Genomic DNA, 55,906 nt, shown 5'->3' with positions numbered 1-55,906 from the left:
GGCAGACCGCATTGAATTGTGCGCCGCGCCGAAAGAAGGAGGGCTGACCCCCTCACTCGGCGAGCTTAAAGCCGCCCGTGGGCGGGTCACTATCCCTGTGCACCCGATTGTGCGCCCGCGCGGGGGCGATTTTTGCTACACCGACGATGAGTTCGCCGCCATGCTGGATGATATCCGGACTATCCGCGAACTGGGTTTTCCGGGAATGGTGACTGGCGTGCTGGATGAGGACGGCAATGTCGATATGCCGCGTATGCAGCAGATTATTGAGGCGGCAGGGGACATGGCGGTAACTCTTCATCGCGCTTTCGATATGTGTGCGAAACCGCGCGAAGCTGCTGAAAAATTAAGGGATTTGGGGGTTGCCCGCATCCTGACGTCAGGTCAGCAGGCGAGCGCAGAAAAAGGTATTTCATTAATTATGGAACTTAATACCCTTCCAGGTGTTCCAATCATTATGGCTGGCGCGGGTGTCCGTGCAGCGAACCTGAAGCGTTTTCTTGACGCAGGCGTGAAAGAAGTTCACAGCTCAGCGGGTATCTGGACACCATCGCCCATGCGTTATCGCAACAGAGGATTGTCCATGTCGTCGGACACCGCCGCGGATGAGTATTCGCGTTATGGGGTGGACGGCGAGGCAGTAGCGGTGATGAAGACAATGATTGTTCAGCATCGCTCATAACCAGTTTTTACCGCGCATCATGTCGCCCAATATGATGCTTGCTCGTACCAGGCCCCTGCATTTAACAGGGGCCTTTTTTTATCTTTCGCCTGCATATTTCGGCCTGCAACGGCGTTGGCTTTCCTCGCTCACCCCGGTCACGTAGTTATCTACGCTCCCGGGGATGCGCTGCGTCGCCGCCTTGTTGCAAACCGAACTACTCTGGCGAAAGGGCTTCGTCACTCATCACGGTTTACGTGCAATTAACACCGCGCGCACCGGGGCCGGGTAGCCTTCAATGGTCCTGGTGTGGTCATTCGGATCAAGGAAATCAGCCAGTGATTCCGTCACCATCCAGGAGGTAGCGCGTTGTTCCTCAGTCGTGGTCGGGCAGATATCGGCGATACGGACATCAACAAAGCCGCACTTCTCAAGCCAGTTTTTCAGTGCTGCCGCCGAGGGTATAAAGTAAACGTTACGCATTTGTGCATAGCGGTCGCCCGGCACCAGAACAGTATGCTCATCACCTTCGACAACCAGTGTTTCCAGTACCAGTTCACCCTCTTTCACCAGTTGGTCTTTTAACTGCCACAGGTGTTCCAGCGGTGAACGGCGGTGATACAGCACACCCATTGAAAAAACGGTATCGAAGGCGTTCAGCGCCGGAAGTTGCTCAATACCCAGCGGCAATAAATGGGCACGACGATCATCACCCAGCAGCTTACGCACTGCTTCAAACTGACACAGGAATAACTGCGTCGGGTCGATACCCACCGCCAGCTTTGCCCCCGCACCAATCATGCGCCACATATGGTAGCCGCTGCCACAGCCGACATCGAGAATCGTCCGTCCCTGCAAATCAGACAGGTGAGGCAGTACGCGATCCCATTTCCAGTCGGAACGCCATTCAGTGTCGATATTAATGCCATAGAGAGAGTATGGCCCTTTACGCCATGGCATCAGGTTGCGCAGCAGCGTTTCCATGCGTGTCAGTTGACCCGCGCTCAACGGCGTTTCGCTTTCGGAGGTGACGCTATTTAGCAAATCGAGATGCGAAGGCGTCAGCTCAGGTAAAAAATTGACGGCATTGGTCCACTGTTTGAACTGACCATGAAGCTGTTCACGTTGCCAGGCTGCAATCTGCGCTGGCAGGGTTTCTAACCAGTGCGACAGGGGGCTGACGGCGATTTGCTGATAAAAACGGTCGAACGTGATCATGCCAGGTCACCCGCTTTCAGGGCAATCAGCGAACCAAAATTGAAGCACTGGAACCAGACTTCGCTGTGTTCAAAACCGGCGTGTTGCAGGCGTGATTTATGCTTTTCGACCGAATCCGTCAGCATGACATTTTCCAGCATGCTGCGCTTCTGGCTGATTTCCAGTTCGCTGTAGCCATTGGCGCGTTTAAAGTCATGGTGCATGTTAAATAACAACTCGCCAACGTGGGCATCTTCAAAGCTGAATTTTTCGGACAGCACCAGCGCACCGCCGGGATTCAGTCCCTGATAAATCTTATCCAGCAGCGCCTGACGTTCTTCTGGCACAAGGAACTGCAGGGTAAAATTCAGTACCACCATCGAGGCGTTTTCAATCGTAATATCGCGAATATCGCCTTCGATAACTTCGACCGGCGTAGGCGCTTTGTACGCATCAATATGGCGGCGGCAGCGTTCAACCATTGCCGGAGAGTTATCAACGGCAATGATTTTGCAGCCATCGTGATGAATATTACGGCGCACGGAGAGCGTCGCAGCCCCTAAAGAGCAGCCCAGGTCGTAAATCTGCGTCTGCGGCTGAACGAAACGTTCCGCCAGCATGCCGATCATCGAGATAATATTGGAGTAACCCGGTACGGAGCGCTGGATCATATCCGGGAAGACTTCGGCAACCCGTTCATCAAAGGTCCAGTCGCCCAGGCTGGCGATAGGCGCGGAAAAAAGCATGTCGCGGTTAGACATAATGTAAACATCCGGGAAAACAAAGTGGCGTATTGTGCGCTAATGCAGGGAGAAAACCAACTCCCACGGCATATACCACAAGTTTGCAACCACCATCAGCAGGAGCGAACTCCAGGTCGCGCTCATACCGGAACGACGCCAGCTTAGCTGTCGATGATGAAGCCCGTAGTAATGCATTAAGCGTCCGGCAATAAGCAGGATGCCGCACACGTGAACCATCCAGGTTTCAGCGCCGTTCATCTCCATAAATAACAGCAACACTAATGCCAGCGGAATATATTCCACCGCATTGCCGTGAATACGGATGGCGCTTTGCAACTCGCTGAACCCACCGTCGCCATAGCTGACGCGGTATTGCATGCGCAGACGCACAACATCAAATGAAAACTTAATGAGCAGTAACGCACCCAGCACGGCATACAGCGCGCTTACCATACAAACTCCCTTTATACGCGGATGGCGTTACAATGATAGGTAATCCGCTCAGAAAAGAGAAGATTGCTGAGGGATGGACGGAGGAGTCCCGATAGAGGGCAGCGCCTGCTGAAGATCTCTCCACAGTACATCCACGAGTTCCGGCGACTGGCCGTTATCAGGGGTGTGCAAAAACAGATATGGCGTACACTGCTGTTCCCATTGCGGCAGCTTCTCCAGCCAGACGCTGAATAATTGACGATTCTGTTCCATATCGTTACTGCCGATAAAGCGGATCAATGGGTATTGTGCGGTCACCAGGGCGTGTACCGGCAGTTTGGGCTTCTTGCGCTGGGCATCAATCACCGCTTCGCTGTTTGGGATGGCGCTGTGAACAGGACGGCTATCAAGAATAACCCGGTTGACGCCGCGCTGATGCAGGCCGCGGTTGAGCGATAATTCCGTCTCGCCTTTGGCAAAAAATTCCGGGTGACGCACTTCAACGCCGTAGGTGAAATCGGCAGGAAGGCCATCCAGAAAGGCCCACAACGCCGGAAGATCGCGCGGACCAAAAGTGGCGGGCAGTTGTAACCAGTACTGACCGATGCGGGTTTCCAGCGGAGAAAGCCGACTGAAAAATTCCTGCGTCAAATCGCTACACTGGCGCAGCGAGGCCTGATGAGAAATGGTCGCCGGAAATTTAAAGCAAAAGCGAAAATCATCGTGGGTTTGATGGTACCAGCGCTGGACAATTTCGGCTTTCGGCAGTGCATACAGCGTGGTGTTGCCCTCCACACAGTTAAAGTGGCGGGCGTACTCTTCAAGGCTGGTGATGCCAAGGCGCACCCATTTCGGGTGCGACCATTGCGGCAGGCCAAGGTAAATCATAGTGCGGTCAGGATCTCCTGGCTGCTGCGTACGCGGCCAATCCGCGGGAAGATATGTTTCATGCTGCCCTGGTGCTGTTCACTGCTGGCAGCGGAGCAGGCATCTTCTACCACCACCAGGTTAAAGCCCAACTCCCAGGCGTTGCGGGCGGTGGATTCCACGCCGATGTTAGTGGAAATACCACACAGGACGATGGTATCGATACCGCGGCGGCGCAGTTGCAGTTCAAGGTCGGTACCGTAGAATGCGCCCCACTGGCGCTTGGTGACCTCAATGTCGCTCGCTTTCTTGCCCAGCGCCAGCGGATACGTCCACCAGTTTTCCGGCAACGCGTGACCGCCTGTCTGCGCATCGACCGGCTGTTTTAGCGCTTCAGCAAAATCGGCAGACCAGCCAACGCGCACCAGAATTACCGGTGCATTTTTTGCGCGAAACGCCTCAGCCAGCTTTGCGGCACGTTTCACCACATCCTCAGCGCTGTGCGGACCACCGGCAAACGGCAGAATACCTTCCTGTAAATCAATAACCACCAGGGCGGTGTGGGCAGCATTAAGCTCAAGCATGATAACTCCTGAAAAAAGAATAAGGTCGCACTTACCTTACGCGGTATCCTGCTGCACCCGGTTTACAAATTTTGTTAATTTTTGTGAGAATACGCACTAAGCGTGTGCAGCAAACGCGCGTACAGGCGGTATCGGGCTTATCGTGTGCCATTATTTCCAGTATAATAGCCGCCTTTTTTCATCCAGTTGTGACATTCAGCTAAAGCTGCGACATCGTCGCCTGCACGGCAGGCAACAATCAGCCTGCGGCAAAGTTAAGGGATATCTCATGCGTACAGAATATTGCGGACAGTTGCGTAAGTCCCACGTGGGGCAGCAGGTGACTCTGTGTGGTTGGGTCAATCGTCGTCGTGATCTCGGCAGCCTCATTTTTATTGATATGCGCGATCGTGAAGGCATCGTCCAGGTGTTCTTCGACCCGGACGCCGAAGCATTCAAACTGGCTTCCGAACTGCGTAATGAGTTCTGCATCGTGGTAACCGGCACCGTGCGTGCTCGTGACGAAAAAAACGTCAACAGCGATATGGCGACCGGCGAAGTGGAAGTGTTTGCCACCGAACTGACCATTATCAACCGCTCTGAGCCGCTGCCGCTGGATTCCAATCAGGTCAATACCGAAGAAGCGCGTCTGAAATACCGCTATCTGGACCTGCGTCGTCCGGAAATGGCTCAGCGTCTGAAAACCCGCGCCAAAATTACCAGCTTCGTGCGTCGTTTTATGGATGACCACGGTTTCCTTGATATCGAAACCCCGATGCTGACTAAAGCGACGCCGGAAGGCGCGCGCGACTATCTGGTGCCGTCACGCGTACATAAAGGCAAATTCTACGCGTTGCCGCAGTCTCCACAGCTGTTCAAACAGCTGCTGATGATGTCCGGTTTCGATCGCTACTATCAGATTGTGAAATGCTTCCGTGATGAAGATCTGCGTGCTGACCGTCAGCCAGAATTCACTCAAATCGACGTCGAAACCTCCTTTATGACCGCACCGCAGGTGCGTGAAATGATGGAAGAGTTGATCCGCAACCTGTGGCTGGATATTAAAGGCGTCGATCTGGGCCAGTTCCCGATCATGACTTTTGCCGAAGCCGAGCGTCGTTACGGTTCCGATAAACCGGACCTGCGTAACCCGATGGAGCTGGTAGACGTTGCTGACCTGCTGAAAAACGTTGAGTTTGCGGTATTTGCCGGCCCGGCTAATGATGCGAAAGGCCGTGTTGCCGCACTGCGTGTACCGGGTGGTGCCTCTCTGACCCGTAAACTGATTGATGAATACGGCAATTTTGTGAAGATCTATGGCGCGAAAGGGCTGGCTTACATCAAAGTGACCGAACGTGCGAAAGGCATTGAAGGCATCAACAGCCCGGTGGCGAAATTCCTGACTGCGGACATTGTCGAAGCGATTCTGGAACGTACCGGTGCGCAGGATGGCGACATGATTTTCTTCGGCGCAGACAACAAGAAAGTGGTTGCCGATGCGCTGGGTGCGCTGCGTCTGAAACTCGGTAAGGATCTGAACCTGACCGATGAGAGCAAATGGGCGCCGCTGTGGGTTATCGACTTCCCGATGTTTGAAGATGATGGTGAAGGCGGCCTGACCGCGATGCACCATCCGTTCACCTCACCGAAAGACATGACGGCACAGGAGTTGAAAGCCGCGCCGGAAGATGCGGTCGCGAACGCATACGACATGGTTATCAACGGTTACGAAGTCGGCGGCGGTTCTGTACGTATTCACCGTGGTGACATGCAGCAGACAGTGTTCGGCATTCTGGGCATTACTGAGCAGGAACAGCGCGAGAAGTTCGGTTTCCTGCTTGATGCGCTGAAATTCGGTACGCCGCCGCACGCTGGCCTGGCATTTGGTCTGGATCGTCTGACCATGCTGCTGACCGGTACCGACAACATTCGTGACGTTATTGCTTTCCCGAAAACCACTGCTGCGGCGTGTCTGATGACCGAAGCACCGAGCTTTGCTAACCCGGCCTCCCTGACGGAACTGGGTATTCAGGTGCTTGCGAAAGCGTCAAAAGAGATTTCGGAGAACGAGTAATATGCCATTCAAGCATCCCGTTTCTGTCTTAGTTGTTATTTATGCCCAGGACACGAAGCGGGTGCTGATGCTGCAGCGACGCGACGATCCCGATTTCTGGCAGTCGGTTACCGGTAGCCTGGAGGAGGGGGAATCCGCGTCGCAAGCCGCCGCGCGTGAAGTAAAGGAAGAGGTCGCCATTGACGTTGCGCAAGAGCAACTGGCCTTAATTGACTGTCAGCGCACGGTGGAGTTTGAAATTTTTGAACATTTACGTCATCGCTATGCCCCCGGCGTGGTGCGCAATACTGAATCATGGTTCTGTCTTGCGCTACCCCATGAGCGGTCAGTCGTGTTCACTGAACATCTGGCTTACCGCTGGGTTGATGCACCGCAAGCGGCCGCATTAACCAAGTCATGGAGCAACCGGCAGGCGATTGAAGAATTTGTAATTGATGCCGTATAAATCAACGGTTAAGTGGAGAGTTTCTTATGGCAGGTCACAGTAAATGGGCCAACACCAAACACCGCAAAGCGGCACAGGATGCCAAGCGCGGTAAAATCTTTACCAAAATTATTCGTGAGCTGGTTACCGCAGCGCGCCTTGGCGGCGGCGATATCGGTTCCAACCCGCGTCTGCGTGCGGCAGTGGATAAAGCGCTGTCAAACAACATGACCCGTGACACCCTGAACCGTGCTATCGCACGTGGCGTGGGCGGCGATGAAGACGCGAACATGGAAACCATTATTTATGAAGGTTACGGTCCTGGCGGCACAGCGGTGATGGTGGAATGTCTGTCTGACAACCGCAACCGTACCGTTGCAGAAGTACGCCATGCCTTCACCAAAACCGGTGGTAACCTGGGCACTGACGGTTCCGTTTCTTACCTGTTCAGCAAAAAAGGCGTGATCTCTTTCGAGAAAGGCGACGAAGACACGATCATGGAAGCCGCGCTGGAAGCGGGCGCAGAAGACGTTGTGACCTTCGACGACGGTGCCATTGACGTGTATACCGCATGGGAAGAGATGGGCGCTGTGCGCGATGCGCTGGAAGCAGCAGGTCTGAAAGCTGACAACGCTGAAGTCTCCATGATCCCGTCAACAAAAGCAGATATGGATGCAGAAACCGCACCGAAGCTGCTGCGTTTGATCGACATGCTGGAAGATTGCGACGATGTGCAGGAAGTTTACCATAACGGTGAAATTTCTGACGAGGTTGCGGCTACTCTTTGATGAGGCAACTTGTCACAACAACCGGAGACGCGTGATGGCTGTCATTCTCGGTATCGACCCGGGTTCACGCGTAACCGGTTACGGTGTGATTCGCCAGGTAGGCAGGCAACTGGCCTACCTGGGCAGCGGATGCATCCGTACCAAAGTTGATGATTTACCGTCGCGCCTGAAATTAATCTATGCCGGTGTGACGGAAATCATCACCCAGTTCCAGCCCGATTACTTCGCGATTGAACAAGTGTTTATGGCAAAAAACGCCGATTCTGCGCTCAAGCTTGGGCAGGCGCGCGGCGTGGCCATTGTGGCTGCCGTAAACCAGGATCTGCCAGTATTTGAATATGCGGCTCGTCAGGTAAAACAAACAGTAGTGGGAATTGGCAGCGCGGAGAAAAGCCAGGTTCAGCATATGGTACGCACCTTGCTGAAACTTCCGGCGAACCCGCAGGCAGATGCCGCCGATGCCCTGGCGATAGCTATCACCCATTGTCATGTCAGCCAGAATGCGATGCAGATGAGCGACACCCGGCTTAATCTGGCACGCGGGCGGCTGCGCTAAGTAACGCGCTGATCTTTTGGGCATCCTCTGGCGTTGAGGGGTTATAAACAATCATCGTCAGATCCGGCTGCCCTTCAACGGCGAAACTCGAATACTCCATCGATAACCTCCCCGCCTCGCGATGGATCAACACTTTTGTGCCTTCTCCCATCGTGTCGATGGTATTGCTGCGCCAGAGCTCGGCAAACAGCGGCGATGCGGCCATCAATTCATCAATAAGCGGTTTTACCTCTTCTGCTGCGCCTGAACGGGTGGCATCCGCGCGAAAGGCGGCGACCAGTGACTGCGCCAGACCTTCCCAGTCTGTTTGTACCTCGCGTACTTGCGGGTCGAGAAAAATGCGCCGCAGAATATTGCGTTCGGCAGGGGGCAACTTTGCATAATCGGTTAGCACTACGGCAGCTGGCTGATTCCATGCCAGAACACACCAGGTCGCGGTGCGGATCATCGCCGGGCTGAGCGTCATGCAATCCAGCACCTTTTGCAGCCGCGCCGTGACGGCCAGCGACGGGGTATAATGCACCTCAGGAGCGCGACCAAGCGCCAGATGGAAGACATGTTCACGTTCGGGTGGGGTAAGTTGTAAGGCGTGACATAAGCGCTCCAGCACTTCTGCTGAGGGAGTACCGCCGCGTCCTTGTTCGAGCCATGTGTACCAGGTGGCACTAATACAGGCCAGATGCGCCACCTCTTCACGGCGTAATCCAGGCGTGCGGCGTCGGCCGGTATGAAAACCAAGCGCATCCGGGTTGAGACGCGCACGGCGGTGTTTGAGGTAATCGCCTAACTCTGTGGGACGGGTATCGCGCTGCATCCTGTTAGTCCTTATACCACGATAATGTCACTACTTTTCACCTCTGAGGATATTCATCACTATCACGCGATGAGTCAACACAAGGGGAGTTAGCTATGCATGTTTTTCTGACGGGGGCGTCTGGCTGGGTCGGTTCAGCCGTCGCTGAGGATCTGCTGGCCGCCGGGCATCAGGTGACCGGGCTGGTGCGCAATGCGGAAAAAGCACAGGCGCTGGTGGCCCTGGGGATGGAGGTGGTTACCGGAACGCTGGACGATCACCCATTACTGCATGACGGCGCAAATCGTGCGGATGCGGTTATTCATACCGCCTTCAACCATGATTTTTCACGCTTTAGCGAGAATTGCGCGCAGGATGAGCGCGCCATCCGGATTCTGGGGGATGCGCTACGCGGTAGCGATCGTCCACTGCTGGTGACCTCCGGGCTGGCAATGATCGCCCAGGGGCGGCTGGCGACAGAAAATGACCTGCCGTTTGTGGCGCCGTCGTATCCACGCCGCTCTGAGCCTGCTGCGCGTGAACTGGCGGAAAATGGCGTACGGGCAGCGACGGTACGCCTGCCGCCGACGGTTCACGGCGTGGGCGATCACGGGTTTATTCCCATCCTGATGAGGCTTGCAAAGCAAACGGGTGTCTCAGCCTGGCCTGCGAACATTACGAACCGCTGGGCGGCCGTGCATCGCCGGGATGCTGCCACGCTTTATCGGTTAGCGCTGGAGACGGGAGTGACTCAGGCGGTCTATCACGCGGTGGCGGAGGAGAGCATTCTGTTTCGCGACATCGCGCAGGCCATCGCTAACCACCTGGGCATTCCCGCTGAGCCGCGTGCGAGGGACCATTTTGGCTGGTTTGCTGATTTTGCTTCTCTTGATATGGCAGCAAGCAGTGAACAGACGCGCACGGCGCTGGGCTGGAATCCGACACATCCTGGGCTGTTTGCCGATCTGGCACAGACGGAATATTAGGCCAGTAAGCAAACACACTTCGCTTTTCATCAATAAGCGGCTGGATATCTATCCAGCCTTTTTTTATGATACAGCATTCTTACTTCGGCCATTAACGCAGGAGCGTCATGTGATAGGCAGACTCAGAGGCATTATTCTGGAAAAACAGCCCCCTTTAGTCCTGATGGAAGTCGGAGGCGTGGGCTACGAAGTGCATATGCCGATGACCTGCTTCTATGAACTGCCGGAGGCGGGAAAAGAAGCCGTGGTCTTCACCCATTTTGTGGTGCGTGAAGATGCACACCTGCTGTTTGGTTTTAGCAACAAGCAAGAGCGCACGCTATTTCGCGAACTGATCAAAACCAACGGCGTAGGGCCAAAACTGGCGCTGGCTATCCTTTCCGGCATGAACGCGCAACAATTTGTGAATGCTGTGGAACGCGAAGATCCCGCAGCGTTGATTAAACTGCCGGGTATCGGTAAGAAGACGGCAGAGCGACTGATTGTCGAAATGAAAGACCGCTTTAAAGGGTTACATGGCGACCTGTTCACGCCTGCCGCCGATCTGGTACTCACATCGCCTGCCGGCCCGAATGTGGATGATGCAGAACAGGAAGCGGTTGCCGCACTGGTGGCGTTGGGCTATAAACCTCAGGAAGCCAGCCGGATGGTAAGCAAAATCGCCAAACCGGGCGCCAACAGTGAAACTCTAATCCGCGAAGCATTACGCGCTGCGTTGTGAGGTAAAGGATGATTGAAGCAGACCGTCTGGTATCCCCCGACAGCGTCATTAATGCGGAAGAGGTTGCGGATCGCGCTATCCGTCCTAAATTACTGGCGGAGTACGTTGGTCAGCCGCAGGTGCGCTCGCAGATGGAAATTTTTATTCAGGCGGCGAAGCTGCGTGGTGACGCGCTGGATCACTTACTGATATTTGGCCCCCCAGGGCTTGGGAAAACCACTCTGGCGAACATTGTCGCAAATGAGATGGGCGTCAATCTGCGTACCACCTCTGGCCCGGTGCTGGAAAAAGCGGGCGATCTCGCGGCGATGCTCACCAACCTCGAGCCGCATGATGTACTGTTTATCGATGAAATACACCGCCTCTCGCCGGTAGTTGAGGAAGTCCTCTACCCGGCAATGGAAGACTATCAGCTTGATATTATGATCGGTGAAGGACCAGCGGCGCGCTCGATCAAGATTGATTTGCCTCCCTTTACGCTGATTGGCGCAACGACGCGTGCCGGTTCGTTAACCTCACCGCTGCGTGACCGTTTCGGTATTGTGCAGCGGCTGGAGTTTTACCAGGTGGCGGATTTACAGCACATTGTAGGGCGCAGCGCGCGCTTTATGGGACTTGAGATGAGTGAAGACGGCGCGCTGGAAGTCGCAAGACGGTCGCGTGGCACTCCGCGTATTGCTAACCGTCTGCTGCGCCGGGTGCGCGATTTTGCCGAAGTGAAGCATGATGGCGCAATTACTCATGATATCGCTTCCCAGGCGCTGGACATGCTGAACGTGGACGCGGAAGGTTTTGATTACATGGATCGCAAACTGCTGCTGGCGGTCATCGATAAATTCTTTGGCGGGCCGGTGGGGCTGGATAACCTTGCTGCCGCGATCGGGGAAGAGCGCGAAACCATTGAAGATGTACTGGAGCCTTTTTTAATTCAACAAGGCTTCCTCCAGCGTACCCCACGTGGCCGCATGGCGACGGTCAGGGCATGGAACCACTTCGGTATCACGCCGCCGGAAATGCCCTGAGATTTTCCCGCATCCACCGTCGATATTCTGCATGAAAGAAAGGCCGAAACCTGAGTTTCGGCCTTAAAAGAAAGTTCAGGTAGCGCTTTTTTTCAGCATACTGAAAATGAATAACAGCGCGGCGCACAGCACGACAGACGGTCCTGCTGGCGTGTCGTAAAAGGCAGAGAATGTCAGCCCACCGGTGACGGCGACCATGCCGACAGCCACCGCCACGCCCGCCATTTGTTCTGGCGTACGGGCAAAGCGACGCGCGGTGGCCGCAGGGATTATCAGCAGCGAAGTGATAATCAGCGCCCCGACAAACTTCATCGCCACCCCAATTGTCAACGCAGTGACCAGCATCAACAGTAACTTCACCCGCTGCAATTTCACGCCATCGACGAATGCCAGTTCCGGACTGATAGTCATTGAAAGCAGGTTACGCCACTGCCAGGTAAGGATCCCGAGAACCAGCACGACGCCAGCAGCAATGGAGATTAAATCTGTGGGCGTTACTGCCAACAAATCGCCAAAAAGGTAGGCCATCAGATCGACGCGAATATTCGACATCAGGCTGACAACCACCATACCGAGGGATAAGGCGCTATGGGCCATAATCCCCAGCAGCGTATCAATGGCAAGGTGAGGGCGTTTTTCCAGCCAGACCAGTCCGGCGGCAAGCAGCAGCGTGACGGCAATCACCGCATAAAATGGGTTAACGTCGAGCAACAGACCGAAAGCGACACCCAGCAACGAGGCGTGGGCGAGGGTATCGCCGAAATAGGACATACGGCGCCAGACCACAAATGAGCCCAGCGGGCCTGCTGCGCAGGCGAGCATCATCCCGGCTAACCAGCCGGGCAACAGTAATTCAATCATCCGCGCCCATTTCCCTGACGTAAGATAATGCGCCCCTGCAAATCATGTCGATGATTATGGCGGTGGCGATAAATACCCAACTGTTCTGCGCCGCGTGGGCCGAACATGGAGATAAACTCAGGGTGCGTGGAGACCACTTCCGGCGCACCGGAGCAGCAAATATGGTGATTCAGACAGAGGACTTCATCTGTTTTAGCCATTACCAGATGCAGGTCATGGGAGACCATCAAGACGGCGCAGTCGAGTTCGCGGCGTAATTGATCGATGAGGTCATACAGTGCGACTTGCCCGTTAACGTCGACCCCTTGTGTTGGCTCATCCAGTACCAGCAATTGAGGCTGATTGAGCAGCGCCCGCGCCAGCAGTACGCGTTGTGTTTCACCACCGGATAATTTTTGCATCGGGGCATCGACAAGGTGCGCGGCATTCACGCGTTTGAGCGCCGGTACAATGTCCGCTTTTCGGGTTCCCGGACGCAGCCGCATAAAGCGACCAACGGTCAGGGGCAGGGTGGCGTCGAGATGCAGTTTTTGCGGCACATAACCAATACGCAGAGCATTACCACGCTTGATCGTCCCGGTATCGGGTGCTACAAGTCCCAGTACCACGCGCACCAGCGTCGATTTACCCGCGCCATTAGGACCGAGCAGGGTAAGAATTTTACCGGGTTGTAGAGTGAGCGAAATGTCAGACAGCACGAGTCTTTGACCGAAACTGACGGAGACATTTTCCAGCGTTACCAGATTAGTCATAGCATTTAAAGGGTTGCACAAGTTGTCGAATGTTATAATATCACATTCCACATATTCATTACGATAATTAGTCGCATTATGTTACATAAAAATACGCTTCTTTGCGCAGCGCTTTTCACCACGTTGTCAGCCGGAATAACAGGCGCCGCAAACGCCGCTGTCGTCGCTTCGCTCAAGCCTCTGGGCTTTATCGCATCCGCCATTGCGGATGGGGTAACTACTACGGAAGTACTACTTCCCGACGGGGCTTCTGAGCACGATTATGCCCTGCGCCCGTCTGATGTAAAACGCTTGCAGAACGCGGACTTAGTCTTCTGGGTTGGCCCGGACATGGAAGCGTTCATGGATAAGTCCGCACAGCAGATTCCGGCGGCAAAACAGGTGCTCATGCAGACACTGCCTGGCGTGCAACCGTTACTCATCAAGGGCAGCGATGATGACGAGCATGATCATGATGCAGACCATCACGGCGACGAAAATAGTGATGAACATCACCATCATGGTGATTACAACATGCATCTGTGGCTTTCACCAGAGATTGCACGGATATCGGCGGTTGCAATCCACGATAAATTAGTAGAAGTTATGCCCCAAAGCCGAGCACGGCTGGACGCCAACCTGCAAGCGTTTGAGGCCAGTCTGGCACAAACCGACAAAGAGGTTGGCAGCGAGCTGGCGCCAGTGAAGGGTAAAGGTTATTTCGTTTTTCATGATGCCTACGGGTATTTCGAAAGGCATTACGGGCTGACTCCGTTAGGTCATTTTACCGTCAACCCTGAAATTCAACCTGGTGCGCAGCGTTTACATCAAATCAGAACACAGTTGGTTGAGCAAAAAGCAGCCTGCGTTTTTGCTGAGCCACAGTTCAGGCCAGCGGTCGTTGAAGCTGTTGCCAGAGGAACATCCGTTCGAATGGGAACGTTGGATCCACTTGGCTCCAGTATCAAGCTTGGCAAAGAGAGCTATTCGCAGTTCCTTGCCCAGTTATCTAACCAGTATGCGAGCTGCCTGAAAGGAGATTAACGAGGAAGTGGATACGTGCAACAGATAGCCCGCTCTGTCGCCCTGGCATTTAATAATCTGCCCAGACCCCATCGCGTTATGCTGGGGTCACTTACAGTTCTCACCTTTACGGTTGCCGTCTGGCGACCGTATGTCTACCACCCCGAATCCACGCCGACACCCATTGTCAAAACCATCGAGCTGGAAAAGAAAGAGATTCGTTCGTTGCTGCCTGAGGCCAGTGAACCTATTGATCAGTCCATGCCCGACGAAGTCGAAGACATTCCGCAGGATGAACTTGATGATAAAACGGCTGGCGAAGAAGGCGTACACGAATATGTCGTGTCGACCGGCGATACGCTGAGCAGTATTCTGAACCAGTATGGCATTGACATGGGCGATATCAGCCAGCTCGCGGCGGCAGATAAAGACCTGCGTAACATGAAAATTGGTCAGCAGCTCTCCTGGACGCTGACCGCAGACGGTGATCTGCAGCGTATGACCTGGGAAGTCTCCCGTCGTGAAACCCGCACCTATGACCGCGTTGATGGCGGCTTTAAAATGAGCAGTGCGATTCAGGAAGGCGACTGGGTCAACTCCGTGCTGAAAGGCACGGTCGGCGGTAGTTTTGTCAGCAGCGCGAAAGAGGCCGGACTAACCAATGTGGAAATTAGCGCGGTCATCAAAGCGATGCAGTGGCAAATGGATTTCCGTAAGCTGAAAAAAGGGGACGAGTTCTCAGTACTGATGTCCCGCGAAATGCTTGAAGGGAAACAGGAACAGAGCCAACTGTTGGGCGTCCGTTTGCGCTCTGAAGGTAAGGATTATTTTGCTATTCGCGCCGACGACGGCAAGTATTACGACCGTAACGGTACGGGGCTTGCGAAAGGCTTTATGCGTTTCCCGACGTCGAAACAGTTCCGCGTCTCCTCGAATTTTAATCCGCGTCGTCTGAACCCGGTAACGGGCCGCGTTGCACCGCATAAAGGCGTCGATTTCGCCATGCCGCAGGGTACGCCTGTTCTGTCTGTGGGTGACGGCGAGGTGGTCGTTGCCAGGCGCAGTGGTGCGGCGGGTTATTACGTCGCGGTGCGTCATGGTCGTACCTACACCACTCGCTATATGCATCTGCGCAAATTGCTGGTGAAAGAAGGGCAGAAAGTTAAACGTGGCGATCGCATTGCACTCTCAGGAAACACCGGCCGTTCAACAGGTCCCCATCTGCATTATGAAGTGTGGATCAACCAGCAGGCGGTGAACCCTTTAACGGCGAAGCTGCCAAGGACCGAAGGTTTGAGCGGTACCGATCGTCGTGATTATCTGGCGCAAGTGAAGGAGATCGTTCCGCAACTGAAATTCGATTAACGCCTCACAGAGTACAAGCCGGCGTCTGTACGCGCCGGCTTTTTCTTTTGTAGGAATTGACGCACCTCGTTACACTATTCTCACTTTGCTTATTTGAATACTTGCCTGCGGAACATGCATGGAAACTAAGAAAAACAATTCTGAATATATTCCCGAATTTGAAGATGGCTTTCGCCACCCGCGCTACTGGGGCGCGTGGATGGGCGTTTTTGCGTTTGCGGGCGTAGCGTTACTCCCGGCGTCGTTACGCGATCCCTTGCTGGGTACGCTTGGGCGCCTTGCCGGTAAATTCGGAAAGAGTGCGCGTCGGCGTGCACAGATCAACCTGCTGTACTGCTTCCCGGAGAAGTCGCAAGCGGAGCGCGAAGCGATCATTGATGAGATGTTCGCCACGGCCCCGCAGGCGATGGTTCTGATGGCGGAGCTGGCGATGCGTGGGCCTGAGAAGATCCTGCCACGCGTTGAGTGGCAGGGTCGCGAGATTATCGATGGGCTTCGCGACAACAATGAAAATGTGATTTTTCTGGTCCCGCACGGGTGGGGCGTCGATATCCCGGCAATGCTGATGGCATCGCAGGGGCAGAAAATGGCGGCGATGTTCCATAATCAGGGCAACAAAGTGTTCGATTATGTCTGGAATACCGTCCGCCGTCGCTTTGGCGGACGCCTGCATGCGCGTAACGACGGTATCAAACCGTTTATTCAGTCCGTGCGCCAGGGGTACTGGGGCTACTATTTGCCCGATCAGGATCACGGTGCCGAGCATAGCGAATTTGTTGATTTCTTTGCGACCTACAAAGCTACGCTGCCGGCGATTGGCCGTTTAATGAAGGTATGCCGGGCGCGCATTGTGCCGCTTTTCCCGGTTTATGATGCCACAACGCATCGGCTGATTGTTCAGGTACGTCCGCCGATGGACGATCTGCTGACTGCGGACGACGTCACCATTGCGCGCCGAATGAACGAAGAGGTTGAAGTGTTCGTCGGGCCGAGGCCTGAGCAGTACACCTGGATTTTGAAACTGCTGAAAACACGCAAGCCTGGCGAGACTGAACCGTACAAGCGCAAAGAGTTGTTTCCGAAGAAATAAAAAAACCCCGCCTGGCGGGGTTTTGCTTTTAATGTTCCACTTATTCCACGGTCAGAATGCGTGTGGTGTTAGTGGTGCCGACGGTACTCATAACATCGCCCTGGGTGACGATCACCAGATCGCCGGAAACCAGGTAGCCTTTATCGCGTAATAAATTCACCGCATCGTTGGCTGCGGCAACACCTTCGTTGGCGCTATCGAAATATACCGGTGTCACGCCGCGATACAATGCGGTCAGATTCAGGGTACGTTCATGGCGTGAGAGCGCGAAAATCGGCAGACCGGAGCTGATACGCGAAGTCATCAGCGCAGTACGGCCGGACTCTGTCATAGAGATAATCGCGGTTACCCCTTTCAGGTGGTTAGCGGCATACATCGCCGACATGGCGATCGCTTCTTCCACATTATCGAACTGAATATCGAGGCGATGTTTTGACACATTGATGCTCGGGATCTTCTCTGCACCCAGGCAAACACGCGCCATGGCGGCAACGGTTTCTGCCGGGTACTGACCTGCGGCGGTTTCCGCAGAGAGCATAACTGCATCGGTGCCATCGAGCACGGCGTTTGCCACGTCCATCACTTCGGCGCGCGTCGGCATCGGATTGGTGATCATCGATTCCATCATCTGCGTGGCGGTGATGACCGCACGGTTAAGCTGACGCGCACGGCGGATCAACGCTTTCTGGATACCGACCAGTTCCGGGTCACCAATTTCCACGCCGAGATCGCCACGGGCAACCATCACCACATCGGAGGCGAGGATGACATCATCCATCGCTTCCTGACTACAGACCGCTTCTGCACGTTCTACTTTGGCGACAATCTTCGCGTCACAACCAGCGTCGCGTGCCAGACGACGGGCATAATTCAGATCTTCGCCGCAGCGCGGGAAGGAGACCGCCAGGTAATCCACGCCAATCAGCGCAGCGGTCACAATGTCCGCTTTGTCTTTGTCGGTCAGCGCTTCTGCAGAGAGACCACCACCCAGTTTATTGATGCCTTTATTGTTAGACAGCGGGCCGCCCACCGTGACTTCGGTGAACACTTTCATGCCCTGAACTTCCAGTACTTTCAACTGTACGCGGCCATCGTCCAGTAGCAGAATATCGCCAGGTACCACGTCAGCAGGCAGGCCTTTATAGTCGATACCGACTTTTTCTTTATCGCCTTCGCCTTTGCCAAGGTTGGCATCAAGCAGGAATTTATCGCCAATATTGAGGAATACTTTGCCTTCCTTGAAGGTGGATACGCGGATTTTTGGTCCTTGTAAATCGCCAAGAATAGCAACATGACGTCCCAGTTTTGCCGCAATTTCACGCACTTTATCCGCACGTAATTTATGATCTTCCGGTGTGCCGTGTGAGAAGTTCATGCGTACCACGTTGGCACCTGCGGCGATAATTTTCTCAAGGTTATTATCGCGATCGGTGGCCGGGCCTAAAGTGGTAACAATTTTGGTTCTGCGAAGCCTTCTGGACATGTAATACTCCGTTGTCTAAAACAACCAGGTGTTGCGTGAAGATGGATTCAGTTCAATTATCAAAGTGAGAATTTAACTGAACAGCGTAAGATGTTACAACTTTGTTATTACTATCGGTCTATTAATGTTTATCGTTCCGGATGAGGAACTCCTTATCAAAGCGCGATTCTTTCAGTGCTTCTTTGACACGCTTCAAGTTATCCCTGAATTTTGCGCCACGTCGCAATGTGAAGCCAGTGGCGAGAACATCAATAACCGTGAGCTGCGCAAGGCGTGACACCATTGGCATATAAATGTCGGTATCTTCCGGAACATCAAGGGTAATGGCCAGTGTTGCTTCCCGGGCAAGCGGTGTCTCCGCAGACGTCAGCGCAATGACCATGGCGTCGTTTTCTCGTGCCAGCTGCGCCAGTTCAACCAGACTTTTGGTGCGCCCGGTATGTGAAATCAGCACAACCACGTCATCGTCACTACAATTCATACAGCTCATGCGTTGCAACACGATGTCGTCGGTATAAACAACGGGTACATTGAAGCGGAAAAATTTGTTCATCGCATCGTGCGCGACGGCGGCAGAGGAGCCAAGGCCAAAAAAAGCGATCTTCTTTGCCTGAGTCAGCAGATCAACGGCGCGGTTAACCGCCGTCATGTCGAGTGACTGACGTACATGGTCCAGGCTTGCCATCGCCGACTCGAAAATTTTGCCGGTATAGGCTTCGACGCTGTCATCTTCATCGACGTTGCGATTAACATAGGGGGTGCCGTTTGCCAGACTTTGCGCCAGATGCAATTTAAAATCCGGAAATCCGCGGGTATCCAGACTACGGCAAAATCGGTTCACCGTGGGTTCGCTGACCCCCGCTTGCTGGGCGAGGGCGGCGATACTGGAATGAATGGCTTGATCGGGGAAGGCGAGAATCACTTCCGCCACTTTGCGCTCGGATTTGCTAAGGTGTTCCAGTTGAGACTGGATTTTTTCCAGCATATTCATTTTTAACGAATCGCTCATCAGTGAAACGATTCCACTGAAAGGTGAAATCGTGATGCGTTTTAGCAAGAATATACCTTTCTGCCGCAAAGAAAGGTAAGCGGCAACGTTAAATGTTGTTGTTTTTTTTCATTACATGATCGCAGTCGGATTTTATTCGCAGCGAATCAGGCAAACATCCAGCATTTTCAAGGCGAAAAAGCAAATTTTCGCCGAAGAGCCCTGTAACGCACACGTAGACAAGCGTTAGCGGTTTCGGTAATTACGTAAAAGCAGTACAGTGCACTGTAATAAAATTACAAATAAAACCTGGCATAAGCACCAGGATAGCTAACTGAGGAGAATGACATGGCGGTAACGCAAACAGCCCAGGCATGTGACCTGGTCATTTTCGGCGCGAAAGGCGATCTCGCACGCCGGAAATTGCTGCCTTCCCTGTATCAACTGGAAAAAGCGGGTCAGATCCATCCGGATACGCGTATCCTGGGCGTCGGACGCGCTGACTGGGATAAGGAAGCCTATACAAAAGTGGTGCGTGAAGCGCTTGAAACTTTCATGAAAGAAAAAATTGATGAAAGTTTATGGGACACGCTGAGCGGCCGCCTGGATTTCTGCAACCTGGATGTCAATGACACCAAAGCGTTTAAACGCCTTGGCGCCATGCTTGACCAGAAGAATCGCACCACTATTAACTACTTTGCCATGCCGCCAAGCACATTTGGCGCAATCTGCAAAGGTCTGGGTGAGGCTAAGCTGAATGCGAAACCTGCCCGAGTGGTCATGGAAAAACCGTTGGGCACCTCGCTTGCCACCTCGCGTGAAATTAACGATCAGGTTGGCGAATATTTCGAAGAGTGCCAGGTCTATCGCATCGACCACTATCTGGGTAAAGAGACCGTACTCAACCTGCTGGCGCTGCGCTTTGCCAACTCCCTGTTCGTCAATAACTGGGATAACCGTACGATTGATCATGTGGAAATCACAGTAGCGGAAGAGGTGGGTATCGAAGGCCGCTGGGGATACTTTGACCAGGCGGGTCAAATGCGCGACATGATCCAGAACCATCTGCTGCAGATCCTTTGCATGATTGCTATGTCTCCGCCGTCAGATCTTACTGCGGACAGTATTCGCGATGAAAAAGTGAAAGTGCTCAAATCCCTGCGTCGTATTGATCGCTCGAACGTGCGCGAGAAAACTGTCCGTGGTCAGTACACCACCGGATTTGCACAGGGCAAAAAAGTCCCGGGTTATCTGGAAGAAGAGGGTGCGAACAAATCCAGTAACACCGAAACTTTCGTCTCTATCCGCGTCGACATCGATAACTGGCGCTGGGCGGGGGTACCGTTCTACCTGCGTACAGGTAAACGTCTGCCGACGAAATGTTCCGAAGTCGTGGTGTATTTCAAAACACCGGAGCTGAATCTGTTTAAAGAGTCCTGGCAGGATCTGCCACAGAACAAACTCACCATCCGTCTGCAGCCAGATGAAGGCGTGGATATCCAGGTCCTGAATAAAGTGCCGGGGCTGGACCACAAGCACAACCTGCAGACCACTAAGCTTGACCTTAGCTATTCTGAAACCTTCAACGAAACGCACCTGGCGGATGCCTACGAGCGTCTGCTGCTGGAAACCATGCGTGGCATTCAGGCGTTGTTCGTGCGCCGGGATGAAGTAGAAGAAGCGTGGAAGTGGGTTGACTCCATCACCGAAGCCTGGGCGATGGACAATGACTCTCCGAAACCTTATCAGGCCGGGACCTGGGGACCGGTTGCTTCTGTGGCGATGATCACCCGTGATGGCCGCTCCTGGAATGAATTTGAGTAACCAGTTTGTTGCGAATGTTACGCAGTTTTACCGGTAACATGATCTAACTCAGAAATCAGGACAATATTTCAACTTTCAAGCTCCGACTGGATTCACCAGCGGAGCTTTTTTTATTACACTGGCTGCAGTAATTTTGCCTTTGGGCGCGGTGTGACGGCGTTTCTGCTGAATTTTGAATGCTGAAAACCTCCTGTATACCGTTGTCCCGGACAGATAAATTTCAGGAGCCTTTATGAATTCAGTATTGTTACGCGTAACAAATCGCATTGCAGAACGCTCGCGCGAAAGCCGGACTGCCTATCTAAAACGCATCAATCAGGCGAAAAGTGAAACCGTACACCGTTCCTCGCTGGCGTGTGGCAATCTGGCTCACGGTTTTGCCGCCTGCCAGCCTGATGACAAAGCCTCGCTCAAAAGTATGCTGCGTAACAATATTGGCATCATCACCTCCTACAACGATATGCTTTCCGCCCATCAACCTTACGAAACCTATCCGAATATCATCCGCAAAGCGTTGCACTCTGTGAATGCGGTTGGTCAGGTGGCGGGCGGCGTTCCAGCCATGTGTGACGGGGTTACACAGGGACAGGACGGGATGGAACTATCGCTGCTCAGCCGTGAAGTGATCGCCATGTCAGCCGCAGTAGGCCTGTCGCATAATATGTTTGACGGGGCATTGTTCCTTGGCGTCTGTGACAAAATCGTCCCAGGCCTGGCGATGGCCGCGTTCTCATTTGGCCATTTGCCCGCCGTATTTATCCCGTCAGGTCCAATGGCCAGCGGACTGCCAAATAAAGAAAAAGTACGCATTCGTCAGCTTTATGCCGAAGGCAAAGTTGACCGTATGGCGCTCCTGGAATCCGAAGCGGCCTCTTACCATGCGCCGGGTACATGCACGTTCTACGGTACGGCCAATACCAACCAGATGGTTGTCGAATTCATGGGTATGCAACTGCCTGGCTCTTCCTTCGTGCATCCGGATGCCCCGCTTCGGGAAGCACTGACCTCGGCTGCTGCGCGCCAGGTGACACGCTTAACCGGTAACGGCAGCGAATGGATGCCGATAGGCAAAATGGTCGATGAAAAAGTGGTGGTCAACGGTATCGTTTCACTGCTGGCAACGGGTGGCTCCACTAACCACACTATGCATCTGGTGGCGATGGCGCGTGCTGCGGGCATCATTATTAACTGGGATGACTTCTCTGAACTGTCGGACGTGGTGCCGCTACTGGCTCGACTCTATCCGAACGGTCCGGCGGATATTAACCACTTCCAGGCGGCAGGTGGCGTACCGGTATTAATGCGTGAATTGCTCAAAGGCGGTTTACTGCATGAGGATGTGAATACGGTGGCCGGTTTTGGCCTCTCCCGTTATACCATGGAGCCATGGCTTAATAATGGTGAGCTGGACTGGCGTGAAGGGGCGGCAGCGTCGCTGGATGCGGACGTTATCGCCACGATTGAAAAGCCATTCTCCCGTCATGGCGGTACTAAAGTGCTCAGCGGCAACCTTGGCCGCGCGGTGATGAAAACCTCTGCCGTACCGGCTGAATATCAGGTTATTGAAGCGCCGGCAGTGGTGTTTGAGAGCCAGCATGACGTATTACCGGCCTTTGATGCGGGCTTATTGAACAAAGATTGTGTCGTGGTGGTCCGTCATCAGGGGCCAAAAGCGAACGGCATGCCAGAATTACATAAACTTATGCCGCCACTTGGTGTATTATTGGACCGCTGTTTCAAAATTGCGTTGGTTACAGATGGACGACTCTCCGGCGCATCAGGTAAAGTGCCTTCAGCGATTCATGTGACACCCGAAGCGTATGACGGTGGATTGCTGGCGAAAGTACGTGATGGCGACATCATCCGTGTAAACGGACAGACTGGCGAATTGACGCTGCTGGTCGATGATAACGAGCTTGCTGCACGTCAGCCGCATATTCCTGACCTGAGCGCTGCGCGCGTTGGTACCGGGCGCGAGCTGTTTGGCGCACTGCGAGAAAAACTTTCCGGTGCGGAGCAGGGCGCAACCTGCATCACTTTTTAAAACGACAAGATTTTTAGTTCAGGCGAGAGAATAATTCTGATGAAAAATTGGAAAACGAGTGCAGAAGCAATCCTGAAAACTGGCCCGGTAGTGCCGGTTATCGTTGTCAACAAACTGGAGCACGCTGTACCGATGGCGAAAGCACTGGTTGCAGGCGGCGTGCGCGTCCTTGAAGTGACGCTGCGTACTGCTTGTGCCATTGATGCGATTCGCGCGATTGCGAAAGAAGTGCCGGACGCCATCGTGGGTGCGGGTACCGTACTTAACCCGCAGCAGTTGAAAGAAGTCACCGAAGCGGGGGCGCAATTCGCGATAAGCCCGGGGCTGACTGAGCCGTTGCTGAAAGCCGCCACCGAAGGCACCATCCCGTTGATTCCGGGGATCAGCACGGTGTCAGAACTAATGCTGGGTATGGATTACGGTCTGAAAGAGTTCAAATTCTTCCCGGCGGAAGCAAACGGCGGCACCAAAGCGCTGCAGGCTATCGCAGGTCCGTTCTCTCAGGTGCGTTTCTGCCCGACTGGCGGTATCTCCCCGGCCAACTACCGTGACTACCTGGCGCTGAAAAGCGTGCTGTGTATCGGTGGTTCCTGGCTGGTTCCTGCCGACGCGCTGGAAGCGGGCGACTACGATCGCATCACCAGACTGGCTCGCGAAGCGGTAGAAGGCGCGAAGTAACTCGTGCCTGCGGGTGGTTTATCGCTGCTCCGTCTGTAAAGCTGAAAAGCCCGGTAAGCATTCGTGCTACCGGGCTTTTTTATCACGTTATCCTACTTAACCCGCAACGTTCACCGCCGCTGCTGCTGTTTTTGCGCGTTCAACCGCCTCTTCAACGGTATCCGCCGTTGCCAGCGCAACGCCTAAACGACGCGTACCGTCGATTTCTGGCTTACCAAACAGACGGACCTGCAGGCCTGCGCCAACGGCATTTTGCAGGTTATCAAACGTGACGTTCTGGCTTTTCAGCTCAGGCAGGATCACCGCTGACGCCGACGGCCCGTACTGGCGAATTTGCCCGACTGGCAGACCGAGGAAGGCGCGGACATGCAGGGCAAATTCAGAGACGTCCTGTGAAATCAGCGTGACCATCCCAGTATCATGCGGTCGCGGAGATACTTCGCTAAAGATGACCTCATCGCCGCAGACAAACAGTTCAACGCCGAATAATCCGTAGCCGCCGAGGGCAAGCACCACTTTACGCGCCACATCCTGCGCGCGCTCCAGCGCCAGCTCGGTCATATATTGCGGTTGCCAGGATTCACGATAATCTCCGTCTTCCTGGCGATGACCTACCGGAGAGCAGAAATGTACGCCATCTGCAGCGCTGATGGTGAGCAGGGTGATTTCGAAATCAAAATTCACCACGCCTTCGACAATAACACGGCCGGCACCCGCACGACCGCCCTGTTGCGCATATGCCCAGGCTTTCGCCAGTTGATCGGCGCTGCGAATGAAACTCTGGCCCTTACCGGAAGAACTCATGACAGGTTTAACGATGCAGGGCAGACCAATCTCATCAACAGCCTGACGGAACGCGTCTTCGCTATCGGCGAAGCGGTAGCTTGAAGTTGGAAGGGCAAGCTCTTCTGCGGCGAGACGACGAATTCCTTCACGGTTCATGGTCAGTCTGGTTGCTCGCGCGCAGGGGACAACATGCTGACCCAGGGCTTCCAGTTCCAGTAGTGTGTCGGTGGCGATCGCTTCAATTTCCGGCACGATAAAATCGGGCTTTTCCAGTGCAACCAGTGCTTTTAAGGCTTCACCATCGAGCATATTGATAACATGCGAGCGGTGGGCCACATGCATGGCGGGCGCATCGGCATAACGGTCTACGGCAATAACTTCAATGCCAAGACGCTGGCATTCAATAGCCACTTCTTTGCCTAATTCCCCCGAACCCAATAACATTACGCGAGTAGCTGCCGGACGCAGCGCCGTTCCTAATAGAGTCATAGCAAGTCGACCTTTATAAAAAATCTGGCGGCAGTATATAGGAAAACGTTTGCGTCTGTCTTTTACGACTTGCGATCTGATGAGTGGCGCAGTAATATACTGTATATAAATACAGTTAAAAGGGGCTGCATCATGGCGGTTGAAGTCAAGTATGTTGTGATTCGCGAAGGTGAGGAAAAAATGTCTTTTGCCAGCAAAAAGGAAGCTGACGCTTACGATAAAATGCTCGACCTGGCCGAGGTACTTGAAGGCTGGCTGGGCGAAGCGCCAGTGACGCTTGAAGAAGACCAGCGCGATCAAATGGCGCTCTGGCTGGCTGAACAAAAAGATGTACTCAGCCATATCCTCAAATCCGGTAAGTTACCCGGTGCGGATACCCAGGAGAGCGCACCAGAAGCGACTCAGGGTGACGCAGACATTGGGGCATCAGAGACGGTTGATATGAAGCCAAAAGCGAAACGCTCGGCTGCCTGATCCCGGCTTGCGCTGCCTGTAATTTGTACCATGCTTTGATTAGGCTCTATGCACAGGAGAAAAGCATGAAAATAGCAGGAGTGTTGCTGGGTACGATATTACTGGTGGGCAGCGTAACCGCGTCGGCCGCCACTGACAAATCGGTTAAATTTCCCTCTTGCGAAGGTATGAACGCTGAGGGAATTGCTGCGAGCGTCAAACGCGATTATCTGCAAAACCGCATAGTACGCTGGGCTGACGATCAAAAAAAACTGGGGCAAGCGGATCCTGTCGCCTGGGTTACACCGAAAGATATCCGGGGTAAGAACGATCAATGGGACGTTCCCTTAACGGTTCGTGGTAAGAGTACAGACATTCATTATCTCGTCAAAATCGATTGTAAAGCAGGCAAAGCGGAGTATCAGCCTCGTTAACTCTACGACCTTTTCTCATCTTTTGCTGTTTTAGACATTTCCTGACATCCCCTCGCTTAGGCTTCTCGTTTACGAAACGATTAAGTGAGGGGAATCATGGCAAACTGGTTAAACCAATTACAGTCTCTGCTTGGCCAACAAGGCCAGTCATCGTCATCTTCCGGTGGGCAGGATCTCGGCAAATTACTCGTGCCCGGTGCCCTAGGAGGGCTTGCCGGTTTGCTGGTAGCCAATAAATCTTCACGTAAATTACTGACCAAATACGGTACCAGTGCGCTGCTTGTCGGTGGCGGTGCCGTGGCGGGCACTGTCCTTTGGAATAAGTACAAAGACAAAGTGCGCGCAGCCCACCAGGGGGAAACGCAGTTTGGCCAGCAGAATTCATCAATTGATGAACGCACGGAACGTCTGATTCTGGCTCTCGTGTTTGCCGCGAAAAGCGATGGCCACATTGATGACAAAGAGCGTGCCGTTATCGAACAACAACTGAACGAGGCCGGGATAGAGCAACAGGGAAAAGCGCTGATTGCAAAAGCGCTCGAACAACCTCTGGACCCGCACCGGCTTGCAGCGGGCATCAAAAATGAGGAAGAGGCGCTGGAAGTATACTTCCTGAGCTGTGCTGCGATAGATATCGATCACTTTATGGAGCGCAGTTATCTTGCTGCTTTAGGCGATGCGCTTAAGATCCCGCAGGATGTTCGGGACGGTATCGAAGAAGACCTTCGACAACAGAAAAAAAGCCTAATCGGCTAACTCGACTTTCTCGTTTCGCTTGCATCACGCGCGGCTTTTGCCAACCTTATAGGGTGTTAAACAAATAAGAACAGAGTTATGCCGCCGAAAGCAAAACAAATTCCCCACGCCATGACCGTTCATGGCGACACACGCCTGGACAACTATTACTGGCTGCGCGACGACACCCGTTCACAGCCAGACGTACTTGACTATCTGCAACAAGAAAATGAGTACGGCCGCCGTATTATGGCCTCTCAGCAGGCGTTACAGGATCATCTGCTGGAAGAGATCATTTCGCGTATTCCACAGCGGGAGATTTCAGCGCCTTATGTTAAGAACGGCTATCGCTATCGCCACATCTTTGAACCGGGGTGTGAATACCCGATTTATCAACGCCAGTCCGCGCTCGCTGCTGAATGGGATGAGTGGCAAGTGCTGTTGGATGCGAATCAACGCGCTGCGCATAGCGAATTCTATACCCTGGGAGGGATTGCGATATCGCCGGATAATACGCTGATGGCCATTTCTGAGGATTACCTTTCGCGTCGCCAGTATGGGGTGCGCTTTCGTAATCTTGAAACCGGGAACTGGTATCCGGAGATGCTCGACAATGTCTCGCCTGGCTGCGTGTGGGTGAATGATTCAGAGACAATATATTATGTGCGTAAACATGCCACGACCTTACTGCCTTACCAGGTCTGGCGTCACACAGTCGGAACGCCCTCAACGCACGATGAGCTGATTTACGAAGAAGCGGACGACACCTTTTACGTCAGCCTGAGCAAAACCAGCTCCCAACACTACATCATCATTCATCTTGCGAGTGCGACGACCAGTGAGGTTCTGCTGCTGGATGCTGAATTGCCCGATGCACAGCCGCTCTGCTTTTTACCTCGTCGTAAGGATCATGATTACAGTCTCGACCATTTTCAGCATTCGTTTTATTTGCGTTCAAACCGGGATGGCAAAAATTTCGGCTTGTATCGCACCAAAGTGCGTGATGAAAGGCGTTGGGAAGTACTTATCCCCGCCAGGGATAATGTCATGCTGGAGGGGTTTACCCTGTTTACCGACTGGCTGGTGGTTGAAGAAAGGCAGCGTGGTCTCACCAGCCTGCGGCAGATCAACCGCAAAACGCGAGAAGTCACCGGAATAGCCTTTGACGATCCGGCATATGTTACCTGGCTTGCCTATAACCCCGAGCCGGAGACCTCGCGGCTGCGTTACGGCTATTCATCCATGACAACGCCGGATACCTTGTTTGAACTCGACATGGATACAGGTGAGCGGCGTGTGATTAAACAGACAGAAGTCCCCGGGTTTGACGCCAGTGATTATCGTAGCGAACATCTTTGGATCCAGGCGCGGGACGGCGTGGAAGTACCGGTATCGCTGGTCTATAACCACAAACACTTCCGCAAAGGGGAAAATCCGTTACTGGTCTACGGTTACGGCTCGTACGGGGCCAGCATGGACGCAGATTTCAGCAGTAGCCGGTTAAGTTTGCTCGATCGTGGCTTTGTCTATGCCATTGCCCACATACGTGGTGGCGGAGAACTGGGGCAGCAGTGGTATGAGGATGGCAAATTCCTGAAAAAAAGAAACACCTTCAACGACTTTATTGATGTCACTGATGGGCTACTGGCGCTGGAATATGGCTCTCCGCTTTTTTGCTACGGCATGGGCGGTAGTGCAGGGGGATTATTGATGGGGGCCGTCATCAACGAGCGACCATCACTCTTTCATGGAATTATCGCTCAGGTACCGTTTGTGGATACGCTCACAACGATGCTTGATGAATCCATCCCTTTGACTACCGGTGAGTTTGAAGAGTGGGGGAATCCGCAGGATGAGACCTACTACCACTACATAAAAAGCTATAGCCCGTACGATAATATCGATGCCCATGACTACCCACATATGCTGGTCACTACCGGGCTACATGACTCCCAGGTGCAATACTGGGAACCGGCAAAATGGGTAGCGAAGCTGCGAGAGCTTAAAACGGACAAAAACCTGCTTCTGCTTTGTACCGACATGGATTCCGGTCACGGCGGTAAATCAGGCCGTTTCAAATCCTACGAGGGAGTGGCGCTGGAGTTCGCTTTTCTGATCGCCCTGGCACAAGGCACGCTTTCAGGCAACAAAGCGGATTAATTATCGTCGAGATAATGTTTTAACGTCAGCCGCAGCTCAGGACTCATCCGGTCCAGATTGTTGTACAGCCAGCGCAGATAGCCGGGGTCACGCTCTGCGACTTCGGCAACGGCTTTACCCCGGTATTTACCGAATGTGAAGGTAGTCAGCAGCGCGGGTCTGCCGGTGACAGTTGCCATTTGGTCCGGCGTCCAGCCTGATGTCTTTATAATGTCAATCAGCAGGGCCGCGGTGATGTAGCAGTCATAAAGCGCCCGGTGATGATGTAATCCGGCAGGTGTTTGTACGCTAAGTTTGCGTGATTTATATAAGGCCATATTGCTGTATTTAATGCCGGGCCAGAGCCGACGAGCCAGCTTCATAGTACAAATCCATTCGCCTGGCATTTCTGGTAAGACGCGCCTGTCGAAACTGGCATTATGGGCGACATACCAGTGACTACCGTAATAGTGGGGAATGATCTCTTCAATCCAGGGTTGATTTGCAACCATTGACTCGGTTATCCGATGGATAGCCATCGCCTGGGGACTGATAGGACGATCCGGGCGCACGAGATGACTCATGGGATTAATAATCTGCCCGTTCACCACATCCACGGACGCAATCTCGACAACCCCGCCTTGCAAGTCGCAGGTTTCGGTATCGATGACGCGAAGTACGGTTTCAGCGGTCATTTGCTTTTCGGCTCGTACGGCAGACGGGACAGATTGACGGAGGCCAGACGGTGAGCAATAAGCCGTTCGCGAAACCAGTTGCGCAGGTGCTCTGGTTGCTCACGTTCGACTACCTCAGCGACCACCGGCATGTTATAGCGCTCTTTAAAAGCAACACCGGCCGCCGCCAAATCGACGTTGACTTTGTCCATCTCTTCCTGTGAAAGTCGGGCCAGATTGGTATTCATGCGTTTCTCCTGAGGTTATGCCGCAAAAGTTACTAAGCCTGTTGCAGAAAGACAAGTCTGCCGATGATGAGACTCGACGAGACTATTATACAGAGTTATTCTCATCGCTTTAAACATAACAAAAAGGAATGCCAGACATGCTATTCACCGCACCCCGCCTGTCACGTACATTGGCTTTAGTTATTGCCATAGTCACTGCGCCTGCAGTTTTTGCGCATGCCCACCTGAAAAACCAGTATCCGGCAGCGAATGCCGAAGTCACGGCTTCCCCGCAGGCGTTAACGCTGAATTTCTCAGAAGGCATTGAGCCCAAATTCAGTGGCGTAACCCTCACCGGGGCACAGCAGCAGAACATTAAGACCGGCGCGGTTAAACGTAACGAGCAGGACAAAGCACAAATGATCGTCCCCCTGGAGCAGACGCTGCAGCCGGGCAATTATACCGTCGACTGGCACGTCGTTTCTGTCGATGGCCACAAAACCCGTGGTACTTATACTTTTTCAGTGAAATAAGATGCTAACGGCTGGCTATATTGGGCTGCGCGGCATCCATTTTGCTGCCTTGATGCTGCTTTTCGGCTGTGCACTCTTTATTAGTCGGCTGGCCCCTCGCCATCTGCATCTTGTCATGGTAACGCGTTTTACGGGGTTAATGCGCCTGTGCTTATGTACGGGCGCTTTGAGCGCTTTCTTTATGTTCGCGCTGCAAGGCGGGATCATGGGCGATGGCTGGAAAGATGTTTTCAGTCCGCAAACCTGGCTGCTGCTTGCCGGCACGCAGTTCGGCAGTATCTGGTTATGGCAGATGATCATTGCGGTTATGACGATGTTCGTCGGCTATCTGCAACCACAGCAGCAGGGGCGATTGATGTTGTTGACAGGCGCGCAACTGATCCTGTTGGCTGGCGTCGGTCATGCCGCTATGCACGAGAGCATTGCTGGTATACTACAGCGCGCAAACCACGCGCTCCATCTGCTATGTGCAGCTGCCTGGTTTGGTGGATTATTGCCCGTACTATTTTGTATGCGGTTGAGTCAGGTCCGCTGGCGAGAATATGCCGTCATGGCAATGATGCGTTTTTCGCGCTACGGCCACGTTGCAGTGGCAGGGGTTCTTGTGACGGGAATGAGCAACTCCCTGTTTATTCAGCACGCCTTGTGGTCCACGCAAAGTGACTATGGCCGCATGTTATTGATCAAATGTGCGCTGGTGGCGCTAATGGTAGCAATTGCGATAACGAACAGGTATGTTCTGGTGCCACGTTCAGGCCTGAAAAATTCCCAGGCACAACTTTTCCTGATTTGGATGACATGGACCGAAGTGGTTCTGGGCGCGCTTGTGCTGGCAGCGGTCAGCCTGTTTGCAACCTGGGAACCCTTCTGATTAACCGGGCGAAAATGATGAAAAAAACCATACTGACGATGCTTTTACTGGCATGTTCTGCAGGCGCCTTTGCCGCGCCGTCGGTAATTACCGTTAGCCGCTTTGAAGTAGGTAAAGATAAATGGGCATTTAACCGTGAAGAGGTGATGCTTACCTGCCGACCTGATCATGCACTTTATGCCATCAATCCGAGCACCCTGGTGCAATACCCGCTCAATCAAGAGGCGCAACAGCAGGTGGCAAGTGGCAAAACAACTGCGCAACCCATCAGTGTTATCCAGATTGACGACCCTGCCAGACCCGGTGAAAAGATGAGTCTTGAGCCTTTTATCGCTCGGGCGGAAAAGCTTTGCGAATAATTCTATTTATATAGCTGATTTTAAATAAAAAACCGCAAGACTGATTCATCAGGTCTTGCGGTTTTAACATTTTTAAGCGTGACGATAACCGAATTTTTCAGACCGGATTTGCCGCAAACTGGAAAACCTGGCGCCGTCATCTATTCTTAAAGTGCAAGGCGACTTAGCCTGCATTAATGCCAACTTTTAGCGCACGGCTCTCTCCCAAGAGCCATTTCCCTGGACCGAATACAGGAATCGTATTCGGTCTTTTTTTGGAACCTTTTCCAGACAAGCACTTAAGAGGCTTCGACCGAAAATGTCCGAAAATCGTCCGAATTCCCATATTCGGCGACATAACCCTTATACCAGAATAAATTCCTTTTTGCGCGCTTCTGAATACTTTTTAGTTGTCGCCTCAGAGGAGTGTTGCGGGCAACCGCGATGCGAACCCTTTCCCGTTACTGTGGACGTGCATTTATATATTTAGCCTGACTGCTAACGGCGCGTTTTTGCTCTCGAATAACGAACCGAAATCAGCAGAGAAGGGGGCCGGAATGCGGGGCTTTGTGCAAAACCGGTATCAGAAATAAAAATCCCTCAGGAGAGGGAAATCCGCTCTTCTCCTGAGGGAAGCAATTGCTTGAAAGCAAATAAATTCTTCGTTACGACCCTTAGTTTGCTAATTATAAAGAATATATGCTTTGAGAATCGTCCTGGTTTTCAGACAGTAACTATTAGCCAGCTATAGTCATTGCATCCATGCTTCATTATTGTTCCCTGGTAAGCTTCATTCGCCGCTCTGTCCGAGCGGCTTTTTTTTGCCCAAATAAAAGAGGCCAGCCTCACTTTCCGTGCAACATTCTGTTGTCACGTCCTGGCAACAGGGTGCCGAAAAAGAGCAGTGCAAGTCCATATAAGCTCTGTATGCGACGATCTACCGGAGAGTATCCTTTTGCTTAAGTACACGTCGGCTGGCTATTCCCACTCCGACAGCCTTCTGACTGTTTCAGCATGATAAAGAGTCGATTAGCTATTTCCATCCAGTGGGCAGATGATTGGCGAAACAATCAGAAATTCGCTGAATGTCTGTGATAAGACTTTATTCAGATTAATCTTAAAGGTAATCTCTCTCTTTTTATGGAAAGGAGGTTGTAATGCTGGATAGCTATTCCACAAAAACAGACGAAGAGAATAATCGCGTAGAGGTAGTAAAAGCAGCGTTAGATATTGCGAAGGCTTCTGTTGGAAGCTATGACGCAGCCGCAGCATGCAGAACAGATACAGAAATGCAATATGTTGCACAGCAAATTAAAGCTCTCGCTGATGCAATTGAGGAGGCTTTAAAAGTATCCTGAGTTCATTTCAGTCTGCGCAGCCTCGCTTTAGCGGGGCTTTTTATTGCCCTTCGCCCGCCCACTCAGACGATATATTTGCAGGAACGGTATTTGAAAAGAGGATGTGACCAGCAGGCATTCCGGTTGACCGATCGCCGCAGTCGCACAGCGCAAACTCAGAGTTTTGAGCAGCCCCTGAGCGCCAGGCAAGGGGCCGCCAGGCATCTGATGGGGGTAATAAGAAAAGAAACACTGGACTGGCTTCGCGCCGCAGGCGTACAGGTTACTTAACTTGCGTTCTTACCGGAAGGGTAATAGTGGCAGGTTATCCCGAATCCTGGCTATCCCGTTTACTTAACTGGCGTTATCCGCGCATCCTGGCTGAAAAGTATTGAATAAGAATGCGTGAACAGTGAGAGGGTTACCGTCACGGCATTGCCGCTTTCTTCCCCGGCCTTGTCATGATGTCTAAACATAACAAGAGACGATGACCGAAAGGCTGTGCTAATGTCGTATGTAATTTAAACAACTGAGGCTAACGACATGAGCAAAGATGTTGTGGTAATACTCCCCGGTGGCAAGGTCGAGCACATCTCGGTGGCAGACGACCTAAAGAAGGTCAGCTACAGAAATGATCAGCGCTCTTTTCTTGATATGCCGATCGAAACGTATGTACTGGATGGAAAAGAGTTCCTGATAGCTAAGTTTTCTGAATTAGTGAGTACGCGAGAAACTGAACAGGCGATTCGTCAGTTTTATTAACCTGCCATCATCAACTGGATTTAGCCGTGGTCAGCGCGGGGAAATGGCTTTCCCGTGTTGTACCAATGATGCCGCTTAAATGATTTTACATGCCTTACAAAGGCCTCATTTCGAGGCCTCTTATCAGGACGCTTTTTTTGGCCATTTTCGTCTGACTGGAATACATGTTTTTGCCGTAAGACGAGAACCACACACTGAACAAATTGCACCGTGAGGGTAATTTTTATCCGGGCAAAATTGCGTGAAAAAAAACGAATTTCCTTTGCAGACAGGACAAACGAACTTTAGAGTTGGAATAGTCCCTCCGGGCCGTTAAATGGAAAAACCACACTAACATGAATAGAATGGCTTGAAAGATATATCGTTACGTTTTAATTGTTTTATCTCTTTTTTTAGGCAACTCATGCGCTATGTCAATTAGCTGTGAGAACCCCGTGGATCGGGAGTTATGCGCCCGACATCAGCGACTTAGTTATTGAATACAGGTGTGGGAGCTTATGAGTCAATAACGAGATGAAATAATTATTGCTGGCAATGAAAATGAGAATAAATAATATTCTGGTACGAGCACTAATAAAAAAGAGCAGTGGCTACTCCACTGCTCTCGATATTTATCAGAAAAAATCTGCCAGGCTGCTATTCATCTCATCGAGTAACTGGAAGCGTCGGCGATATTCGGCACGTTTCTTACTTGGGATACTCTCAAGCGGTTTACGAGCCAGCATTAATGGCAAACGCCAGCGCCAGGCATTCTCTTTCTCGCCGTCAATAGATGCCCAGAACTCATCATAGCTGGCATGGAAATGGCGGCCTTTGCTAAAGCGGTAACGCAACGCGCGAAAGACATGACCGTCATCGCTCACGCCATAAACCGCGCTAATGCCGGTATGTGCGCACATCTGCCATAACACTTCGATCAGCAAGCGTTTAGGAAAAATACCGTAGCAGGCACGTGTAGCCACCTTGATGACTTCATGCGAGATGTTTTTTCGCGGGCCCTGCAAACCACCAATCACTAATGCACGCTGACCCTTTTCCTCGATCACGCTGAATGTGGCGCTCGCCAGCAGGACATTGTTGCCGTCATAGAGCCATAAAGTGCTTTCGCCTTCACGCTCTGCTTTATGGGCGCAGGAAGCAAAAACGTTAAACTCGGCGTCATCTTTGCCTTTGCATTGCAAAATGTGCTGGGGGCTGACGGCAGTCATTGCATCGGCAGCTCTGGCGGACAGACAACTGTCAACCCACTGATAGTGGCTGACAACCGCATCGGCACGCTTCGCTGCATTGAGCCCCAGCGTCAAATATTGACGATGCGATTTACTCGGCAGTGTAATCTGTGCATTAAGTAATCGCTCAAATCCCGGGCGTTGTGATAATGCGCTCAGCATTTTCACCGTTGAAGGCCAGAACAACAGCGAACGCAGCAGGAATTTAAGGCGATAATTGCGTTTTTTCCAGATAGGGCCAGGCACCAGACGCCCGGAGACCAGCTCGCGAATAATATGCGGATGGTGATTTTGCAGATGTTTTTCTTGCAGACTGATATTCGACACGGTAGGGCCCTCTGAATGTTCACTGACCATTCTAGGGATAACGCCGTGGCAAATTAACCTGCACTGTGGTTTATTTCGGGTTCGTTTAGCGAGGATTTAAGTTGAACCGGATTGACTCGTAATTACGCAGAGTCAAGCCTCCTTTCTATACTAAAAATTAAGGGGGGGAGATATGTATCAACGTATCGATGGGAATACCTGGCGGCATATCTGGATCGCAGGCGATCTGCACGGCTGCCATCAGCGTCTGTTGAATGAACTGCGCGAGCGACGTTTTGATCCCTATAAGGATTTACTGATCTGCGTTGGCGATTTGATTGATCGTGGGCCGGACAGCCTGCATTGTCTGCAATTGCTTAAAAGATCATGGTTTAAAACGGTCCGTGGGAACCATGAACAGATGGCTATTGACGCGCTCAATGCGGGAGATCTGACCCTCTGGTCATTCAATGGCGGTAGCTGGTTCAATAACCTCAGTGAAAACGAACGGTTTCTGGCCTCTGAGGCGCTGCGGGAGTGCGATCAACTGCCTTACATTATTGAGTTGCACTGCGCCAGTGGTATCAACATTATCGCCCACGCGGATTACCCGTCCAGCCATTACGCCTGGCAAAAACCCGTAGATAAAGAGTCGGTACTCTGGCGTCGTGAACGTTTGAGTGAACATCTGGCAGGGAAAGGTGAAGCCATAGCCGGCGCAGATCATTTCTGGTTTGGCCATACGCCGCTTAAACATCGCGTGGATGCAACCAATCAGCATTACATTGATACGGGTGCCGTCTTTGGGGGAGAAATGACGTTAGTGCAGGTACAGTAGTTAAAAATCACTGTATTCCTGGGCAGGGCGCCAGAAGCCATCAATAAAATCTTCTACCGGATAGCATCCGCCATAGCGCAGTCGTTGTACTTCCATAGCGACCAGACACTGTTGTTCGGTATTAAAGACATCCACCACGATGTCATCACACCCACCATCCAGGTAGCAAACAAACAAGACCAGAGCGAACATTCCATCCTCGGTTCATTACAGCATCATGTAATTGTAGGGGATGATTGGAGGCAGGGGAAATCAGGCGGGTAAATAACCCGTCTCATGGACGGGTTCCCATTGAATCAGGCAAGACGCATGACCCAGGTATCAGATTTCTGATCGTAATGCTCGCGGTACAAAACTGAGTGTTCGCCGTCAAGGATCGCCGGAATGCTGGTTTCCGCGTCCCAGGCGTCAAGCTGCATACATAAATCCGGGTCGGATTTACAAGGGATACGCAACGTTCGCTCCCCCTGTTTTTCTCCTTGCAGCTCGGCATCATCGATTTCGAATGCGCCAATGCGCACGTTGGCTTTCGTCATAATGCTCTCCGTTGATGGTAGTCATGTGGTACGACCAGTAAGGCCGCCCACTATTCAGCCTGGTACAACACAGAGCAAGATGCCAGTCAGAAAATGCTGTTTTTTTGCTCGCCGTCACGTATTACTGGCGAACAGACGACCGTCCCTTACCAGCTCGCGTGGATAACTGTTTTTGAGTCTGCTACCCACTTTTTTCGCCAGGCCCAGCGGCTGGCGCTGGTAGGTAACAATAACGTCGTCCTTTGTCGGCGGGGTTTGCGGATAAATGTCACGCCCGCGATACCACTCTTCCGCTTCCTGATGCGTGAGTTCAAACGAGAGCGGGTTATCCACGCCGGCAAGGGCGATGACCGCCTCATGCTGCCAGCGATAACCTTTATTGTGGCTTTCAGCAAGCTTGATACCAGGCCGTGAAAAGCGCACTTTGCCAATAAGGGGCGCTATCTGTGCCGGGAAGAGCCAAATTTCTTTATCTCGTTGCCACAATTGCAGATCGTCGTGCCATTGCAGGCCAACTGCGGCTGCGGCGTTAATCAGCTGAGCCTCTTCCTTCGGCTTCATACGGGCAAACGGGAAGTTACCCACTTTGTAGCCAGGAGAGGGCAGCGGCGCGATTGCCGCAGTCTTTCGCAACCGCGCGACAAAGAAGCCTTCGCAGTCATAAATTTGCGGGAAGACATGTAAAAAGCCCTCATTCGTCAGCGCTTGTTGCGCGCCTGCAAACAGGGTATCAAGTGGCAAAAACTCGACTGCCTCAGGATATTGCGATTTTAGCCAGTGGCATATCGCTTCATTCTCTTCGCGGTTTAGCGTACAGGTTGAATAGACCAGCGTGCCGCCCGGACGCAGAGCATGAAATGCGCTATCGATTAATTCGCGTTGAGTTGCAGCAATCTCAAGATTACTGGCATGCGACCAGTTCTTTAATGCATCCGGATCTTTACGCACCACCCCTTCGCCAGAACAGGGCGCATCGAGCAAAATGGCATCAAACATCTCTGGCAACGCCGGACCGAAAACGCGGCCATCGAAATGGGTAAGCGCGACACTGGAAACACCGCAACGACTGATATTGGCATGCAGCACTTTTACGCGACTGGCGGAATATTCATTGGCGAGAATAGCGCCGCGATTGCCCATACGAGCAGCAATCTGGGTAGTTTTCGAGCCCGGTGCCGCCGCAACATCCATAACCCGCTCGGGCATTTCACCATCGGCAAACAGGGCGCTGACCGGCAGCATGGAACTGGCTTCCTGGATATAAAACATCCCGCTTAAATGTTCAGCGGTGCTACCGAGCGGTAGCGCCTCTTCATCATCCCGCTCAATCCAGAACCCCTCGGCACACCACGGAACTGGCGTCAGTTGCCAGCCATAAGGCGCAACAAGCGTCAGGAAGTCTTCAACGGCAATTTTAAGCGTATTAATTCGTATACTGCGCCGTAAAGGCCGCTGGCAGGCCGCGATGAATTCGTCGAAGGAGAGATGTGCTGGCAGCAGGTCACGCATTTGTGCCAGAAATTCGTCAGGAAGATAAACAGCGTTTTGAGCCACAGGTTATACCACAGGAAAGCAGAGAGGGGCGCAGTGTAACATACTCGCTCCGGCGCGGGCACGCCGGAGCGGTAAGGCATTAGCGTGGCAGGGCGGTCCCCCATTGACGCCACTCTTTAGGCTCGCTTTCCTGCAACAGGAAATGTTTGCCTGGCTGCGCTTGTGGTGCCAGCGGGATACCCGGAGGCGTGGCAAAGGCTACCCCTCCGCGAATAAACTGGTTAAAGGTGCCCGTTTTCACCACACCACCGGTCAGGCCAAAGTCCAGCGAATAGCCGGAAGCCAGCCAGAACACGGAATTGTTTCGCACCAGATGCTGATAACGTTTGCTGATCCGCAGCCCAACCATTACGCGATCTGACAGGGAGCCGAGCATCAGGCCCGTGACGGTACCCACTTCAATCCCACGGAACAGAACGGGCGTGCCAATATTCAACGAACCGGCCTCCGGTGCTTCAACTACTACGTTCAAACCATCCAGATAACGGGAATCGGTGATTGTGGTTTCCTGTATTTCAAAGTCACGGCGCGCCTCGCCATGACCGGGTTCAACGTTGATATAGGGCTGCAGGATGGTATCAAGATGCTCAACACCCGCCGCAGAGATTTGCGGTGTAACAACAGAAAAACGCGTGCCGCTACGGGCAAAGGTCTGCACATATTCAGGGTAGAGCACCCCGGTTGCCTGCACTTCGCTCTTGTCAGCAATGAGCTGGAGGTTCGAAATCTGTCCGATATCAATACCCAGATAGCGAATTGGCATACCTGCTGCCAGTTTTCCGGCATCATAGGCATGCAGGGTGATCTGACTCCCCACGGCGCGCGCAGCGGTCTCAGATGCGTAAAGGATACGTTTGTCGCCTTTGCGTGCGCTGGCACTGGCGCCGCTGAGATTATCGAAACTGATTGCTCCTTTCAGGGCACGAGACAATGGCGACGCCTGCACCGTCAGGCCGCTACCGTTCAATTGAACTTTCGCACCGCCTTCGGCCCAAAAAACGCTATTGCTGGTCAGCAGGGAGCGATACTCCGGCTTGATATGCACTTCGATATCAAACGCATCGGCCCGGGGACGCACGGTAATGATTTCACCCACTTCAAATTTACGGTAGAGCACGACTGAACCTGCCTGCACATCCGGCAGGGTATCTGCGGTCAGGGTCAGGGTGGTTGTCGGCAGATCGCTGAGGCTATTTTCCAGTGCTTTATCGAGATTAGCGAACAGCGGGTAAGTGGTTTTCATCTCGCCTTTGCTGCCAGGAAGAATGCGAATACCACCGCTAAGCCACTCGTTGGCGCTGGCGGCGAGAAACTCAACGCCATCAATGCCCATTTTGACGTCAATACGGCTGTTGACCACAAACTTGCTGTCACCGTGTACCAGTTCGCGGTATTGCGGGTCGATAGCCAGGGCAAACGAAACGCCTTTACTGGTTAAATTTCGCTCCAGTACCTGGCCGACTTGCACGCCATGCAAAATCAACGGTTGCCCTGCGTCAATACCATAGCTTTCCGGTGCGGTGAGCGTCAGTGTGATGACCCCGGGTTGCTGCAACAGATTTTTTGTTGCCGGAAGCACCACAAAATGATTACGAGGCTCACCTTCACCTGGCACCAGCTCCAGCGTAGTGCCTGTCAGCAGCGAACTGATGTTGGGGTTATCAAGTGAAATCTTAGGACTACGCATTTCGATACGCGTATTGTCACGCAATAAATTAACGACACCCGGATCCACCGTCATTTCGCCAGTTACTGCGCCACCGGGGTTGAGATTGAGTTTGGTCAACTGACCAACCTGCAGCCCCTGATACATCAGCGCTGTCGATCCTGCTTTCAGACCATCGCCACCCGGGAGGTCGAGTTTGACCAGCACCCCGCGTTGGCTATGGGCGAGGTCTTCATACAGACCGTACTCATCGTCCTGCGCCGCAGGCTGTGAGGAGTCCGGAGAGTCGAAAGCGATAGCCCCATTGACCAGCGCCGCGAGGCTTTCAAGCTCCACTTTTGCACCACTCAGGCTGACATCCGCTTTTACGCCGGAAATATTCCAGAAGCGGCTGCCTTTTTTCACCAGATTGGTAAAGCGGCGCTCTATCAGTACATCTATGGTGACGCCTTGTTTATTGTTATTGATGGAATAATCGTAAACGCGTCCGACCGGAATTTTCCGAAAATAGACCAGCGACCCGCTGTTAAGCGATCCCAGGTCCGGGGCGTGAAGATGGATCATCAGTTCGCCATTATTCAGGCGATATTTGGGTTGAGTGTCGAGCGCAGTGAAGTGTTCTTGCGGCTCACCTTTACCGGGCATCATACCGATATAGTTACCACCGACCAGTGCATCCAGCCCGGAAACGCCCGCCAGCGAGGCTTTTGGCGTGACAAGCCAGAATTGCGTCTCACTGCGCAAAGCATCTTTCACATTGGCTTTAATGCTGGCGCGTACTTCAATTTTTTTCAGGTCATCGCTCAGGCGAATATCCTGCACGGTGCCCACTTCAACACCCTGATAACGAATCGGTGTTCTGCCTGCGACAATGCCGTCCGCAGACATAAAATCGATGGTGATTGTATTACCGCGATCTTTATAGCTTCCCCAGACCAGCCAGCCTGCAATCAGCAGTGCGATAACCGGCAGCAGCCAGAAAGGTGAAATGCGGCGTTTTGTTTTTATACGCGCTTCAGTCGGCGAAGCGGGGGTTTCCTGACTCATGTGCATCCCAAAGTAAGCGGCTGTCCAGCCATTCCACAGCAAGAATAGTCAATATTACAGCTGCGCCGAAATAAAACGCAGCCGGTCCCATGGTAAAAGCAAGTAACTGGTCGCGGTTAATCAGTGACATTGTCAGCGAGATGACAAACAGATCGAGCATTGACCAACGCCCAATCCAGGTCACAAAGCGCAGAAGCAGGATGCGTGTACGTAACCCCTGTTCGAATTTGAAATGGATGCTAAGAAGCAGTGTAAACAGCACGATAACTTTGGTAAATGGCACCAGAATACTGGCAATAAACACGACGCCTGCGACGGCGATATTGCTGTTAGCCAGTGACATAATACCGGACAAAATAGTGTCTTCCTGCCGTGCCCCATTGACGTAGACCACCGAGATGGGGAGCAGATTAGCCGGTAACAAAAATATCATCGATGCGATCAGCGCAGCCCAACATTTTTGTACGCTTTGCCGGCGGCGATAGCGCAGGGGAATATGGCATCGCGGGCAGCGGCCTCGCGGATCCGGGAAGCCGGTGAAGTGACATCCGAGGCAGATGCGCAGCTTTTCATCAGGGCGTTTGGCTGGTCGCTGCGGGTAGAAACGCTCCCAGAGCTGCTCCACGTTCAAGTGAATCAGCGTCAAAATACTTAAGATCACCAGGGCAACAAAAGCGATAAGGCCAATACCTGGCTGCAGAAAGGCATAGTCCTTTACTTTGATAGAGGCAACGCCAATGCCCACCAGATAAATATCCAGCATTACCCACTCTTTTAGCTTTTCCAGCATCAGCAGAACCGGGCGCAGATTCATTCCCAGTATGTTACCGAACCATAAGTAGGCGATTGCGGCGACCAGAATCAGCGGGGCTCCTACGGTACAAAACAGCACCATGGCGGCAGTGAGCGGATCGCCCTGTGCGGTCATCTGCCAGATACCCTGGAGCAGGTTTGCGTCAATACGTACGCCGAGCAGGTAAAGATGAAGCAGCGGCTCGCTCCATGCGAATGGCATAAGCAGGATCATCGTTACGGCCATCGCCGCCAGGCGGGTTAATGACCAATCTCTCCCGTCGCGAATTTTCGCATCACAGCACGGACAGAATGCACTTTGGTGCGATTTCATGACCGGAAGGGCAAAAAGCGTATCGCATTGCGGACATCGCTGATAATGTGCGCGGGGCAAGGCGTCGCCGATGGCGTGGACAGCCATTTTTTTAGCAGGCGTTATTTGTCGGTTTTTCAGGGCCATTGCATGCATATGAATAAATCAGGAATAAATCTATCTTAACTCATGACGGGAACTTCTTGAGCATCAACGCATTTAATGCTTATTTTAATAAGCTACACTGCATGACCGAAGTAAGACATAAAGTGATTGGATAATGAACAAAATAGAATTTTACGCGGATTTGAACCGTGACTTTCAGGCGTTAATGGCAGGTGAAACCAGTTTTTTAGCGACACTCGCTAACACCAGCGCGTTGCTTTTTGAGCGACTGAGCGATGTGAACTGGGCAGGTTTTTACCTCCTTGAAGGGGATACGCTGGTATTAGGACCCTTCCAGGGCAAGATTGCCTGCGTGCGTATTCCGGTTGGGCGTGGTGTTTGCGGTACTGCCGTGGCGCAAAATAGCGTGCAACGCGTGGACGATGTACATCAGTTCTCAGTGCATATTGCCTGCGATGCTGCCAGTAATGCCGAAATCGTACTGCCCATTACCCTGAATAATCAGGTTATTGGCGTACTTGATATCGACAGCGTCGCATTCTCGCGCTTTGCTGCAGAGGATGAACAGGGGTTGCGTGAGCTGGTATCGCACCTGGAAAACACGCTTATACAGACCGATTATAAAAAATTCTTTGCGGGCGTCGCAGGATAATCAACGGATAACGTAGCATTTACGGATAGCGTCATTATAATGACGCCTGTTCATGCCTGCGGCTTGTTGGCAACGTCCGTTGTAATCAGGAAATTTCATGGAAAATCAACCTAAGTTGAATAGCAGTAAAGAAGTTATCGCCTTTCTGTCCGAACGTTTTCCTCACTGTTTCAGTGCAGAAGGCGAAGCGCGTCCCCTGAAAATCGGTATTTTTCAGGATCTGGTTGCACGAGTTGAGGGCGAGATGAATCTCAGCAAAACTCAACTTCGTTCCGCTTTACGTCTTTACACTTCAAGCTGGCGTTACCTTTACGGTATCAAAGCTGGTGCGGCCCGTGTCGATCTCGACGGTAACCCGTGTGGCGTTCTGGATGAGCAGCACGTTGAGCACGCCCGTAAACAGCTTGAAGAAGCCAAAGCTCGCGTTCAGGCGCAACGCGCTGAACAACAGGCGAAAAAACGAGAAGCAGCCATTGCTGCAGGTGAGACGGAAGAGGCTCCACGTCGTGAGCGTAAACCCCGTCCGGCACCACGTCGTAAGGAAAATAGCGAGCGTAAACCTCGTACTGACAAACCTGCCGCAAAACCTCAGCGCGCGCCGCGAGAAGAACGTCATACGCCAGTTTCAGATTTATCTGCACTGACTGTAGGTCAAAACCTTAAGGTTAAAGCGGGTAATAATGCGATGGACGCCACCGTACTGGAAATCACCAAAGACGGCGTTCGCGTACAGCTTACTTCGGGTATGTCGATGATTGTACGCGCAGAACATTTGATGTTCTGAAACGGAGGCCTGGCCTGGCATGAACACTTTGTTTAAGCGCACAGCGTTGGCTGGTCTGTTATTAGTAACAGGCCAGGTTTTCGCGGTGGAAGATATTACCCGTGCCGATCAAATTCCGGTATTAAAGGAAGAGGCTCAGCACGCGACGGTGAGTGAACGAGTGACTTCGCGGTTTACCCGTTCTCACTACCGTCAATTCGATTTGGATCAGGCCTTTTCGGCAAAGATCTTTGATCGTTACCTCAATTTGCTGGACTACAGCCATAATGTGCTTCTGGCCAGCGACGTTGCTCAATTTGCGCAGAAAAAAACGTTACTAGGTGATGAGCTCCGCACCGGTAAACTCGATGTTTTCTACGATCTCTACAACCTTGCGCAAAAACGCCGTTTCGAACGCTACCAGTACGCACTGAAAGTGCTGGAGCGCCCGATGGACTTTTCAGGCAACGACACGTTCAACCTTGACCGCAGTAAAGCGCCGTGGCCAAAGGATGAGTCAGAGCTTAACGCCCTTTGGGATAGCAAAGTCAAATATGACGAGTTAAGCCTCAAGCTCACCGGTAAAGATGACAAAGAGATCCGCGACACCCTGACGCGTCGCTACAAATTCGCTATTCGTCGGCTGGTGCAAACGAACAGTGAAGATGTGTTCTCACTGGCGATGACCTCTTTTGCCCGCGAAATTGATCCGCATACTAACTATCTCTCGCCACGCAATACTGAGCAGTTCAATACCGAGATGAGCCTTTCTCTGGAAGGTATTGGTGCCGTTCTGCAGATGGATGACGACTACACCGTTATCAATTCGATGGTGGCGGGTGGTCCGGCGGCGAAGAGCAAAGCTATCAGCGTTGGCGATCGTATCGTTGGGGTCGGGCAGACGGGCCAGAATATGGTCGATGTCATTGGCTGGCGTCTCGATGATGTTGTTGCGCTGATCAAAGGTCCGAAAGGCAGCAAAGTTCGCCTTGAAATTTTGCCTGCGGGTAAAGGAACGAAGACGCGGATTGTGACGCTGACCCGTGAGCGTATTCGTCTGGAAGACCGTGCGGTAAAAATGTCGGTCAAAACGGTCGGCAAGGAAAAAGTTGGCGTCCTGGATATTCCTGGCTTCTATGTGGGTCTGACGGATGACGTCAAGGTTCAGTTGCAGAAGCTGGAAAAACAGAACGTGAGCAGCGTCGTGATTGATCTGCGCACGAACGGTGGCGGAGCATTAACGGAAGCCGTTTCCCTTTCCGGCCTGTTTATTCCTTCAGGTCCGGTGGTTCAGGTTCGTGACAATAATGGCAAAGTCCGTGAAGACAGCGATACCGACGGCGTGGTGTATTATAAAGGCCCGCTGGTGGTGCTGGTCGATCGCTTCAGTGCCTCGGCATCGGAAATATTTGCTGCTGCGATGCAGGATTATGGACGTGCATTGATCGTCGGTGAGCCAACCTTTGGTAAAGGCACCGTTCAGCAGTATCGCTCGCTGAACCGTATTTACGACCAGATGTTGCGTCCGGAATGGCCCGCGCTGGGTTCAGTGCAGTACACCATCCAGAAGTTCTATCGTGTTAATGGTGGCAGTACACAGCGGAAAGGCGTCACGCCGGACATTATTATGCCGACGGGTACGCAAGTGACGGAAACCGGCGAGAAGTTTGAAGATAACGCATTGCCGTGGGATAGCATCAATGCGGCCAACTTTACGAAGTATGGTGATATGAAGCCATTTGGCCCGCAACTGCTGCAGGAACATGATGAGCGTATTGCGAAGGACCCGGAATTCCAGTACATCATGAAGGACATTGCTCGCTTCAATGCCCTGAAAGATAAGAAGAATATCGTGTCACTGAACTATGCGCAGCGTGAAAAAGAGAACGCCGAAGACGATGCTATTCGTCTCAGTCGCCTCAACGATCGATTCAAACGTGAAGGCAAACCGCAGCTGAAAAAACTGGAAGATCTGCCGAAAGATTACCAGGAGCCGGATCCTTATCTGGATGAGACCGTCCATATAGCTCTGGACCTTGCCCATCTTGAAAAAGATACCCCCGCGGCTGACCCCGCTCCCGCAAAATAACCTTCTGACAGGCACAAGAAATTGTGCCTGTTTTTTTAACAAGCTCCAGATGGCGTAAGCATTGTGCTACAAAATGTAAAGTTGTGTCTTTCTGGTGACTTACGGCGTTCTGGTGCTTGAAAATAGCCGGATTAACCATACGATGTGGGTAATCGCATAGTGCGTTTTGTTAATTAGAGGTTAAAAGAAAATTATGATGCGTATCGCGCTCTTCCTGTTGACTAACCTTGCCGTCATGCTGGTGTTCGGCCTGGTGCTTAGCCTGACGGGCATTCAGTCGAGCAGCGTGCAGGGATTGTTGATTATGGCGCTGCTGTTTGGTTTTGGCGGCTCTTTTGTTTCACTGCTGATGTCGAAATGGATGGCACTGAAATCCGTAGGCGGTGAGGTTATCGAACAACCACGTAACGACATGGAACGTTGGTTAATGAACACGGTTGCGAATCAGTCTCGTCAGGCCGGTATCGCCATGCCGCAGGTGGCAATCTACCATGCGCCGGATATCAACGCATTCGCGACAGGTGCCCGCCGTGATGCTTCGCTGGTCGCCGTCAGTACCGGTCTTTTGCAGAATATGAGCCGTGATGAAGCCGAAGCGGTTATTGCGCATGAAATTAGTCACATCGCCAATGGCGATATGGTCACGATGACCCTGATTCAGGGGGTGGTGAACACCTTCGTTATTTTCATCTCGCGCATTCTCGCGCAGATTGCATCAGGTTTTCTTAGCGGCAACCGCGATGACGGCGAAGAGAGCAACGGTAACCCGTTAATCTACCTCGCTGTAGCTACCGTGCTGGAACTGGTTTTTGGTATTCTGGCCAGCATCATCACGATGTGGTTCTCACGTCACCGTGAATTCCATGCTGATGCGGGTTCTGCGAAACTCGTTGGCCGTGAAAAGATGATTGCTGCGCTCCAGCGCCTGAAAACCAGCTATGAGCCGCAGGAAGCCAGCAGCATGATGGCATTTTGCATCAACGGTAAGTCTAAATCGTTAAGTGAACTGTTTATGACTCACCCCCCACTCGACAAACGTATCGAAGCGCTGCGTAGCGGGGCTTATCTCAAATAAGGCGTGAGCCTGAAATGAAGAAGCGCGTCATATGACGCGCTTTTTTTATGCAGCGCGCGGCTGTGTGATCCGCAAGCCGCTGATGATTGCAGCGAGGGTTGCCAGTATGCCTGCGAGCAGAAGTGATGTATGCGTACCGCTTTTATCAAACAGGTTGAAGAGTAACGCCACCAGTGCCGCGCCGGAACTCTGTCCTAACAGGCGCGCGGTACCCAGCATGCCACTGGCGCCACCGCTACGCTGACGCGGTGCGGAGCTGATGATCGTATGGTTATTGGGTGACTGGAACAGACCAAATCCTGCCCCGCAAAGGGCCATTCGCCAGATAATATCCACATCGGCAGGCGCTGCTGGCAGCATCGCGAGCGCAAACAGGCCGCACGCCATCATAGCCAGTCCCAGCGCCCCCAGCAGCCCGGCATGAACACGTTCAATCAGATAACCAGCCAGTGGCGCCATCACCATGGTGGCTAATGGCCACGGCGTTAACAGCAGACCGGTTTCCACTTCGCTGCGTCCAAGTATCGATTGCATAAAGAAGGGCAGGGAAACAAGGGCCAGCATTTGTGCGCAAAAAGAGCAGATTGACGTACAAATCGATAATGAGAACAGTGGAATACGCAACAGGTCGATGGGTAACAGAGGTACCGACAAACGCAGTTGTCGACGGACAAAAAAGGTGCCGATCACCAGCATGCCCGTAATTTCAGCGACTACCAGCGTAATGGATTGCCCCTGGGCAAATCCGCTCATCGCGGTTATAAGTAAACCAAACGTTAACGCGTTCATCACCGCACTGGGAAGATCAAATTTCGGCATCGCACTGCGTGAGCCATTAGCGGGTAAATAACGCAATGCCAGTACCAGCGAGAGTATTCCCAGAGGCACATTAATCAAAAACAGCCACTGCCAGGAGGCGACAGAGAGAATCGCAGCGGCAATTGTCGGGCCTGCTGCCGAAGAGACAGCTACCACGAAAGAGTTGATTCCCATTCCACGCCCTAACTGACGCTGTGGGTAAATCAGGCGTATTAATGCGGTATTCACGCTCATCAGCGCCGCGCCGCCGAAACCCTGGGCGACACGGGCAAGCGTCAGCGTGAGTAACGAATCTGACAGTGCGCAAAGCAGAGAAGTAAGAGTAAAGAGCACAAGTCCACACTGGTAGACACGACGGTAGCCGAACATATCGCCGAGGAATGACAGGGTCAGCAACGAGATGACAATCGCTATCTGGTAGGCATTAACGACCCAAATTGAACTGGCCGGTGATGCATGCAGGTCCCGTGCAATAGTCGGTAGTGCAACATTAGCAATGGCACCGTCGAGCACGGCCATAGTAATGCCAATAACAATCGTTAATATTGCGCCGTAGCGCTGTGGAACCGGTAAGCCGTCTGGGGTGGATTTATTCATGAGAAAAGCTGGGTTTTGCTTGTTCAATGATTTGTATAATGATTCTATCATCCGTATTTCGGTTTTATATCGCAGATTTGTAACGAAGTTGCGAAACTCGGATTGCGACGGGCAGGCGAGAAATTTATAATAAAAACCTATTCTGATTTTTATAAAACACGGGCGATGAGGTGACTAATGGCTATTGCAGATTTGGATAAGCAGCCAGATTCTGTGTCTTCTGTACTGAAGGTATTTGGCATTCTGCAGGCGCTTGGCGAAGAACGTGAGATTGGGATCACCGAACTTTCGCAGCGCGTCATGATGTCTAAAAGCACCGTATATCGCTTTTTGCAGACGATGAAATCACTGGGTTATGTTGCTCAGGAAGGGGAGTCGGAGAAGTACTCTCTCACCCTTAAACTGTTCGAACTCGGTGCACGCGCGTTGCAAAACGTCGATCTGATCCGCAGTGCCGATATTCAGATGCGTGAACTCTCTCGACTCACCAAAGAGACTATCCACCTGGGCGCGTTGGACGAAGACAGCATTGTCTATATCCACAAAATCGACTCTATGTATAACCTGCGCATGTATTCACGCATTGGCCGCCGCAACCCGCTCTATAGCACTGCGATTGGTAAAGTATTACTTGCGTGGCGTGACAAGGAAGAGGTTATGCAGATCCTTGAGGGGGTAGAGTACAAACGCAGCACCGAGCGCACCATTACCAGTACCGAGGATCTGTTGCCGATGCTCGATATTGTCCGTCAGCAGGGCTATGGCGAAGATAATGAAGAGCAGGAAGAAGGCTTACGTTGCATTGGTGTGCCAGTATTTGACCGTTTCGGCGTCGTCATTGCCGGGCTGAGTATCTCCTTTCCGACGCTGCGTTTCTCCGAGGAACGTCTGCATGAGTATGTCAGTATGCTCCACCATGCTGCGCGTAAGATTTCTGAACAGATGGGTTATAACGATTATCCGTTCTGAGTGTGAAAACGCCGCCTTGATGGCGGCGTTTGTTTACCCATTATCGACAACAGTTTCGCTTTTGCGTAGTACCGGGCATTGCGTAAGTCCGATAATACCGCTGCTTGAGTGAACATATTGTGCTGTGCTGACGCCCCGGGCCGTCAGGTATTTACACTGTAATCCCAGACCTGCGGCATTTTCATGGCTGCCAACCAGCACGCCATATCCACTTAGCAAAATACCAACCCAGACCAGTGCCACGACAATAATTGCCCGAATAAGTGTGCGCATCATCATTCCTTGCGTTTGGATACTGTTTTCAGGCTATCGCTTTGACGGAAGACCGCACACCCGAGCATTCCTAAAAACTCCGATTAGAGATACAGTTAGTCGCGGTTTAAGTAACTAATGCTAACCTGGTAACATAAAGTGGAGTATCGGAGAGTGGAGTGAAAAAGTTTAGATGGCTAATACTGATCGCCGTACTGGTGGTCTGCCTGTTGCTCTGGACTCAAATGCTAAATGTGATGTGCGACCAGGATGTTCAGTTTTTCAGCGGCATTTGCGTCATCAATAAATATATCCCCTGGTAGGGGCTTTTTTGTCGTTAATGATTTCCTTCCGTCTTACCAGTGGTAAAATGTACCTCTTTGGTTGAGGTGGTAAAATGAACGAATTAATGAGTTCAGGCGCGTTTAATATTGCGTCTTTTGTTGTTTCGGTGGTGGTGTTGCTGGTCGGGTTGGTGCTGTGGTTCTTTATCAATCGTGCAAGTTCGCGGACTAATGAGCAGATCGAATTGCTCGAAGCATTGTTAGATCAGCAAAAGCGTCAGAACGCGTTGCTGCGTCGCTTGTGCGAATCTAACGAGCCGGAAAAAGAGATTACCCCGGCACCGGTCGTTGAAGAAGAAGGCAAAGGCGATGAATTTATCCGTCTGGTAGCAGAGCGTTAAATTTGCAGAGGTGAGGGGCGTTATGGCGCGTAAAAATCTCTGGTTTAATGCCGCGTTCCCTCACCATCGTCCCGATGGTTTTACTAATCTCACCCCCGGCGGTCATGCGTCTGGCGATGTAAAACGTTGGCGGCAGGAGCGCAAAGCCGCAGGCTTACCGCGTCCGCCTGCCGGGGGGTATGCCAGTTTTACTGCGCAGTGGTGGCAGCATGCAGAAATTAATGGTGACGATGACAGGGTCTGGTGGTTAGGTCACTCGTCAATACTGCTACGCCTGATGGGGCAGTACATTTTGACCGACCCGGTTTTCTCTGACCGGGCGTCGCCCCTACGTTTTGCCGGCCCACGGCGACGAACACCGCCTGCGTTAGCCATTTCCGAACTACCTTCGCTCGATACCATTGTTATCTCGCACAATCACTACGATCATCTTGACGCCAGAACAATGCGCGCGCTTATACAACATTTTCAACAGGTAGCGATTTTTGTACCCCTCGGCCTGGGAAACTGGTGCCGTCGTTTGGGCGCGCGAAATGTGACAGAACTCGACTGGTGGCAAAGCATTGTCTTTCAGGGGCTTGTGTATACGGCTGTGCCCGCGCAGCACTGGAGTATGCGTACACCCTGGGATCGTAATTGCGCCTTGTGGTGTGGCTGGGTGATCGAGAGTAGCGCGCAACGCTTCTGGTTCCCCGGCGATACCGGTTACAGCGAAGAATTACTGTCCATCCCACAGCGTCTGGGGCCGCTAAGCCTGGCAGCGCTCCCTATTGGTGCATACGCTCCTCGTTGGTTCATGGCCTACAACCATATGGATCCGCAACAGGCAGTAACCTTATGGCTGCAGTTGGGTAAACCTCTGTCGTTTCCTGTTCACTGGGGTGTTTTCGAACTGGCGGATGAATCACTGGATGAGCCGCTGCGCGAGTTGGATAATGCATTAAGCGAAACGGCAGATGACATTACGAACTTCACCACACTGAAAATTGGCCAGTATTTATCTTTGCAAAATAGAGGCGAGTAGCACTGGTACTAATTTATTATTTAGAACAAGTTAAATACTTTTTATTTTTATCGAAACGTTTTTATTGCCTTTTTATGAGGCACTGTCATCAGACTTTCATTATTTTGGTGCACACTCCTGCTTAATTGCACAACAAATATTCGATGGTAAACCAACACATTTGATTAGTTGCGCGAGCGGGCATTTCATAGCTTCATGATTTGCGAAAAATGGCATAGCTATGCGTTAATGCTGCTAGTGATATAAGGTATGCCGTAATATTTTTATCCCGCTACGTGGACGAATGGAACTCATTGAGCTATGGTAAAAAAGATGGGTTATCAACGCGGGCCAGAAGGCGGGCTGCCTGTCGTAACGAGGTTATCTTCTTTGCATAAATCTGCATTGGTTGTATTGATAACCTTAGAATTTGTGCGACGGATCCAGGCCTTTTTAAAAATGGCTTGCCATAATTTACGTTGTGTGTGATAACACGTTTTGGGTCAAACGAGGTACAGTTCTGTTTATGTGTGGCATTTTCAGTAAAGAAGTCCTGAGTAAACACGATATCGTTGAATACCGCTTCTCTGCCGAACCTTATATTAGTGCCTCAAGCAGTAATGTCTCAGTTTTATCTCAGTTAATGCCTACGGGCGAAGTATATACATTAAGGAATATTGCAAATGGCAAAGATTAAAGGTCAAGTTAAGTGGTTCAACGAGTCCAAAGGTTTTGGTTTCATTACTCCTGCTGATGGCAGCAAAGATGTGTTCGTACACTTCTCTGCAATCCAGGGTAACGGCTTCAAAACTCTGGCCGAAGGCCAGAACGTTGAGTTTGAAATTCAGGACGGCCAGAAAGGCCCGGCAGCTGTTAACGTAACTGCTATCTAATTTCAAATCCACTGGTACTTGAGACGCTACCGGCGTATCAATGTCAGCGAAAAGCCTCGCCATTGTGCGGGGCTTTTTAATTTCTGCTTCGCATTCCCCGATGCGACGAATGGCGGTAAACTTGCGTCCTTTAAAGAGTTCCGGAGTTGCCATGCCCTTTTGTTGCCCACTTTGTCACGCCCCCTTAACGCGTTCCGAACAGAGTTTTTCCTGCCCACAACGCCATCAGTTCGACATAGCGAAAGAAGGGTACGTCAATTTACTGCCGGTGCAGCACAAACGTTCGCGGGATCCGGGTGACAGCGCGGAAATGATGCAGGCGCGCCGTGCGTTTCTTGATGCCGGACACTATCAGCCGCTGCGTGATGCGATTGCGTCAGAGCTACAGATGCGCCTGCCTGCGCAGGCAGAGGCGATACTGGACATTGGCTGTGGGGAAGGGTATTACACTCAGGCTTTTGCCGGTGTAGCGCAGCGTAAAGAAGCCCGGATGTTTGGACTCGATGTTTCAAAAGCGGCCATACGTGCAGCCGCAAAACGTTATTCTGAGGTGATGTTTTGCGTTGCCTCCAGCCATCGCCTGCCTTTCCAGGATGACAGCATTGACGCTATCGTACGTATTTACGCGCCCTGCAAAGCAGAGGAACTGTTACGTGTAGTAAAACCGGGTGGATGGGTTATCACCGCAGCGCCTGGGCCGCGCCATTTGATGGAGCTGAAAGGGCTGATTTACCGCGAAGTGCAGTTACATGCACCTGATACTGGCGAGATAGAGGGGTTTCGTGTCGCAGAGCAGCAATCACTGAGCTACGAGATGGAGTTAACGGGTGCAGAGGCTGCCGCGTTACTACAAATGACGCCCTTTGCCTGGCGGGCAAAACCGGATGTCCGGGAAACCCTGGCAGCGCAAGAGCGCTTTATCTGTCAGACAGACTTTACCCTGCATTGTCTGCAACGCGTTGATTAAGCCGAGAAGTGTGTCCAAAGGATCTCAATGCCGATCCCGATTAGCACTATACCGCCAAGAATCTCCGCCCGTTTGCCCAGCAGCGGGCCTATATAACGACCAATCATCATGCCGAGGGTGGACATCACCAGGGTGGCGCAACCGATCGCCAGGGCGGTTGACAGAATATTCACCTGCAAGAATGCCAGACCAACCCCTACGGCCATCGCATCAAGGCTGGTCGCAATCGCGGTAGTGACCAACAGCCAGAAGCCGTGGCGACATGGCGCTTCCCCGGCGTCATCGGCATCTGCGCGAAAACCCTCCAGCACCATTCTGCCGCCCAGGAAGATCAGCAAGATAAAGGCAATCCAGTGATTCCACTCCAGCACAAATTGGCTGGCAAGCATTCCCAGTCCCCAGCCTATAAGTGGCGTCAGTGTTTCGATAGCGCCAAAAATCAGGCCGGTACGCAGGGCTTCGGAGAATTTGGGTTTATGCAGTGTCGCCCCTTTACCGATTGATGCTGCGAAGGCATCCATCGACATGCCAAAGGCGAGGAGAAGGGTGGCGGATAAATTCATGCGAGCGTCCTGACCGGGAGTTCCATATAACACACCACTGCCCCCAGTAAACAGCAGTTGATGTGTCAATGGTCTCGCCTGACCGGATAAATCACAGTCCGTACGTGCCACGTTTTGCAACGAGTATGTTGACACGTACATTTCCAGTAAATGGAAATCGGCTACTCCCCAACGACGGGCGCAACCTTAACATATTTTGAGAATATAAAACAATAACAGAGAATTATTAATTCATTTGCCAATTGATAACGATTAACATTTAGATTCATAAGTGAATATGACGTTAAAAAGTTGAGAAAGCTACCGGGCGAAATATAGCAAAGGCTATAATTGTGCTTATTTAATATACATCGGCGAGTTGTGATTTTTACTCATAATTTATTGAATTTTAATGAGTAATTTATATATCTTCTCCAGATCGTCAATATTTTTAACCCGAATAAGCAAGCGCCTTTGTTCTAATTGCATCACCAGCACACCATCCTCAGATAAATTCATCTCTTTAATACGGTTATATTCTATCCAGACACTGGAAAAGAAAAATCCCCGCGTTTTGAAGAGAATCCTGGGCGTGCGAATCCAAAAAAGATAAATAGCCAATAATGCCAGAGCAGATAATAACCATGTGGTTAATGACGTACCGTTATTTGTGACATTGTTGTAAATAAGGATGATCAGCAGGCCAACAAAAATAGTTGCATCGACACGGCTGCGGCGCAATAAGGGGAGGGTGAGCAGAGTATCGCCGTGACGGCGGGGCAGGATAAGTTCATCGTAAATGGCAAATGCCAGCAGAGCGGCGATAAACAACATCAGTATGCTGTCCGTGAGCGTCATGGTTCCTCCTGATAATAAAAAACCGGGGCGAGGCCCCGGTTATAACACAACAGATTACAGACCTAACAGGCCAACCGCATACCCTACGATACCGATGACAAAGAAGCCGACGATAATCCACAGTGGGTTAACTTTCTTACGCAGCAACCACATACAGGCGAAAGTCAGCAGTAGCGGAACCAGGCCCGGCATCAACTGATCGAGGATGGTTTGCACTGTTGTGACGTTTTGTTTACCGGTCTGGTCGGTAATACGCGAGACCACCAGCGGAATATTCACATGCGTCCACTTGTTGACCAGCGCCCCCATGACAAAGAGACCGAGTATCGACGCCCCTTCCGTCAGCTTCTGCAGGAAACCACCACCCATATCCTGGACGATATCGATACCTTTGCGATAACCGTACGCCACGCCGTAATAGCGGGTTGCCAGGCGCACCAGGTTAAACAGAAAGAAGAACAGCAAAGGCCCAAGCAGGCTGCCGCTCATAGCGATACCCGCACCAAGCGCTGCGAAGACCGGACGTACGGTACCCCAGAAAATCGGGTCACCCACACCTGCCAGCGGACCCATCAGACCGACTTTGATACCGTTGATGGCACCATCGTCAATCTCTGCCCCGTTCGCACGTTGTTCTTCCATCGCCAGCGTTACGCCCAGTACCGGCGCCGCAACATAAGGATGGGTGTTAAAAAACTCCAGGTGACGCTTGATAGCTTGTTTACGCGCGTCGTTGTTCTCGGGGTAGAGGCGTCTGATAGCCGGTACCATAGAGAAGCAGAAACCCAGCGCCTGCATACGTTCGAAGTTCCATGAACCCTGAAACAGGTTAGAACGGATGAACACGCCACGAATATCGCCCGGAGTGAGTTTTTTCACAGTGGTAGTTTTAGTCGTCATATCAACCATTTCGCTCACCTGTTAGTCCAGTTCGTTATCGAGATCGTTATTACCGGCAGCCTGTGCAGGCGCACCAGCAGAGCGGTTATATTTCGGGCTCAGTTGGATATAGAGGATGGCCATCACGGCACCAATCACACCGAGCGCAACGAGGTTGAAGTTAGTAAACGCCGCAGTCACGAAACCAAGGTAGAAGAACGGCATCAGGTAGCCTGCGCGCATCATATTGATAACCATCGCATAACCAACTACCACAATCATACCGCCGGCGATGTTCAGGCCGCTGGTTACGACTTCCGGAATGGCGTTCAGCATCCCCTGAACTTCACTGGTCCCTACGGAAATTGCAACGATAACCGCCGGTATTGCAATACGCATTGCCTGAAGGAAAAGGGAAGAGACATGGATCCAGGATAGGGCCGTGAGGTTGCCATTGTTTGCCGCCTTATCCGCAGCGTGCTGGAATGCTACGGTGATAGTACGCACGATGATCGTCAGTACCTGGCCTGCTGCTGCCAGCGGGATAGCCAGAGCGATACCAGCACCAATACTTTGATGCCCCGCGATAACCAGAACAGTTGAGATAATAGAGGCGAGCGCGGCATCGGGAGCAACTGCCGCACCGATGTTCATCCAGCCCAGCGCAATCATCTCCAGGGTACCGCCGATGATAATACCGGTTTTCATATCCCCCAGGACGATCCCCACCAGCGTACAGGCCACTAACGGACGATGAAACTGAA

60 protein-coding genes, 1 pseudogene and 1 riboswitch (2 of these 62 only partly in view) are annotated in these 55,906 nt (G+C 52.2%); of the genes and pseudogenes, 36 read left to right on the top strand and 25 right to left on the bottom strand.

Translation table 11 applies throughout. The features are described from left to right. Nucleotides 1-682, top strand: the 3' portion of a protein-coding gene (gene cutC / locus AAIG39_RS09700) for a copper homeostasis protein CutC (protein ID WP_343193725.1). It extends 62 nt beyond the left edge of the window; the window shows 682 of its 744 coding nt (coding positions 63-744); its start codon lies beyond the left edge, outside the window; its stop codon occupies nt 680-682. A gap of 225 nt (nt 683-907) precedes the next feature. Here cutC and cmoB read toward each other — a convergent pair whose 3' ends face one another. The 5 genes from cmoB to AAIG39_RS09675 are packed head-to-tail and all read right to left on the bottom strand — an operon-like array spanning nt 908 to nt 4,484. Further along, nucleotides 908-1,879, bottom strand: a complete 972-nt coding sequence (cmoB, locus tag AAIG39_RS09695) for a tRNA 5-methoxyuridine(34)/uridine 5-oxyacetic acid(34) synthase CmoB (RefSeq protein ID WP_343193724.1) — start codon at nt 1,877-1,879, stop codon at nt 908-910. Then, a complete protein-coding gene (gene cmoA / locus AAIG39_RS09690; RefSeq protein ID WP_090085841.1) occupies nt 1,876-2,619 on the bottom strand; it encodes a carboxy-S-adenosyl-L-methionine synthase CmoA in 744 nt (247 codons plus the stop codon). Before cmoA ends, cmoB begins: the two co-directional genes overlap by 4 nt. Nucleotides 2,620-2,658: 39 nt before the next feature. Next, a complete protein-coding gene (locus AAIG39_RS09685) occupies nt 2,659-3,054 on the bottom strand; it encodes an MAPEG family protein (protein WP_047370914.1) in 396 nt (131 codons plus the stop codon). 48 nt (nt 3,055-3,102) lie between these two features. Beyond that, on the bottom strand, nt 3,103-3,921 hold the full coding sequence (locus AAIG39_RS09680; protein WP_343193723.1) for a DUF72 domain-containing protein: 819 nt from the start codon (nt 3,919-3,921) through the stop codon (nt 3,103-3,105). Continuing rightward, nucleotides 3,918-4,484, bottom strand: coding sequence for a hydrolase (locus AAIG39_RS09675; protein ID WP_343193722.1), 567 nt, complete (start codon nt 4,482-4,484; stop codon nt 3,918-3,920). The genes AAIG39_RS09680 and AAIG39_RS09675 overlap by 4 nt, the downstream gene beginning before the upstream one ends. Before the next feature lie 268 nt (nt 4,485-4,752). On the opposite strand from AAIG39_RS09675, the gene aspS reads away from it, so the two are divergent. Genes aspS through ruvC form a run of 4 tightly spaced genes read left to right on the top strand, consistent with a single transcriptional unit; the run spans nt 4,753 to nt 8,305 of the window. After that, entirely contained in the window at nt 4,753-6,537 is a 1,785-nt protein-coding gene (aspS, locus tag AAIG39_RS09670) for an aspartate--tRNA ligase (protein ID WP_343193721.1), read from the top strand. A 1-nt stretch (nt 6,538) separates the two neighbouring features. Next, nucleotides 6,539-6,982 (top strand): dihydroneopterin triphosphate diphosphatase, encoded by a 444-nt coding sequence (gene nudB, locus AAIG39_RS09665; protein WP_090085849.1) that lies wholly within the window; start codon nt 6,539-6,541, stop codon nt 6,980-6,982. Nucleotides 6,983-7,008: 26 nt separating this feature from the next. Further along, complete coding sequence (locus AAIG39_RS09660; protein ID WP_047370910.1) at nt 7,009-7,749, top strand: YebC/PmpR family DNA-binding transcriptional regulator; 741 nt, start codon at nt 7,009-7,011, stop codon at nt 7,747-7,749. Nucleotides 7,750-7,783: 34 nt separating this feature from the next. Then, nucleotides 7,784-8,305, top strand: a complete 522-nt coding sequence (gene ruvC, locus AAIG39_RS09655) for a crossover junction endodeoxyribonuclease RuvC (RefSeq protein WP_343193720.1) — start codon at nt 7,784-7,786, stop codon at nt 8,303-8,305. Here the strand turns inward: ruvC and AAIG39_RS09650 are convergent. After that, entirely contained in the window at nt 8,277-9,119 is an 843-nt protein-coding gene (locus AAIG39_RS09650; protein ID WP_343193719.1) for a helix-turn-helix transcriptional regulator, read from the bottom strand. The genes ruvC and AAIG39_RS09650 overlap by 29 nt on opposite strands. 95 nt (nt 9,120-9,214) lie before the next feature. Here AAIG39_RS09650 and AAIG39_RS09645 point away from each other — a divergent pair, with 95 nt between their 5' ends. The 3 genes from AAIG39_RS09645 (at nt 9,215) to ruvB (ending at nt 11,827) form a co-directional block, all read left to right on the top strand. Beyond that, nucleotides 9,215-10,084, top strand: coding sequence for an SDR family oxidoreductase (locus AAIG39_RS09645; RefSeq protein ID WP_343193718.1), 870 nt, complete (start codon nt 9,215-9,217; stop codon nt 10,082-10,084). 109 nt (nt 10,085-10,193) lie between these two features. Beyond that, the gene (gene ruvA, locus AAIG39_RS09640) at nt 10,194-10,805 is read left to right on the top strand and encodes a Holliday junction branch migration protein RuvA (RefSeq protein ID WP_090085854.1); all 612 of its coding nucleotides are present in this window, start codon (nt 10,194-10,196) and stop codon (nt 10,803-10,805) included. A gap of 8 nt (nt 10,806-10,813) precedes the next feature. After that, nucleotides 10,814-11,827, top strand: coding sequence for a Holliday junction branch migration DNA helicase RuvB (gene ruvB, locus AAIG39_RS09635; RefSeq protein WP_090085856.1), 1,014 nt, complete (start codon nt 10,814-10,816; stop codon nt 11,825-11,827). Nucleotides 11,828-11,902: 75 nt separating this feature from the next. Here ruvB and znuB read toward each other — a convergent pair whose 3' ends face one another. Together znuB and znuC are read right to left on the bottom strand one after the other, a co-directional pair. Further along, the gene (gene znuB, locus AAIG39_RS09630; protein WP_090085857.1) at nt 11,903-12,688 is read right to left on the bottom strand and encodes a zinc ABC transporter permease subunit ZnuB; all 786 of its coding nucleotides are present in this window, start codon (nt 12,686-12,688) and stop codon (nt 11,903-11,905) included. Further along, the gene (gene znuC / locus AAIG39_RS09625) at nt 12,685-13,440 is read right to left on the bottom strand and encodes a zinc ABC transporter ATP-binding protein ZnuC (RefSeq protein ID WP_343193717.1); all 756 of its coding nucleotides are present in this window, start codon (nt 13,438-13,440) and stop codon (nt 12,685-12,687) included. Before znuC ends, znuB begins: the two co-directional genes overlap by 4 nt. A gap of 78 nt (nt 13,441-13,518) precedes the next feature. On the opposite strand from znuC, the gene znuA reads away from it, so the two are divergent. The 3 genes from znuA to lpxM all read left to right on the top strand — a co-directional run bounded on the left by znuA (nt 13,519) and on the right by lpxM (nt 16,897). Continuing rightward, nucleotides 13,519-14,463 (top strand): zinc ABC transporter substrate-binding protein ZnuA, encoded by a 945-nt coding sequence (znuA, locus tag AAIG39_RS09620; RefSeq protein ID WP_249569134.1) that lies wholly within the window; start codon nt 13,519-13,521, stop codon nt 14,461-14,463. A gap of 15 nt (nt 14,464-14,478) precedes the next feature. After that, a complete protein-coding gene (gene mepM, locus AAIG39_RS09615) occupies nt 14,479-15,807 on the top strand; it encodes a murein DD-endopeptidase MepM (protein ID WP_090085862.1) in 1,329 nt (442 codons plus the stop codon). Nucleotides 15,808-15,925: 118 nt separating this feature from the next. After that, entirely contained in the window at nt 15,926-16,897 is a 972-nt protein-coding gene (lpxM, locus tag AAIG39_RS09610; protein WP_090085864.1) for a lauroyl-Kdo(2)-lipid IV(A) myristoyltransferase, read from the top strand. Between the two features lie 40 nt (nt 16,898-16,937). Here the strand turns inward: lpxM and pyk are convergent, their stop codons facing one another. Together pyk and AAIG39_RS09600 are read right to left on the bottom strand one after the other, a co-directional pair. Next, nucleotides 16,938-18,380 carry a pyruvate kinase gene (pyk, locus tag AAIG39_RS09605; protein WP_090085866.1) on the bottom strand — a complete coding sequence of 481 codons (1,443 nt, stop codon included), beginning with the start codon at nt 18,378-18,380 and terminating at the stop codon, nt 16,938-16,940. A gap of 121 nt (nt 18,381-18,501) precedes the next feature. Continuing rightward, nucleotides 18,502-19,371: a MurR/RpiR family transcriptional regulator gene (locus tag AAIG39_RS09600; RefSeq protein ID WP_090086058.1), complete on the bottom strand. Its 870-nt coding sequence runs from the start codon at nt 19,369-19,371 to the stop codon at nt 18,502-18,504. A 345-nt stretch (nt 19,372-19,716) separates the two neighbouring features. Here AAIG39_RS09600 and zwf point away from each other — a divergent pair, with 345 nt between their 5' ends. From zwf to kdgA, 3 genes are all read left to right on the top strand, one after another. Further along, the gene (zwf, locus tag AAIG39_RS09595) at nt 19,717-21,192 is read left to right on the top strand and encodes a glucose-6-phosphate dehydrogenase (RefSeq protein ID WP_047370898.1); all 1,476 of its coding nucleotides are present in this window, start codon (nt 19,717-19,719) and stop codon (nt 21,190-21,192) included. Nucleotides 21,193-21,424: 232 nt separating this feature from the next. Next, entirely contained in the window at nt 21,425-23,236 is a 1,812-nt protein-coding gene (gene edd / locus AAIG39_RS09590) for a phosphogluconate dehydratase (RefSeq protein WP_090085867.1), read from the top strand. A gap of 39 nt (nt 23,237-23,275) precedes the next feature. Next, nucleotides 23,276-23,914, top strand: a complete 639-nt coding sequence (gene kdgA / locus AAIG39_RS09585; RefSeq protein ID WP_090085869.1) for a bifunctional 4-hydroxy-2-oxoglutarate aldolase/2-dehydro-3-deoxy-phosphogluconate aldolase — start codon at nt 23,276-23,278, stop codon at nt 23,912-23,914. Between the two features lie 96 nt (nt 23,915-24,010). Here kdgA and purT read toward each other — a convergent pair whose 3' ends face one another. Further along, entirely contained in the window at nt 24,011-25,189 is a 1,179-nt protein-coding gene (purT, locus tag AAIG39_RS09580) for a formate-dependent phosphoribosylglycinamide formyltransferase (protein WP_249569133.1), read from the bottom strand. A 132-nt stretch (nt 25,190-25,321) separates the two neighbouring features. Here purT and AAIG39_RS09575 point away from each other — a divergent pair, with 132 nt between their 5' ends. The 4 genes from AAIG39_RS09575 (at nt 25,322) to ptrB (ending at nt 28,971) form a co-directional block, all read left to right on the top strand. Continuing rightward, nucleotides 25,322-25,663, top strand: coding sequence for a YebG family protein (locus tag AAIG39_RS09575; RefSeq protein WP_343193716.1), 342 nt, complete (start codon nt 25,322-25,324; stop codon nt 25,661-25,663). A gap of 65 nt (nt 25,664-25,728) precedes the next feature. Then, entirely contained in the window at nt 25,729-26,076 is a 348-nt protein-coding gene (gene yebF / locus AAIG39_RS09570) for a protein YebF (protein ID WP_090085875.1), read from the top strand. Nucleotides 26,077-26,172: 96 nt separating this feature from the next. Then, a complete protein-coding gene (locus tag AAIG39_RS09565; protein ID WP_249569131.1) occupies nt 26,173-26,832 on the top strand; it encodes a tellurite resistance TerB family protein in 660 nt (219 codons plus the stop codon). A gap of 78 nt (nt 26,833-26,910) precedes the next feature. Then, nucleotides 26,911-28,971 (top strand): oligopeptidase B, encoded by a 2,061-nt coding sequence (ptrB, locus tag AAIG39_RS09560; protein WP_090085879.1) that lies wholly within the window; start codon nt 26,911-26,913, stop codon nt 28,969-28,971. On the opposite strand, the gene exoX is transcribed toward ptrB, so the two are convergent. Next, nucleotides 28,968-29,645, bottom strand: coding sequence for an exodeoxyribonuclease X (gene exoX, locus AAIG39_RS09555; protein ID WP_090085880.1), 678 nt, complete (start codon nt 29,643-29,645; stop codon nt 28,968-28,970). The genes ptrB and exoX overlap by 4 nt on opposite strands. Further along, on the bottom strand, nt 29,642-29,872 hold the full coding sequence (locus AAIG39_RS09550) for a DNA polymerase III subunit theta (protein ID WP_039078743.1): 231 nt from the start codon (nt 29,870-29,872) through the stop codon (nt 29,642-29,644). The genes exoX and AAIG39_RS09550 overlap by 4 nt, the downstream gene beginning before the upstream one ends. Before the next feature lie 137 nt (nt 29,873-30,009). On the opposite strand from AAIG39_RS09550, the gene yobA reads away from it, so the two are divergent. The 6 genes from yobA (at nt 30,010) to AAIG39_RS09520 (ending at nt 33,692) form a co-directional block, all read left to right on the top strand. Then, on the top strand, nt 30,010-30,384 hold the full coding sequence (yobA, locus tag AAIG39_RS09545) for a CopC domain-containing protein YobA (RefSeq protein WP_249569128.1): 375 nt from the start codon (nt 30,010-30,012) through the stop codon (nt 30,382-30,384). A 1-nt stretch (nt 30,385) separates the two neighbouring features. Then, the gene (gene copD / locus AAIG39_RS09540) at nt 30,386-31,255 is read left to right on the top strand and encodes a copper homeostasis membrane protein CopD (RefSeq protein WP_343193715.1); all 870 of its coding nucleotides are present in this window, start codon (nt 30,386-30,388) and stop codon (nt 31,253-31,255) included. 14 nt (nt 31,256-31,269) lie between these two features. Next, nucleotides 31,270-31,614: a YebY family protein gene (locus AAIG39_RS09535; RefSeq protein ID WP_343193714.1), complete on the top strand. Its 345-nt coding sequence runs from the start codon at nt 31,270-31,272 to the stop codon at nt 31,612-31,614. A 1,136-nt stretch (nt 31,615-32,750) separates the two neighbouring features. Beyond that, complete coding sequence (locus AAIG39_RS09530) at nt 32,751-32,951, top strand: hypothetical protein (protein WP_090085887.1); 201 nt, start codon at nt 32,751-32,753, stop codon at nt 32,949-32,951. 90 nt (nt 32,952-33,041) lie between these two features. Then, on the top strand, nt 33,042-33,221 hold the full coding sequence (locus AAIG39_RS09525) for a hypothetical protein (RefSeq protein WP_343193713.1): 180 nt from the start codon (nt 33,042-33,044) through the stop codon (nt 33,219-33,221). 252 nt (nt 33,222-33,473) lie between these two features. Further along, complete coding sequence (locus tag AAIG39_RS09520) at nt 33,474-33,692, top strand: hypothetical protein (RefSeq protein ID WP_090085889.1); 219 nt, start codon at nt 33,474-33,476, stop codon at nt 33,690-33,692. 614 nt (nt 33,693-34,306) lie between these two features. On the opposite strand, the gene AAIG39_RS09515 is transcribed toward AAIG39_RS09520, so the two are convergent. After that, a complete protein-coding gene (locus AAIG39_RS09515) occupies nt 34,307-35,248 on the bottom strand; it encodes a VirK/YbjX family protein (RefSeq protein ID WP_343193712.1) in 942 nt (313 codons plus the stop codon). A gap of 172 nt (nt 35,249-35,420) precedes the next feature. Between AAIG39_RS09515 and pphA the strand changes: the two genes are divergently transcribed. Next, the gene (pphA, locus tag AAIG39_RS09510; protein ID WP_249569122.1) at nt 35,421-36,065 is read left to right on the top strand and encodes a protein-serine/threonine phosphatase; all 645 of its coding nucleotides are present in this window, start codon (nt 35,421-35,423) and stop codon (nt 36,063-36,065) included. On the opposite strand, the gene AAIG39_RS09505 is transcribed toward pphA, so the two are convergent. From AAIG39_RS09505 to yebS, 5 genes are all read right to left on the bottom strand, one after another. Beyond that, the gene (locus AAIG39_RS09505; RefSeq protein ID WP_047370880.1) at nt 36,066-36,257 is read right to left on the bottom strand and encodes a YdfD/YebW family protein; all 192 of its coding nucleotides are present in this window, start codon (nt 36,255-36,257) and stop codon (nt 36,066-36,068) included. A gap of 104 nt (nt 36,258-36,361) precedes the next feature. Beyond that, on the bottom strand, nt 36,362-36,601 hold the full coding sequence (locus tag AAIG39_RS09500) for a YebV family protein (protein ID WP_039078750.1): 240 nt from the start codon (nt 36,599-36,601) through the stop codon (nt 36,362-36,364). Nucleotides 36,602-36,715: 114 nt separating this feature from the next. Beyond that, nucleotides 36,716-38,155: a 16S rRNA (cytosine(1407)-C(5))-methyltransferase RsmF gene (rsmF, locus tag AAIG39_RS09495; protein WP_343193711.1), complete on the bottom strand. Its 1,440-nt coding sequence runs from the start codon at nt 38,153-38,155 to the stop codon at nt 36,716-36,718. Nucleotides 38,156-38,234: 79 nt separating this feature from the next. Beyond that, nucleotides 38,235-40,868 (bottom strand): PqiB family protein, encoded by a 2,634-nt coding sequence (locus tag AAIG39_RS09490; protein WP_343193710.1) that lies wholly within the window; start codon nt 40,866-40,868, stop codon nt 38,235-38,237. Further along, nucleotides 40,837-42,120 (bottom strand): membrane integrity lipid transport subunit YebS, encoded by a 1,284-nt coding sequence (gene yebS, locus AAIG39_RS09485; RefSeq protein ID WP_090086060.1) that lies wholly within the window; start codon nt 42,118-42,120, stop codon nt 40,837-40,839. The genes AAIG39_RS09490 and yebS overlap by 32 nt, the downstream gene beginning before the upstream one ends. 133 nt (nt 42,121-42,253) lie before the next feature. Here yebS and AAIG39_RS09480 point away from each other — a divergent pair, with 133 nt between their 5' ends. The 4 genes from AAIG39_RS09480 to htpX all read left to right on the top strand — a co-directional run bounded on the left by AAIG39_RS09480 (nt 42,254) and on the right by htpX (nt 46,678). Continuing rightward, the gene (locus tag AAIG39_RS09480) at nt 42,254-42,751 is read left to right on the top strand and encodes a GAF domain-containing protein (protein ID WP_343193709.1); all 498 of its coding nucleotides are present in this window, start codon (nt 42,254-42,256) and stop codon (nt 42,749-42,751) included. 97 nt (nt 42,752-42,848) lie between these two features. After that, the gene (gene proQ / locus AAIG39_RS09475) at nt 42,849-43,535 is read left to right on the top strand and encodes an RNA chaperone ProQ (RefSeq protein ID WP_090085901.1); all 687 of its coding nucleotides are present in this window, start codon (nt 42,849-42,851) and stop codon (nt 43,533-43,535) included. Between the two features lie 19 nt (nt 43,536-43,554). Continuing rightward, the gene (gene prc, locus AAIG39_RS09470; RefSeq protein WP_090085902.1) at nt 43,555-45,603 is read left to right on the top strand and encodes a carboxy terminal-processing peptidase; all 2,049 of its coding nucleotides are present in this window, start codon (nt 43,555-43,557) and stop codon (nt 45,601-45,603) included. A 193-nt stretch (nt 45,604-45,796) separates the two neighbouring features. After that, nucleotides 45,797-46,678: a protease HtpX gene (gene htpX / locus AAIG39_RS09465; protein WP_343193708.1), complete on the top strand. Its 882-nt coding sequence runs from the start codon at nt 45,797-45,799 to the stop codon at nt 46,676-46,678. Nucleotides 46,679-46,723: 45 nt separating this feature from the next. On the opposite strand, the gene AAIG39_RS09460 is transcribed toward htpX, so the two are convergent. Next, complete coding sequence (locus tag AAIG39_RS09460; protein ID WP_090085906.1) at nt 46,724-48,094, bottom strand: MFS transporter; 1,371 nt, start codon at nt 48,092-48,094, stop codon at nt 46,724-46,726. A 177-nt stretch (nt 48,095-48,271) separates the two neighbouring features. Between AAIG39_RS09460 and kdgR the strand changes: the two genes are divergently transcribed. Then, complete coding sequence (gene kdgR / locus AAIG39_RS09455) at nt 48,272-49,063, top strand: DNA-binding transcriptional regulator KdgR (protein ID WP_090085907.1); 792 nt, start codon at nt 48,272-48,274, stop codon at nt 49,061-49,063. A gap of 33 nt (nt 49,064-49,096) precedes the next feature. Here kdgR and AAIG39_RS09450 read toward each other — a convergent pair whose 3' ends face one another. Continuing rightward, nucleotides 49,097-49,336: a YobH family protein gene (locus tag AAIG39_RS09450; protein ID WP_343193707.1), complete on the bottom strand. Its 240-nt coding sequence runs from the start codon at nt 49,334-49,336 to the stop codon at nt 49,097-49,099. 158 nt (nt 49,337-49,494) lie between these two features. On the opposite strand from AAIG39_RS09450, the gene mgrB reads away from it, so the two are divergent. From mgrB to rlmA, 6 genes and pseudogenes are all read left to right on the top strand, one after another. Continuing rightward, on the top strand, nt 49,495-49,638 hold the full coding sequence (gene mgrB / locus AAIG39_RS09445; protein WP_072039749.1) for a PhoP/PhoQ regulatory lipoprotein MgrB: 144 nt from the start codon (nt 49,495-49,497) through the stop codon (nt 49,636-49,638). A gap of 74 nt (nt 49,639-49,712) precedes the next feature. Further along, on the top strand, nt 49,713-50,000 hold the full coding sequence (locus AAIG39_RS09440; protein ID WP_090085910.1) for a YebO family protein: 288 nt from the start codon (nt 49,713-49,715) through the stop codon (nt 49,998-50,000). 22 nt (nt 50,001-50,022) lie between these two features. Further along, on the top strand, nt 50,023-51,024 hold the full coding sequence (locus AAIG39_RS09435) for an MBL fold metallo-hydrolase (RefSeq protein ID WP_343193706.1): 1,002 nt from the start codon (nt 50,023-50,025) through the stop codon (nt 51,022-51,024). Between the two features lie 505 nt (nt 51,025-51,529). Continuing rightward, nucleotides 51,530-51,674, top strand: a pseudogene (locus AAIG39_RS09430) (DUF2627 domain-containing protein). A gap of 12 nt (nt 51,675-51,686) precedes the next feature. Beyond that, nucleotides 51,687-51,896 carry a transcription antiterminator/RNA stability regulator CspE gene (gene cspE / locus AAIG39_RS09425; RefSeq protein WP_001062678.1) on the top strand — a complete coding sequence of 70 codons (210 nt, stop codon included), beginning with the start codon at nt 51,687-51,689 and terminating at the stop codon, nt 51,894-51,896. Nucleotides 51,897-52,047: 151 nt separating this feature from the next. After that, nucleotides 52,048-52,863, top strand: coding sequence for a 23S rRNA (guanine(745)-N(1))-methyltransferase (gene rlmA / locus AAIG39_RS09420; RefSeq protein WP_090085916.1), 816 nt, complete (start codon nt 52,048-52,050; stop codon nt 52,861-52,863). Here rlmA and mntP read toward each other — a convergent pair. The 4 genes from mntP to manY all read right to left on the bottom strand — a co-directional run. After that, a complete protein-coding gene (gene mntP, locus AAIG39_RS09415) occupies nt 52,860-53,426 on the bottom strand; it encodes a manganese efflux pump MntP (RefSeq protein WP_343193705.1) in 567 nt (188 codons plus the stop codon). The two genes, rlmA and mntP, sit on opposite strands and share 4 nt — an antisense overlap. Before the next feature lie 6 nt (nt 53,427-53,432). After that, nucleotides 53,433-53,608: riboswitch (yybP-ykoY riboswitch) on the bottom strand. A gap of 196 nt (nt 53,609-53,804) precedes the next feature. Further along, entirely contained in the window at nt 53,805-54,263 is a 459-nt protein-coding gene (locus AAIG39_RS09410) for a DUF986 family protein (protein ID WP_090085919.1), read from the bottom strand. 54 nt (nt 54,264-54,317) lie between these two features. Continuing rightward, nucleotides 54,318-55,172 carry a PTS mannose transporter subunit IID gene (locus tag AAIG39_RS09405; protein WP_090085922.1) on the bottom strand — a complete coding sequence of 285 codons (855 nt, stop codon included), beginning with the start codon at nt 55,170-55,172 and terminating at the stop codon, nt 54,318-54,320. A 12-nt stretch (nt 55,173-55,184) separates the two neighbouring features. Continuing rightward, nucleotides 55,185-55,906: the 3' portion of a PTS mannose transporter subunit IIC gene (manY, locus tag AAIG39_RS09400; RefSeq protein ID WP_090085924.1), read on the bottom strand. 79 nt of this gene lie beyond the right edge of the window; only the last 722 of its 801 coding nucleotides appear in the window; its start codon lies beyond the right edge, outside the window — the gene reads right to left on this strand; it ends in the stop codon at nt 55,185-55,187.

This window comes from Phytobacter palmae (assembly GCF_039409775.1).
GTDB lineage: Bacteria > Pseudomonadota > Gammaproteobacteria > Enterobacterales > Enterobacteriaceae > Phytobacter > Phytobacter palmae.
The sequence above is the reverse complement of the archived record's forward strand: the minus strand, read 5'-3'. Positions and strand labels throughout refer to the sequence as shown.

What these genes read in the sequence shown, in the direction of transcription:
- AAIG39_RS09500 (WP_039078750.1), bottom strand. Translation starts at nt 36,601, where the DNA reads ATGACGAAAGCCAACGTGCGCATTGGCGCATTCGAAATCGATGATGCC.
- AAIG39_RS09535 (WP_343193714.1), top strand. Translation starts at nt 31,270, where the DNA reads ATGATGAAAAAAACCATACTGACGATGCTTTTACTGGCATGTTCTGCA.
- AAIG39_RS09645 (WP_343193718.1), top strand. Translation starts at nt 9,215, where the DNA reads ATGCATGTTTTTCTGACGGGGGCGTCTGGCTGGGTCGGTTCAGCCGTC.
- prc (WP_090085902.1), top strand. Translation starts at nt 43,555, where the DNA reads ATGAACACTTTGTTTAAGCGCACAGCGTTGGCTGGTCTGTTATTAGTA.
- aspS (WP_343193721.1), top strand. Translation starts at nt 4,753, where the DNA reads ATGCGTACAGAATATTGCGGACAGTTGCGTAAGTCCCACGTGGGGCAG.
- edd (WP_090085867.1), top strand. Translation starts at nt 21,425, where the DNA reads ATGAATTCAGTATTGTTACGCGTAACAAATCGCATTGCAGAACGCTCG.
- cmoB (WP_343193724.1), bottom strand. Translation starts at nt 1,879, where the DNA reads ATGATCACGTTCGACCGTTTTTATCAGCAAATCGCCGTCAGCCCCCTG.
- htpX (WP_343193708.1), top strand. Translation starts at nt 45,797, where the DNA reads ATGATGCGTATCGCGCTCTTCCTGTTGACTAACCTTGCCGTCATGCTG.
- AAIG39_RS09650 (WP_343193719.1), bottom strand. Translation starts at nt 9,119, where the DNA reads ATGCAGCGCGATACCCGTCCCACAGAGTTAGGCGATTACCTCAAACAC.
- nudB (WP_090085849.1), top strand. Translation starts at nt 6,539, where the DNA reads ATGCCATTCAAGCATCCCGTTTCTGTCTTAGTTGTTATTTATGCCCAG.
- AAIG39_RS09675 (WP_343193722.1), bottom strand. Translation starts at nt 4,484, where the DNA reads ATGCTTGAGCTTAATGCTGCCCACACCGCCCTGGTGGTTATTGATTTA.
- yebF (WP_090085875.1), top strand. Translation starts at nt 25,729, where the DNA reads ATGAAAATAGCAGGAGTGTTGCTGGGTACGATATTACTGGTGGGCAGC.
- exoX (WP_090085880.1), bottom strand. Translation starts at nt 29,645, where the DNA reads ATGACCGCTGAAACCGTACTTCGCGTCATCGATACCGAAACCTGCGAC.
- lpxM (WP_090085864.1), top strand. Translation starts at nt 15,926, where the DNA reads ATGGAAACTAAGAAAAACAATTCTGAATATATTCCCGAATTTGAAGAT.
- ruvC (WP_343193720.1), top strand. Translation starts at nt 7,784, where the DNA reads ATGGCTGTCATTCTCGGTATCGACCCGGGTTCACGCGTAACCGGTTAC.
- AAIG39_RS09490 (WP_343193710.1), bottom strand. Translation starts at nt 40,868, where the DNA reads ATGAGTCAGGAAACCCCCGCTTCGCCGACTGAAGCGCGTATAAAAACA.
- AAIG39_RS09450 (WP_343193707.1), bottom strand. Translation starts at nt 49,336, where the DNA reads ATGCGCACACTTATTCGGGCAATTATTGTCGTGGCACTGGTCTGGGTT.
- copD (WP_343193715.1), top strand. Translation starts at nt 30,386, where the DNA reads ATGCTAACGGCTGGCTATATTGGGCTGCGCGGCATCCATTTTGCTGCC.
- AAIG39_RS09440 (WP_090085910.1), top strand. Translation starts at nt 49,713, where the DNA reads ATGAACGAATTAATGAGTTCAGGCGCGTTTAATATTGCGTCTTTTGTT.
- AAIG39_RS09600 (WP_090086058.1), bottom strand. Translation starts at nt 19,371, where the DNA reads ATGAATATGCTGGAAAAAATCCAGTCTCAACTGGAACACCTTAGCAAA.
- AAIG39_RS09530 (WP_090085887.1), top strand. Translation starts at nt 32,751, where the DNA reads ATGCTGGATAGCTATTCCACAAAAACAGACGAAGAGAATAATCGCGTA.
- AAIG39_RS09520 (WP_090085889.1), top strand. Translation starts at nt 33,474, where the DNA reads ATGAGCAAAGATGTTGTGGTAATACTCCCCGGTGGCAAGGTCGAGCAC.
- pphA (WP_249569122.1), top strand. Translation starts at nt 35,421, where the DNA reads ATGTATCAACGTATCGATGGGAATACCTGGCGGCATATCTGGATCGCA.
- AAIG39_RS09480 (WP_343193709.1), top strand. Translation starts at nt 42,254, where the DNA reads ATGAACAAAATAGAATTTTACGCGGATTTGAACCGTGACTTTCAGGCG.
- AAIG39_RS09435 (WP_343193706.1), top strand. Translation starts at nt 50,023, where the DNA reads ATGGCGCGTAAAAATCTCTGGTTTAATGCCGCGTTCCCTCACCATCGT.
- cmoA (WP_090085841.1), bottom strand. Translation starts at nt 2,619, where the DNA reads ATGTCTAACCGCGACATGCTTTTTTCCGCGCCTATCGCCAGCCTGGGC.
- mntP (WP_343193705.1), bottom strand. Translation starts at nt 53,426, where the DNA reads ATGAATTTATCCGCCACCCTTCTCCTCGCCTTTGGCATGTCGATGGAT.
- pyk (WP_090085866.1), bottom strand. Translation starts at nt 18,380, where the DNA reads ATGTCCAGAAGGCTTCGCAGAACCAAAATTGTTACCACTTTAGGCCCG.
- yobA (WP_249569128.1), top strand. Translation starts at nt 30,010, where the DNA reads ATGCTATTCACCGCACCCCGCCTGTCACGTACATTGGCTTTAGTTATT.
- ptrB (WP_090085879.1), top strand. Translation starts at nt 26,911, where the DNA reads ATGCCGCCGAAAGCAAAACAAATTCCCCACGCCATGACCGTTCATGGC.
- kdgA (WP_090085869.1), top strand. Translation starts at nt 23,276, where the DNA reads ATGAAAAATTGGAAAACGAGTGCAGAAGCAATCCTGAAAACTGGCCCG.
- znuC (WP_343193717.1), bottom strand. Translation starts at nt 13,440, where the DNA reads ATGACTAATCTGGTAACGCTGGAAAATGTCTCCGTCAGTTTCGGTCAA.
- AAIG39_RS09550 (WP_039078743.1), bottom strand. Translation starts at nt 29,872, where the DNA reads ATGAATACCAATCTGGCCCGACTTTCACAGGAAGAGATGGACAAAGTC.
- ruvB (WP_090085856.1), top strand. Translation starts at nt 10,814, where the DNA reads ATGATTGAAGCAGACCGTCTGGTATCCCCCGACAGCGTCATTAATGCG.
- AAIG39_RS09405 (WP_090085922.1), bottom strand. Translation starts at nt 55,172, where the DNA reads ATGGTTGATATGACGACTAAAACTACCACTGTGAAAAAACTCACTCCG.
- AAIG39_RS09505 (WP_047370880.1), bottom strand. Translation starts at nt 36,257, where the DNA reads ATGTTCGCTCTGGTCTTGTTTGTTTGCTACCTGGATGGTGGGTGTGAT.
- yebS (WP_090086060.1), bottom strand. Translation starts at nt 42,120, where the DNA reads ATGGCCCTGAAAAACCGACAAATAACGCCTGCTAAAAAAATGGCTGTC.
- znuB (WP_090085857.1), bottom strand. Translation starts at nt 12,688, where the DNA reads ATGATTGAATTACTGTTGCCCGGCTGGTTAGCCGGGATGATGCTCGCC.
- AAIG39_RS09460 (WP_090085906.1), bottom strand. Translation starts at nt 48,094, where the DNA reads ATGAATAAATCCACCCCAGACGGCTTACCGGTTCCACAGCGCTACGGC.
- cspE (WP_001062678.1), top strand. Translation starts at nt 51,687, where the DNA reads ATGGCAAAGATTAAAGGTCAAGTTAAGTGGTTCAACGAGTCCAAAGGT.
- AAIG39_RS09660 (WP_047370910.1), top strand. Translation starts at nt 7,009, where the DNA reads ATGGCAGGTCACAGTAAATGGGCCAACACCAAACACCGCAAAGCGGCA.
- AAIG39_RS09575 (WP_343193716.1), top strand. Translation starts at nt 25,322, where the DNA reads ATGGCGGTTGAAGTCAAGTATGTTGTGATTCGCGAAGGTGAGGAAAAA.
- kdgR (WP_090085907.1), top strand. Translation starts at nt 48,272, where the DNA reads ATGGCTATTGCAGATTTGGATAAGCAGCCAGATTCTGTGTCTTCTGTA.
- AAIG39_RS09410 (WP_090085919.1), bottom strand. Translation starts at nt 54,263, where the DNA reads ATGACGCTCACGGACAGCATACTGATGTTGTTTATCGCCGCTCTGCTG.
- znuA (WP_249569134.1), top strand. Translation starts at nt 13,519, where the DNA reads ATGTTACATAAAAATACGCTTCTTTGCGCAGCGCTTTTCACCACGTTG.
- AAIG39_RS09685 (WP_047370914.1), bottom strand. Translation starts at nt 3,054, where the DNA reads ATGGTAAGCGCGCTGTATGCCGTGCTGGGTGCGTTACTGCTCATTAAG.
- AAIG39_RS09565 (WP_249569131.1), top strand. Translation starts at nt 26,173, where the DNA reads ATGGCAAACTGGTTAAACCAATTACAGTCTCTGCTTGGCCAACAAGGC.
- proQ (WP_090085901.1), top strand. Translation starts at nt 42,849, where the DNA reads ATGGAAAATCAACCTAAGTTGAATAGCAGTAAAGAAGTTATCGCCTTT.
- zwf (WP_047370898.1), top strand. Translation starts at nt 19,717, where the DNA reads ATGGCGGTAACGCAAACAGCCCAGGCATGTGACCTGGTCATTTTCGGC.
- AAIG39_RS09680 (WP_343193723.1), bottom strand. Translation starts at nt 3,921, where the DNA reads ATGATTTACCTTGGCCTGCCGCAATGGTCGCACCCGAAATGGGTGCGC.
- purT (WP_249569133.1), bottom strand. Translation starts at nt 25,189, where the DNA reads ATGACTCTATTAGGAACGGCGCTGCGTCCGGCAGCTACTCGCGTAATG.
- rlmA (WP_090085916.1), top strand. Translation starts at nt 52,048, where the DNA reads ATGCCCTTTTGTTGCCCACTTTGTCACGCCCCCTTAACGCGTTCCGAA.